The organism is Micromonospora sp. CNZ309 (genome assembly GCF_002846525.1).
Genome location: NZ_PJNG01000001.1, coordinates 4,203,948 through 4,260,542, shown reverse-complemented (window position 1 = coordinate 4,260,542; position 56,595 = coordinate 4,203,948). Strand labels below are relative to the sequence as shown.

General features: G+C 74.5%; 49 protein-coding genes and 3 pseudogenes (1 of these 52 cut by a window edge). 32 read left to right on the top strand and 20 right to left on the bottom strand.

Annotated features, from left to right (window positions below; all coding sequences use genetic code 11):
- Positions 1-494 carry the 5' end (the start) of an FAD-dependent oxidoreductase gene (locus tag CLT72_RS17650; protein WP_101412776.1) on the bottom strand. 946 nt of this gene lie to the left of the window's left edge, so 494 of the gene's 1,440 nt are visible here — the first part of the coding sequence; it begins with the start codon at positions 492-494; the stop codon falls past the left edge of the window.
- A 37-nt stretch (positions 495-531) separates the two neighbouring features.
- On the bottom strand, positions 532-2,655 hold the full coding sequence (locus tag CLT72_RS17645; RefSeq protein WP_101412775.1) for a molybdopterin oxidoreductase family protein: 2,124 nt from the start codon (positions 2,653-2,655) through the stop codon (positions 532-534).
- A 147-nt stretch (positions 2,656-2,802) separates the two neighbouring features.
- On the opposite strand from CLT72_RS17645, the gene CLT72_RS17640 reads away from it, so the two are divergent.
- The 7 genes from CLT72_RS17640 (at position 2,803) to glmM (ending at position 7,744) form a co-directional block, all read left to right on the top strand.
- A complete protein-coding gene (locus CLT72_RS17640; RefSeq protein ID WP_250101744.1) occupies positions 2,803-3,096 on the top strand; it encodes a hypothetical protein in 294 nt (97 codons plus the stop codon).
- A gap of 10 nt (positions 3,097-3,106) precedes the next feature.
- Positions 3,107-3,364: a DUF6364 family protein gene (locus CLT72_RS17635; protein ID WP_088998395.1), complete on the top strand. Its 258-nt coding sequence runs from the start codon at positions 3,107-3,109 to the stop codon at positions 3,362-3,364.
- A complete protein-coding gene (locus CLT72_RS17630; protein ID WP_088998396.1) occupies positions 3,354-3,647 on the top strand; it encodes a type II toxin-antitoxin system PemK/MazF family toxin in 294 nt (97 codons plus the stop codon). The genes CLT72_RS17635 and CLT72_RS17630 overlap by 11 nt, the downstream gene beginning before the upstream one ends.
- A 124-nt stretch (positions 3,648-3,771) precedes the next feature.
- Positions 3,772-5,157, top strand: a complete 1,386-nt coding sequence (locus CLT72_RS17625) for an MFS transporter (RefSeq protein WP_101412774.1) — start codon at positions 3,772-3,774, stop codon at positions 5,155-5,157.
- Positions 5,158-5,349: 192 nt separating this feature from the next.
- On the top strand, positions 5,350-5,793 hold the full coding sequence (rplM, locus tag CLT72_RS17620) for a 50S ribosomal protein L13 (protein WP_088998398.1): 444 nt from the start codon (positions 5,350-5,352) through the stop codon (positions 5,791-5,793).
- A gap of 20 nt (positions 5,794-5,813) precedes the next feature.
- A complete protein-coding gene (rpsI, locus tag CLT72_RS17615) occupies positions 5,814-6,278 on the top strand; it encodes a 30S ribosomal protein S9 (protein WP_088998399.1) in 465 nt (154 codons plus the stop codon).
- 110 nt (positions 6,279-6,388) lie between these two features.
- Positions 6,389-7,744: a phosphoglucosamine mutase gene (gene glmM, locus CLT72_RS17610; protein ID WP_101412773.1), complete on the top strand. Its 1,356-nt coding sequence runs from the start codon at positions 6,389-6,391 to the stop codon at positions 7,742-7,744.
- A 159-nt stretch (positions 7,745-7,903) separates the two neighbouring features.
- On the opposite strand, the gene CLT72_RS17605 is transcribed toward glmM, so the two are convergent.
- The gene (locus CLT72_RS17605) at positions 7,904-8,650 is read right to left on the bottom strand and encodes an ABC transporter ATP-binding protein (protein ID WP_101412772.1); all 747 of its coding nucleotides are present in this window, start codon (positions 8,648-8,650) and stop codon (positions 7,904-7,906) included.
- A 2-nt stretch (positions 8,651-8,652) separates the two neighbouring features.
- Positions 8,653-11,481, bottom strand: coding sequence for an FtsX-like permease family protein (locus tag CLT72_RS17600; protein ID WP_101412771.1), 2,829 nt, complete (start codon positions 11,479-11,481; stop codon positions 8,653-8,655).
- Positions 11,482-11,579: 98 nt separating this feature from the next.
- Between CLT72_RS17600 and CLT72_RS17595 the strand changes: the two genes are divergently transcribed.
- The gene (locus tag CLT72_RS17595; RefSeq protein ID WP_158242038.1) at positions 11,580-12,188 is read left to right on the top strand and encodes a PadR family transcriptional regulator; all 609 of its coding nucleotides are present in this window, start codon (positions 11,580-11,582) and stop codon (positions 12,186-12,188) included.
- A 51-nt stretch (positions 12,189-12,239) separates the two neighbouring features.
- Here CLT72_RS17595 and CLT72_RS17590 read toward each other — a convergent pair whose 3' ends face one another.
- Positions 12,240-13,430, bottom strand: a complete 1,191-nt coding sequence (locus tag CLT72_RS17590) for a pyridoxal phosphate-dependent aminotransferase (protein WP_101412769.1) — start codon at positions 13,428-13,430, stop codon at positions 12,240-12,242.
- 203 nt (positions 13,431-13,633) lie between these two features.
- Here CLT72_RS17590 and glmS point away from each other — a divergent pair, with 203 nt between their 5' ends.
- Complete coding sequence (glmS, locus tag CLT72_RS17585; RefSeq protein ID WP_088998405.1) at positions 13,634-15,547, top strand: glutamine--fructose-6-phosphate transaminase (isomerizing); 1,914 nt, start codon at positions 13,634-13,636, stop codon at positions 15,545-15,547.
- Between the two features lie 66 nt (positions 15,548-15,613).
- Here glmS and CLT72_RS17580 read toward each other — a convergent pair whose 3' ends face one another.
- Together CLT72_RS17580 and CLT72_RS17575 are read right to left on the bottom strand one after the other, a co-directional pair.
- Positions 15,614-17,497 (bottom strand): alpha/beta hydrolase family protein, encoded by a 1,884-nt coding sequence (locus tag CLT72_RS17580; RefSeq protein WP_486484272.1) that lies wholly within the window; start codon positions 17,495-17,497, stop codon positions 15,614-15,616.
- Entirely contained in the window at positions 17,494-17,790 is a 297-nt protein-coding gene (locus CLT72_RS17575; protein WP_101412768.1) for a type VII secretion target, read from the bottom strand. The genes CLT72_RS17580 and CLT72_RS17575 overlap by 4 nt, the downstream gene beginning before the upstream one ends.
- A gap of 175 nt (positions 17,791-17,965) precedes the next feature.
- On the opposite strand from CLT72_RS17575, the gene CLT72_RS17570 reads away from it, so the two are divergent.
- The 6 genes from CLT72_RS17570 to ung all read left to right on the top strand — a co-directional run bounded on the left by CLT72_RS17570 (position 17,966) and on the right by ung (position 23,443).
- The gene (locus CLT72_RS17570; RefSeq protein ID WP_101412767.1) at positions 17,966-18,334 is read left to right on the top strand and encodes a holo-ACP synthase; all 369 of its coding nucleotides are present in this window, start codon (positions 17,966-17,968) and stop codon (positions 18,332-18,334) included.
- A gap of 51 nt (positions 18,335-18,385) precedes the next feature.
- Positions 18,386-19,855, top strand: coding sequence for an NAD(P)H-hydrate dehydratase (locus CLT72_RS17565; RefSeq protein ID WP_101412766.1), 1,470 nt, complete (start codon positions 18,386-18,388; stop codon positions 19,853-19,855).
- A 140-nt stretch (positions 19,856-19,995) separates the two neighbouring features.
- Complete coding sequence (alr, locus tag CLT72_RS17560; RefSeq protein ID WP_101412765.1) at positions 19,996-21,114, top strand: alanine racemase; 1,119 nt, start codon at positions 19,996-19,998, stop codon at positions 21,112-21,114.
- A complete protein-coding gene (locus CLT72_RS17555; RefSeq protein ID WP_101412764.1) occupies positions 21,111-22,202 on the top strand; it encodes an alpha/beta fold hydrolase in 1,092 nt (363 codons plus the stop codon). The genes alr and CLT72_RS17555 overlap by 4 nt, the downstream gene beginning before the upstream one ends.
- Positions 22,199-22,681, top strand: coding sequence for a tRNA (adenosine(37)-N6)-threonylcarbamoyltransferase complex ATPase subunit type 1 TsaE (gene tsaE, locus CLT72_RS17550; protein ID WP_101412763.1), 483 nt, complete (start codon positions 22,199-22,201; stop codon positions 22,679-22,681). Before CLT72_RS17555 ends, tsaE begins: the two co-directional genes overlap by 4 nt.
- Positions 22,682-22,741: 60 nt before the next feature.
- Positions 22,742-23,443, top strand: a complete 702-nt coding sequence (ung, locus tag CLT72_RS17545) for a uracil-DNA glycosylase (protein WP_101412762.1) — start codon at positions 22,742-22,744, stop codon at positions 23,441-23,443.
- A 30-nt stretch (positions 23,444-23,473) separates the two neighbouring features.
- Here the strand turns inward: ung and CLT72_RS17540 are convergent, their stop codons facing one another.
- The gene (locus tag CLT72_RS17540) at positions 23,474-24,199 is read right to left on the bottom strand and encodes a helix-turn-helix domain-containing protein (protein WP_101412761.1); all 726 of its coding nucleotides are present in this window, start codon (positions 24,197-24,199) and stop codon (positions 23,474-23,476) included.
- A 390-nt stretch (positions 24,200-24,589) separates the two neighbouring features.
- Between CLT72_RS17540 and tsaB the strand changes: the two genes are divergently transcribed.
- The 6 genes from tsaB (at position 24,590) to CLT72_RS17510 (ending at position 30,640) form a co-directional block, all read left to right on the top strand.
- A complete protein-coding gene (tsaB, locus tag CLT72_RS17535; RefSeq protein WP_101412760.1) occupies positions 24,590-25,267 on the top strand; it encodes a tRNA (adenosine(37)-N6)-threonylcarbamoyltransferase complex dimerization subunit type 1 TsaB in 678 nt (225 codons plus the stop codon).
- Entirely contained in the window at positions 25,264-25,719 is a 456-nt protein-coding gene (rimI, locus tag CLT72_RS17530; protein ID WP_101412759.1) for a ribosomal protein S18-alanine N-acetyltransferase, read from the top strand. The genes tsaB and rimI overlap by 4 nt, the downstream gene beginning before the upstream one ends.
- Positions 25,716-26,762 (top strand): tRNA (adenosine(37)-N6)-threonylcarbamoyltransferase complex transferase subunit TsaD, encoded by a 1,047-nt coding sequence (gene tsaD, locus CLT72_RS17525; protein ID WP_101412758.1) that lies wholly within the window; start codon positions 25,716-25,718, stop codon positions 26,760-26,762. Before rimI ends, tsaD begins: the two co-directional genes overlap by 4 nt.
- Positions 26,763-26,779: 17 nt before the next feature.
- Positions 26,780-27,034 (top strand): hypothetical protein, encoded by a 255-nt coding sequence (locus CLT72_RS17520; protein ID WP_088998417.1) that lies wholly within the window; start codon positions 26,780-26,782, stop codon positions 27,032-27,034.
- A gap of 103 nt (positions 27,035-27,137) precedes the next feature.
- Positions 27,138-28,838 carry an ABC transporter ATP-binding protein gene (locus CLT72_RS17515; protein WP_101412757.1) on the top strand — a complete coding sequence of 567 codons (1,701 nt, stop codon included), beginning with the start codon at positions 27,138-27,140 and terminating at the stop codon, positions 28,836-28,838.
- On the top strand, positions 28,838-30,640 hold the full coding sequence (locus CLT72_RS17510; protein WP_101412756.1) for an ABC transporter ATP-binding protein: 1,803 nt from the start codon (positions 28,838-28,840) through the stop codon (positions 30,638-30,640). The genes CLT72_RS17515 and CLT72_RS17510 overlap by 1 nt, the downstream gene beginning before the upstream one ends.
- A 520-nt stretch (positions 30,641-31,160) precedes the next feature.
- On the opposite strand, the gene CLT72_RS17505 is transcribed toward CLT72_RS17510, so the two are convergent.
- From CLT72_RS17505 to CLT72_RS17475, 7 genes and pseudogenes are all read right to left on the bottom strand, one after another.
- A complete protein-coding gene (locus CLT72_RS17505; RefSeq protein WP_101412755.1) occupies positions 31,161-31,898 on the bottom strand; it encodes a DUF4142 domain-containing protein in 738 nt (245 codons plus the stop codon).
- Positions 31,899-32,094: 196 nt separating this feature from the next.
- Positions 32,095-33,276 carry an ROK family protein gene (locus CLT72_RS17500; protein WP_101412754.1) on the bottom strand — a complete coding sequence of 394 codons (1,182 nt, stop codon included), beginning with the start codon at positions 33,274-33,276 and terminating at the stop codon, positions 32,095-32,097.
- Between the two features lie 28 nt (positions 33,277-33,304).
- A complete protein-coding gene (locus CLT72_RS17495) occupies positions 33,305-34,561 on the bottom strand; it encodes an ABC transporter permease subunit (protein WP_101412753.1) in 1,257 nt (418 codons plus the stop codon).
- The gene (locus CLT72_RS17490; protein WP_101412752.1) at positions 34,558-35,382 is read right to left on the bottom strand and encodes an ATP-binding cassette domain-containing protein; all 825 of its coding nucleotides are present in this window, start codon (positions 35,380-35,382) and stop codon (positions 34,558-34,560) included. The genes CLT72_RS17495 and CLT72_RS17490 overlap by 4 nt, the downstream gene beginning before the upstream one ends.
- A 105-nt stretch (positions 35,383-35,487) precedes the next feature.
- A complete protein-coding gene (locus CLT72_RS17485) occupies positions 35,488-36,585 on the bottom strand; it encodes a sugar ABC transporter substrate-binding protein (protein WP_101412751.1) in 1,098 nt (365 codons plus the stop codon).
- Positions 36,586-36,779: 194 nt separating this feature from the next.
- Complete coding sequence (gene ybaK, locus CLT72_RS17480; protein WP_101412750.1) at positions 36,780-37,259, bottom strand: Cys-tRNA(Pro) deacylase; 480 nt, start codon at positions 37,257-37,259, stop codon at positions 36,780-36,782.
- Between the two features lie 92 nt (positions 37,260-37,351).
- Positions 37,352-38,593, bottom strand: a pseudogene (locus tag CLT72_RS17475) (THUMP-like domain-containing protein); the annotation flags it as partial.
- 248 nt (positions 38,594-38,841) lie between these two features.
- Between CLT72_RS17475 and groES the strand changes: the two are divergent.
- From groES to CLT72_RS32865, 4 genes and pseudogenes are all read left to right on the top strand, one after another.
- On the top strand, positions 38,842-39,156 hold the full coding sequence (gene groES / locus CLT72_RS17470; RefSeq protein WP_018222648.1) for a co-chaperone GroES: 315 nt from the start codon (positions 38,842-38,844) through the stop codon (positions 39,154-39,156).
- A 70-nt stretch (positions 39,157-39,226) separates the two neighbouring features.
- On the top strand, positions 39,227-40,873 hold the full coding sequence (groL, locus tag CLT72_RS17465) for a chaperonin GroEL (RefSeq protein ID WP_101412748.1): 1,647 nt from the start codon (positions 39,227-39,229) through the stop codon (positions 40,871-40,873).
- A gap of 112 nt (positions 40,874-40,985) precedes the next feature.
- A pseudogene (locus tag CLT72_RS32870) lies at positions 40,986-41,463 on the top strand (molybdopterin-binding oxidoreductase); the annotation flags it as partial.
- Between the two features lie 128 nt (positions 41,464-41,591).
- Positions 41,592-42,659, top strand: a pseudogene (locus CLT72_RS32865) (molybdopterin-dependent oxidoreductase); the annotation flags it as partial.
- 104 nt (positions 42,660-42,763) lie between these two features.
- Here the strand turns inward: CLT72_RS32865 and CLT72_RS17455 are convergent.
- Positions 42,764-43,147, bottom strand: coding sequence for a WhiB family transcriptional regulator (locus tag CLT72_RS17455; RefSeq protein ID WP_089003203.1), 384 nt, complete (start codon positions 43,145-43,147; stop codon positions 42,764-42,766).
- 253 nt (positions 43,148-43,400) lie between these two features.
- On the opposite strand from CLT72_RS17455, the gene CLT72_RS17450 reads away from it, so the two are divergent.
- Positions 43,401-44,225, top strand: coding sequence for a helix-turn-helix transcriptional regulator (locus CLT72_RS17450; protein WP_101412746.1), 825 nt, complete (start codon positions 43,401-43,403; stop codon positions 44,223-44,225).
- Positions 44,226-44,304: 79 nt separating this feature from the next.
- Here CLT72_RS17450 and CLT72_RS17445 read toward each other — a convergent pair whose 3' ends face one another.
- Positions 44,305-44,715 (bottom strand): DUF5319 domain-containing protein, encoded by a 411-nt coding sequence (locus CLT72_RS17445; protein WP_089003204.1) that lies wholly within the window; start codon positions 44,713-44,715, stop codon positions 44,305-44,307.
- A gap of 186 nt (positions 44,716-44,901) precedes the next feature.
- On the opposite strand from CLT72_RS17445, the gene guaB reads away from it, so the two are divergent.
- From guaB to CLT72_RS17425, 4 genes are all read left to right on the top strand, one after another.
- Positions 44,902-46,464, top strand: a complete 1,563-nt coding sequence (gene guaB, locus CLT72_RS17440) for an IMP dehydrogenase (RefSeq protein WP_101412745.1) — start codon at positions 44,902-44,904, stop codon at positions 46,462-46,464.
- Between the two features lie 32 nt (positions 46,465-46,496).
- The gene (locus tag CLT72_RS17435) at positions 46,497-47,615 is read left to right on the top strand and encodes a GuaB3 family IMP dehydrogenase-related protein (protein WP_088998431.1); all 1,119 of its coding nucleotides are present in this window, start codon (positions 46,497-46,499) and stop codon (positions 47,613-47,615) included.
- A gap of 49 nt (positions 47,616-47,664) precedes the next feature.
- Positions 47,665-49,077 (top strand): M1 family metallopeptidase, encoded by a 1,413-nt coding sequence (locus tag CLT72_RS17430; protein WP_101412744.1) that lies wholly within the window; start codon positions 47,665-47,667, stop codon positions 49,075-49,077.
- Between the two features lie 185 nt (positions 49,078-49,262).
- Entirely contained in the window at positions 49,263-50,726 is a 1,464-nt protein-coding gene (locus CLT72_RS17425) for a M1 family metallopeptidase (protein WP_101412743.1), read from the top strand.
- Between the two features lie 35 nt (positions 50,727-50,761).
- Here the strand turns inward: CLT72_RS17425 and CLT72_RS17420 are convergent, their stop codons facing one another.
- Complete coding sequence (locus CLT72_RS17420) at positions 50,762-51,886, bottom strand: LCP family glycopolymer transferase (RefSeq protein WP_101412742.1); 1,125 nt, start codon at positions 51,884-51,886, stop codon at positions 50,762-50,764.
- 135 nt (positions 51,887-52,021) lie between these two features.
- Between CLT72_RS17420 and CLT72_RS17415 the strand changes: the two genes are divergently transcribed.
- Positions 52,022-53,719 (top strand): GMC family oxidoreductase, encoded by a 1,698-nt coding sequence (locus tag CLT72_RS17415; RefSeq protein WP_101412741.1) that lies wholly within the window; start codon positions 52,022-52,024, stop codon positions 53,717-53,719.
- Positions 53,720-53,737: 18 nt separating this feature from the next.
- Here the strand turns inward: CLT72_RS17415 and CLT72_RS17410 are convergent, their stop codons facing one another.
- Both CLT72_RS17410 and CLT72_RS17405 read right to left on the bottom strand, forming a co-directional pair.
- Positions 53,738-54,850 (bottom strand): Brp/Blh family beta-carotene 15,15'-dioxygenase, encoded by a 1,113-nt coding sequence (locus CLT72_RS17410; protein WP_158242037.1) that lies wholly within the window; start codon positions 54,848-54,850, stop codon positions 53,738-53,740.
- On the bottom strand, positions 54,828-55,526 hold the full coding sequence (locus tag CLT72_RS17405) for a bacteriorhodopsin (RefSeq protein WP_101412739.1): 699 nt from the start codon (positions 55,524-55,526) through the stop codon (positions 54,828-54,830). Before CLT72_RS17405 ends, CLT72_RS17410 begins: the two co-directional genes overlap by 23 nt.
- A gap of 206 nt (positions 55,527-55,732) precedes the next feature.
- Here CLT72_RS17405 and CLT72_RS17400 point away from each other — a divergent pair, with 206 nt between their 5' ends.
- The gene (locus CLT72_RS17400; RefSeq protein ID WP_101412738.1) at positions 55,733-56,557 is read left to right on the top strand and encodes a bacteriorhodopsin; all 825 of its coding nucleotides are present in this window, start codon (positions 55,733-55,735) and stop codon (positions 56,555-56,557) included.
- Positions 56,558-56,595: the final 38 nt, after the last annotated feature.

Below are 56,595 nucleotides of genomic sequence, written 5' to 3'. Positions count from 1 at the left end.
GCGGCGAGCCCGCGGGCCGCCTCCAGCCCGAGCAGCCCGCCGCCGAGCACCAGGGCGCTGCGCGCGCCGTCGGCCACGGCGAGGATCCGCCGGCAGTCGTCGAGGGTGCGGAACGGCACCACCCGCTCCGGCAGCCCCGGCCCGGCCAGCCCCGGCAGCGGGGGCACGACGGCCCGGCTGCCGGTGGCGAGCACCAGATGGTCGTACGCGACGCGGTCGCCGTCGTCGGTGTGGACGGTCGCGGCGGCGCGGTCGACGGCGGTGACGGCCACCCCGCTGCGCAGGTCGACGCCCTGCCCGGCGGCCTCGGCCAGCTCCACGTCCGCCTCGCCGATCCGGCCCGCCAGCAGCGTGGAGAGCATGATCCGGTTGTACGCCCGGTGCGGCTCCGCGCCGAGCACGGTGACCTTGCGGTCCCCGCCCCGGGCGTGCAGCTCGCCGGCCAGCCGGGAGCCCGCCATTCCGTTGCCGACGATCACGATCCGCTCGGTCATGGCCGCGCTACCGGGCTCTGCGGGACGATCAGCTCGCTCATGGTGCGTCCACCCTTTCCAGCCGGACGGCGCAGATCTTGAACTCCGGCATCCCGGAGACCGGGTCGACGGCGTCGTTGGTGACCGAGTTGGCCCGCGCGGCGCCACCCCAGTGGAACGGCGCGAAGACGGTGTCCGGCCGGATGGCGGTGCTGAGCCGGGCCGGCGCGCGGAGTTCGCCCCGGCGGGAGACCACCCGTACCGGCTCGCCGTCGTCGATGCCGAGCCGTCCGGCCAGGTCGGGGTGCAGCTCGACGAAGGCGTCCGGGGCGGCCCGGCGCAGGGCGGCGACCCGGCGGGTCTGGGTGCCCGACTGGTACTGCGCGAGCACCCGGCCGGTGGTGAGGTGCAGCGGGTACTCGGCGCAGACCTCCTCGGCCGCCGGCCGGTGCTCGACGGCGTGGAAGCGGGCCCGCCCGTCCGGGGTGGCGAAGCGGTCGGCGAAGAGCCGGGGGGTGTCCGGGGCGTCCTCGGCCGGGCAGGGCCAGAAGACGCCGTCGTGCGCGTCGATCCGCTCCCAGCTCACCCCGGCGTAGTCGGCGGTCCCGCCCGCCGAGGCCCGCCGCAGCTCCGCAAACACGACCTGCGGGTCGCTGGCGTCCGCGCCGCCGGCACCACCCCGGAGGCGGGCGGTGAGGTCGGCGAGGATCTCCAGGTCCGTACGGACCCCCGGCGGCGGCGTACGCAGAGCGCGGCGGCGCAGCACCCGGCCCTCCAGGTTGGTCATCGTGCCGTCCTCCTCGGCCCACTGGGCGGTGGGCAGCACGACGTCGGCCAGCGCGGCCGTCTCGGAGAGCAGGAAGTCGGCGACCACGAGCAGGTCGAGGTCCCGTAGCCGGCCCTCGATCCGGGCCGCCCGGGGCGCGGAGACCACCGGATTCGAGCCGAAGACCAGCAGCGCCTTCGGCCCGGCGGGCGTGCCCAACGAGTCCAGCAGCTCGTACGCCGGCACGCCCGCCCCGGGCAGTTCCTCGGCCGGCACCCCCCAGACCCCGGCGACGTGTTCCCGGGCGGCCGGGTCGTCGATCCTCCGGTAGCCGGGGAGCTGGTCGGCCTTCTGCCCGTGCTCCCGGCCGCCCTGCCCGTTGCCCTGCCCGGTGAGGCAGCCGTAGCCGGAGCCGGGGCGTCCGGGCAGCCCGAGGGCGAGCGCCAGGTTGACGAAGCCGGTGACCGTGTCGACGCCCTTGGCGTGCTGCTCGGCGCCGCGCGCGGTCAGGATGATCACGCGTCCGGCGGTGCCGAGGGCCCGGGCGGTCGCCTCCAGGTCGGCCACCGGCACCCCGGAGAGCGCCTCGGCGCGGGCCGGCCACCAGCCGGCCACGCTCCGGCGGACCGACTCGAAGCCGGTGGTGCGGTCGGCCACGTACTCCCTGTCGATCCAGCCCTCGGTGAGCGCGATGTGCAGCAGCGCGTTCGCCACCGCCAGGTCGGTGCCCGGCAGGGGTTGCAGGTGCAGGTCGGCCAGCCGGGCGGTGGCGGTGACCCGGGGGTCGACCACGATCAGCCGGCCGCCGCGTTCGCGCTGCTCGGTGAGCCAGCGCACGAGCGGGGGCATGGTCTCCGCCGGGTTCGCGCCGACGAGCAGCAGCGTGTCGGCCCGGCCCAGGTCGGCCAGGGGGAACGGCAGGCCCCGGTCGATGCCGAAGGCGCGCATCCCGGCCGCTGCCGCCGAGGACATGCAGAACCGTCCGTTGTAGTCGATGTGCTTCGTGCGCAGCGCCACCCGGGCGAACCTGCCCAGCGCGTACGCCTTCTCGTTGGTGAGCCCGCCGCCGCCGAAGACGGCCACCGCGTCCCGGCCGTGTCCTTCCTGGACGGCGCGCAGGCCGGTGACGATCCGGTCGAGGGCGGCGGCCCAGCTCGCCGGGCGCAGGGCGCCGCTGACCGGGTCGCGCAGCAGCGGGGTGGTCAGCCGTTCGGGGTGGTCGAGCAGTTCGGCGGCGGTCCAGCCCTTCTGGCAGAGGCCGCCCCGGTTGGTGGGGAACTGCCGGGGGAGTACCGCCACCCGGCCGGTCTCCTCACGCAGCGTCATCCCGCACTGGAGGGCGCAGTACGGGCAGTGCGTCGCCACCTCCCGGGGCGTGCGCCCCGGTCCGGTCGCCGCGTGTGCACCGTCTGTCATGTCGGCAAAGCGTGCCGGGGGGCGATTTCCGGTCCGGGTCCCGTTTGTTTCGGTCCTGTCAAGAGCCGCTCACACCGCACGGGGGCGGCGGACCGGCTCGCGGGGGTCTACGATCTGGGAAAGCGGTCCTATATTTCGGGAGACGCGATGGACGTGGCCGAGGTCTTCGACGCGGTGGCCGGCAGCTACGACGAGGCCCGCCGGCGCCTGGTGCCCTGCTTCGACGCCTTCTACGGCACCGCCGTCGAGGTGGCCGCGCCGCCGCTGCGCGCTGCGCTCGCCGCGGGGCGTACCCCCGAGGTGCTGGACCTGGGCGCGGGCACCGGGCTGCTGTCGCTGCTGCTCGCCGCGGCGGTGCAAGCAGTGGCGGTTTGCCGTGTTCGGCGGCCGGCGCGAATAGCGGGGCGTGACGGGATGACTGTCGGTCATACCGCTGGGTAGTCTGCTCGGCATGACTGCCAAGGTGACCCTGTCGTTCTCGGACGAGACGATCGAGGAGGCCCGGCGGTTCGCGAAGCGCGAAGGGCTCTCCCTCTCGGCGTGGATGGACCAGGCGGCCCGCGAGAAGGCGCTGCGCGAGGTCTTCACCGCGCACGCCGCCGCCGTCGGCCGGGCCGGTCTCGACCTCGAAGCCGCCGCCCTCGCCGACGCCCGCGAGGTGGGCATGGTCGACGACGTGCTCTTCGGCGGGCGCCCGCGTGCTGCGTAGGGGCGAGGTCTGGCGCATCGACGGCGCCCGGGAACGGCTCGGGCTGGTGATCAGCTCCGACGTCTACAACTCCACCGACGTGCCGATCGTGATCGTGGCCGAGGTGGTCGAGGAGGCGCTGCTGCGCGACTCGCCCCTGGCGGTGCGGATGGGCGCGTACGTGGTGATGCCCGACCGGCTCTCCTCGCCGATGAAGAAGTGGTTCACGGAGTGCGTGGACGTCGCCGACACCGAGACCATGCTCCGGGTCGGTCGGGCGCTGCGCATCCTCCAGGAGCTCTGACATCTCACGGGCCGCATCCGCCCGCGGTGCGGTCTCCGTTTCCGGCCCGACCCGCGACGGGCACGGTCGGGTAACCCCCGGTTCCTAGCGTTCCTCCAGGTCACACCGACGAGGAGGAGTCGCCGTGAGCACACTGGCCCCCACCGCACCCCTGGCCGAGGCCGCCCCGCCGGCCGCCGGCCGCCGGCGCCGCATCGACGACTGGCGGCCCGAGGACCCGGACTTCTGGCGTACGACCGGGGCGCCGATCGCCCGCCGCAACCTCTGGGTCTCGATCTTCGCCGAGCACGTCGGCTTCTCCGTGTGGAGCCTCTGGTCCGTCACGGTGCTCTTCCTCGGCCCGGAGTACGGCATCGACCCGGCGGGCAAGTTCCTGCTCACCGCCGTGCCGGCCGCCCTCGGGGCGGCGCTGCGGCTGCCCTACACGCTGGCCGTGGCGCGCTTCGGCGGGCGGACCTGGACGATCGTCAGCGCACTGCTGCTGCTCGTCCCGGCCGTGCCGATGACGGTGCTGCTGGAGCCCGGTGTCTCCTACTCCACCCTGATGGTGCTGGCCTGCCTGACCGGCGTGGGCGGGGGCAACTTCGCCTCCTCGATGGCGAACATCAACCTCTTCTATCCGCAGCGGCTCAAGGGCCGGGCGCTCGGGCTCAACGCCGGCGGCGGCAACCTCGGCGTGCCGGCGGTGCAACTGGTCGGCCTGGCGGTGCTGGCGACGGCGGGCGCCGCGTACCCCCGCCTGGTGCCGGCGGTCTACCTGCCGCTGATCGTGCTGGCCGCGCTCGCCGCGGCGCGCTGGCTGGACGACGTCCCGGGGGCGCGCAACGAGCCCGGCGCGCTGCGCGAGGCCGCTTGCGATCCGCACACCTGGATCATGTCGCTGCTCTACGTCGGCACCTTCGGCTCGTTCATCGGCTTCGGCTTCGCCTTCGGCCAGGTGCTCCAGCTCCAGTTCGCCGAGCGCTTCCCGACCCCGGCCGACGCCGTCTGGCTGACCTTCCTCGGCCCGCTGATCGGCTCGCTGGTCCGGCCGGTCGGCGGGCACCTCGCCGACCGCCTCGGCGGGGCCCGGGTGACCTTCTGGAACTTCGTCGCGATGGCGGCCGGCGCCTCGCTGGTGCTGTACGCCGCCCGCGAGCGGTCGTTCGGGCTCTACCTGCTCGGCTTCCTGTCGCTCTTCGTCTTCTCCGGCATCGGCAACGGCTCGACGTACAAGATGATCCCGGCCATCTTCCGGGCCCGCGCGACGGCCGACGTGGCGGCCGGTCGGCGGGAGGCGGCCCCGGCGCAGCGCTGGGCCGTGCGGATGACCGGCTCGCTCATCGGTGTCGCCGGGGCGGTCGGGGCCTCCGGCGGGGTGCTGGTGAACGTCGCCTTCCGGCAGTCGTTCCTGACCCGGGGCAGCGCGGACGCGGCGTACGTCGCCTTCATCGCCGCGTACGCGGTCTGCCTCGCGGTGACGTGGCTGGTCTATCTGCGGCCGGGAGCCAGCCGGCCGGCCGGGGTGTGAGCCCCGCCGGGTATCCTCGGAGGGCCAGGCGGGGGCGGTACCCCGTTTTGACCTGCCGACGGGGCGGCGGGTATCGTTGCCTGCTGTTGTACGACATCCAGAGGCGTGCCGCCTGAGGTACGCTTGGTCGTTCGTGCGCGCCCGGTAACCTCGGCGCGCGACCCCAGACCGACGACGAGACAAGGTATACCTGTGCGTACGTACAGCCCGAAGCCGGGTGAGATCGAGCGTCAGTGGCACGTCATCGACGCCTCTGATGTCGTGCTGGGCCGCCTGGCCACCCACGCCGCCACGCTGCTGCGCGGCAAGCACAAGCCGACTTTCGCGCCGCACGTCGACACGGGCGACTTCGTCGTCATCGTGAACGCGGGCAAGGTCGCGCTGACCGGCAACAAGCGCCACACCAAGGTCGCCTACCGCCACTCCGGCTACCCGGGTGGTCTGAAGCAGGTCGGCTACGACGAGCTGCTGACCAAGCGTCCCGAGCGGGCCATCGAGCTGGCCGTCAAGGGCATGCTCCCGCACAACAAGCTCGGCCGTCAGCTCATCAAGAAGCTGAAGGTCTACGCCGGTGCCGAGCACCCGCACGGCGCGCAGCAGCCGGTGCCGTTCGAGATCAAGCAGATCGCGCAGTGAGCGCGGGCGAAGGAAACAGCATGACCGACATCACCGAGACCGAGGTCGCCCCCGAGGCCACCGAGGCGCCGGCGCCCGTCGCCCGCGCGCCGCGTGGTGACCGCCCGATCCAGACCGTGGGTCGTCGCAAGGAGGCCATCGTCCGGGTGCGCATCGTCCCCGGCAGCGGCAAGATCACCTGCAACGGCCGTGACCTCGAGGCCTACTTCCCGAGCAAGGTGCACCAGCAGCTCATCAAGGACCCGCTGGTCACCGCCGAGAAGCCGGAGGCGTTCGACGTCATCGCCAACCTGCGTGGCGGGGGCACCACCGGTCAGGCCGGCGCGCTGCGGCTCGCCATCGCCCGGGCCCTGATCGTCAACGAGCCGGACGACCGCCCGGCGCTGAAGAAGGCCGGCTTCCTCACCCGGGACGCCCGGGTCAAGGAAAGCAAGAAGTACGGCCTCAAGAAGGCCCGCAAGGCTCCCCAGTACTCGAAGCGCTGATCAACAGCTGCACGTTGTACTTCTGACGAACGGCCGGGTTCACCTCCCCTGGATGGGAGGTGGCCCGGCCGTTCGCCTTTCCTGGACCGTTTCATCGGAGGTTGGCGGGTATGGGCCGGTTGTTCGGCACGGACGGCGTACGCGGGCGGGCGAACGCGGATCTCACGCCTGAGTTGGCGCTGGCGGTGGCGGTCGCCGCCGCGCACACACTCGCCGAGTCGGACCGGAGCCATCCCCCGCTGGCCGTGGTCGGGCGCGACACCCGGGCCAGCGGCGAGATGCTGGAGGCCGCCGTGGTCGCCGGCCTCACCAGCGCCGGCGCCAACGTGGTCCGCGTGGGCGTGCTGCCCACCCCGGCCGTGGCGTTCCTCACCGCCGAGGCCAAGGCCGACCTGGGCGTGATGCTCTCCGCCTCGCACAACCCGATGCCCGACAACGGGATCAAGCTCTTCGCCGCCGGCGGGCACAAGCTGCCGGACGAGATCGAGATGCGGATCGAGGCGGCCGTCGAGGCGAACGCCACCACCGCCTGGAAGCGGCCGATCGGCGCCGGCGTCGGGCGGGTGCACGACCTGCTCGACGGCGCCGACCACTACGTGCAGCACCTGATCGGCACGGTGCCGCACCGCCTCGACGGGATCAAGGTCGTGGTCGACTGCGCCAACGGCGCGGCGGCCGAGGTGGCGCCGGTGGCGTACCGGGAGGCCGGTGCCGAGGTCGTCGCCATCCACGCCGAGCCGGACGGGCTCAACATCAACGACGAGTGCGGCTCCAACCACATCGAGGCCCTGCGGGCCGCCGTGGTCGAGCACGGCGCGCACCTGGGCATCGCCCACGACGGCGACGCCGACCGGTGCGTCGCGGTGACCGCCGACGGGGACGAGGTCGACGGCGACCAGGTGATGGCGATCCTCGCGCTCGCCATGCGGGAGGCCGGCACGCTCACCGACGACACCCTCGTCGCCACCGTGATGAGCAACCTCGGCCTGCGGCTGGCCATGTCCGCGCAGGGCATCCGGCTCCTCGAGACCAAGGTCGGCGACCGGTACGTGCTGGAGGAGCTGCGCGCGTCCGGCCTGGCGCTGGGCGGCGAGCAGAGCGGGCACATCGTCATGCCGGCGTACGCCACCACCGGCGACGGCGTGCTGACCGGGCTGCACCTGATGTCCCGGCTCGCCGCCACGGGCAGGTCCCTCGCGGAGCTGGCCGCCGTGGTCACCAAGCTGCCGCAGGTGCTGATCAACGTGCCGGTCGGCGACCGTACGGTCGGCGCCGCCGCGCCCGCCGTCCGGGCCGAGGTCGAGCGGGCCGAGGCGGAGCTGGGGGAGACCGGGCGGGTGCTGCTGCGTCCCTCCGGCACCGAGCCGCTGGTCCGGGTCATGGTCGAGGCGGCCACCGAGCGCGCCGCCCGCGAGACGGCCGAGCGCATCGCCGAGCAGGTCCGCACCGCCAGCCCGACCGCCTGACTTCTCCCGGCTGCCCGGGTCCGCCGCCGGCGGACCCGGGCAGCCGCATTTCCGGGTCGCTTCGACGGCCGGTGCCGCGCCCAGCCACCCGCGCAGCCGTCGCGGCGTCGGCACCGGCGTCGGCACCGACGACGGCGCCGACGGCGCCCGGAAGCGGTTCTACAGGCGCAGGCCGGCGGCGCGCCGGAAGGTGGCCGCCGGGTCCTCGCCGTGGGTGAGGTCCACGTCCTCCACGACCCGCCCGTCGCCGAGGCGGACGAGCCGGTCGCACCGGGCGGCCACCGCCCGCTCGTGCGTGGCGAGCAGGATCGTCATGCCGTGCCGGTCGCGCAGATCCAGCAGCAGGTCGAGGATCTGCCCGCCGGTGGCCGAGTCGAGGTTGCCGGTCGGCTCGTCGGCGAGCAGCAGCCCTGGGGAGCCCATCAGCGCCCGGGCGATCGCGACCCGCTGCTGCTGACCGCCGGAGAGCTGAGCCGGCAGGGCCCGCTCGCGCCCGGCCAGGCCCACCGCGTCGAGCAGCTCCCGGGCCCGGGCGGCGTGGTCGGACCGCCCGCGCCGGGGCAGCACCGGCGCGGTCACGTTGTCCAGCACGGTGAGCGCGGGCAGCAGGTGGTAGCGCTGGAAGACGAAGCCGACCCGCTGCCGGTACCGCGTGAGGGCGGCGCGGCCGAGCGCGGTGATCTCCCGCTCGTCCACGGTGATCGTGCCGGCGTCCACCTGCTCGATCGCGCCGATCATGTGCAGCAGCGTCGACTTGCCGGAGCCGCTGGGCCCGGTAAGCGCCACCACCGTCCCCGCCGGGATCTCCAGGGACACGTCGTCGACCGCCGTCACCCGCTGCGGGCCGGCCCCGAAGCGCCGGACCAGCCCGGCGACCCGGACCGTGCTGCCCGTCGTCCTCTCCATCGTCACTCCTCCGCGAGCAGTCGGGCGGTCGGCAGCCGGCGCAGCAGCGCGGCCGGGACCAGGGCGGCCACCGAGGTGACCAGGACACCGGCCACCGCCACCAGCGCGGCGACCGTGACCAGGGTGCCGGGCAGGGCGCCGACCAGCCAGGCCGTCCCGGCCAACCCGAGGCCGGCGCCGGTGACCGCGCCGAGCACTCCGAGGGCCAGGCCCTCGTAGCCGATCAGCCGGCCCAGCGCGGCGTCGCTCCAGCCGATCGCGCGCAGGGTCGCCAGCTCGGCGGCCCGGTCCCGGATGTTGAGGTAGAGCACGTCGGCGACCGCGGCGGCACCGAGCAGCACCGTCGCCACGGCGGCCATGGTGTCCGCGCCCCGCACGCTCAGCGACACCGTGTCGCCGAGCAGACTGCCGACGATGGCGCCGCGGAACGCGTACCCGGCGGCGGCGACCAGGGTCAGCGCGGCCACCCCGATGGCCAGCGCGCCGGCCCCGAGCAGGGTGCGGCCGGGCGTGCGGGCCAGGTTGGCCAGGGCCAGGCCGGCCAGGGTGCGCGGCCGGCGTACCCAACGGACCGTCGCCACCGCCGGGCGCAGCGCGGCGGCCGGGTGGGCACGCGTGGCCCGCAGGGCCGGCGCCAGGCCCGCCACCAGCGCCAGCAGCAGCGCCACCGGTACGGCCAGCAGCGCCCGCCGCCACCCCACGTCGATGTCGAGCGCGACCCCGAGCGGGACCGCCAGCGCCAGCGCGAGCAGCCCGGCGGCCAGCCCGAGGGCGGCCACCTCGCCGAGGATCAGCGCGCCGATCCGCCGGGCCGGCCAGCCCAGGCAGGCGAGCACGGCGAGTTCGGAGCGTCGGTCGCGGACGGCGGCGGCGACCGCGTTGCCGAGGAAGAGCGCGCAGACCACCAGCACCAGTACGAAGAGCGCGACGCTCTTGCGGTCCACCGCCTTCGTGATCACCGAGGCAACCCCGAGCGCCGACCAGCTCTCGGTCAACCGCAGGGCGGGGCGGCCGAACGACCCGGCGGGCAGCTCCACGGCCTGCGGGGCCGGGGAGGAACCGAGCGTGATGTCGACGTCGAGCCCGGTGATCTGGGCGATCCGCTCGGCGACCAGCCGGACCCGCTCGGCGGAACGTTCGCTGTAGCCGCCGACGTCGGCGACCCGGACCCGGATCGCGCTGATCGGGGCGCTGAGCTGCGGGCTGCCGCCGCCGGCCAGCAGCTTCGGCACGCTGGCCAGGCTGGTCAGCAGCAGCGGCGGGGCGGAGAGGTGGCCGGCCGGGTTGCCACCCGGCTCCAGCGGACGGCCGCCCAGGGCGTCGCGGCTGCGGGCGTCCGCGCCCTGCGCCGACGGCGGCTCGTACGTCTCCAGCGGCACCCGCCCGAGGTCACTGAAGCCGGTCAGCTTCGCCGGGTCGAAGACCCCCACGGCCCGCCAGCCCCGGTACGGGTTGCCCGACCTGTCGGTCTTCAGCGGGACCTTGCGCAGCGACCGCGCCCCCGTGTCCCCGGCCAGCCAGGGACGCGGGTAGGGGTTGAACGTGGCCTGGTCGCCGTAGACCGTTGGATCGGCCGCGGGGAGCGCGTCGACCCGCAGCGTGCCGTCGGGCAGCCGGTCGTAGCGGGTCGGCCCGGCCTGCACCATCGTCTGGAGCTGGCCGAAGCAGCAGCCGTCCGAGGAGAGACCCGTGGCGAGCCGGGTACGCCAGCCGGTGGCGACGTCCTGGCGGGCGTCGCCGGCGGGAAGCGCGGGACCACGCCCCAGGACCCGTTCCAGCTCGGCGAGTCCGACCCCGGCCGGGCGGGCCGCGGGCAGCCGGGTGAAGCTGGCGTGCAGTTCCTCGTCGACGAAGGGGCTGCTGGTCGCGAGCACCGGCACGGTGTGGACCTCCCCCGAGCCGGCCCGCCTGACGCTCACCGTGTCGTCCGGGTTCAGCGCCCGGCCGTCGACCACCGCGCCGCCGAGACCCACGAGGCGGTCCTCGGCGGCCGGCTCCACGGCGGCGAGCAGGAGCGGCACCGTCAGGTGGACCGCGATCCGCAGCCGGTCCGAGGTGGACGAGGAGCGCGTCCCCCCGTCGGCGAGGACGCCCGCGCCGGCCTCGAACCGGCCGTCGGGGAGCAGCCGCGCGGCCACCAGCGACCACTCCTCCCGCTCGGAGTACGCGCCCGGGCTGCCCAGGGCGAACCGGGGGTCGCAGACGGCCCGGGTGTGGCCGTCGGGCAGCACCTCGCGGGGCGCGGGCCCGCACGCGCCGGCCCACGGATAGGTGCGCCCGTCGGTGTAGGGGGTGGCGTCGCTGGACTGGGCGACGTCGGTGCGGGGGTAGATCAACGGGTGGGTGGTGACGTACACGAAGCGGGGCCGGCCCGGCGCGCCGGAGAGGCCGCGCTCGGCGACGAACCGGGGGTCGACGCGGATGACCTGCCGGTCGAGCGAGCGGTCGACGGCGTCGGTCAGGTCCAGCGGGGTCGGCACCGGGGCGGTGGAGTATCCGAGCATCGCGATGGGGGCGGCGACGTCCACCCCGGCGACCGCCTTCACCTGCTCGTACTGCGCCGTGGTGATGCCGCCGAAGAGGCCGGAGAGGTAGTTGGGCTGGACGAGCCGGCGTTCGGCCTCCAGCGGGGTGCGGGTGCCCTTCGGACGGACCAGGATGTCGTAGGCGGCCTCGGTGTTGCGTTCGACGGTGCCGGTGACGTCGAGGCGGGAGGCGGTGGTGGCGCCGGTCAGCACGACGAAACCGGTGGTCGCCACCAGTACGCCGAGCAGCAGCGCCACCGACCGTCCCGCACGGCCGCGAAGCTGCCTCCAGATGATGTTGAGCATGTCGCGCCTCCCCGTGTGCTGAGCACACTGTGCGCGATACATTGTGACAATGCAAGACCCGGCGGGCGGCCAGCCTCGGGTCGGATCGGAGTTTGACGGTGGCGATACAGCACGCGGTCCTGGCCCTGCTCGCCGGCGGCCCCAGCTACGGCTACGAGCTGAAGGGCGCCTTCGAGGAGGCGGTCGGCCCGCAGTGGGGGCCGCTCAACATCGGCCACCTCTACCAGATCCTCGACCGGCTCTCCCGCGACGGTCTGGTGGTGGCCGAGCGGCATCCCCAGCCGGTCAAACCCGACCGGGTGGTCTACGAGATCACCCCGGAGGGCCGGGCCGAGCTGGCGCGATGGCTCGGCGAGCCCAGCCCGCGCAGCGGCGGGTTCCGGGACGACTTCTTCCTCAAGGTGACCGCCGCGGCCCGCTCCGGCGAGCCGACCACCGTGCGGACGGTGCTCGGCAACCAGCGCGGTCACCTGATGCGGGAGCTGCGCAACCTCGACGGGCTGCGCCGCGCGGCCGACGATCCGGTGGTCGGCCTGCTGCTCTCGGCGGCGGCCCGGCACGTCGAGGCCGACCTGGCCTTCGTCGACGACGCCGAGGCGGTGCTGCTCGCGGACGGCGCAGCGGCGCTCGCCCGGCTCCGGGCGACGCCCCGCTCCGAGGACGCGCCGTCGCAGCGCCGGGACGGCCCGACCCGGGCGGCCGGCTGACGGGGCAGGCGTACGCGGCGGTCAGCCGGCTGACGGTCAGGCGTACGCGGGTCAGGCGGTCGCCAGGCGACGCAGTCGGTCGACCGCCTCGGCCAGCACCTCGGGGCGCTTGCAGAAGGCGAAGCGGACGAGGTGCCGGCCCGCCTCCGCGTCGTCGTAGAAGACCTGCGTCGGCACGGCGACCACGCCGCAGCGCTCGGGCAGCGACCGGCAGAACTCCACCCCGTCCCGGCTGCCGAGCCCGCTGACGTCGGCGGTGACGAAGTAGGTGCCCTCCGGCGCGAGCACCTCGAAGCCGGCGTCGGTCAGCCCGCCGACGAGCTGGTCGCGGCGGGCCCGCATGCCGTCGCGGAAGTCGCTGAAGTAGTCGTCCGGCAGGGCGAGGGCCACCGCGACCGCCGGCTGGAGCGGCGCGGCGTTGACGAAGGTGAGGAACTGCTTCACCCGCAGCACCGCCGACACCAGGGCCGCCGGCCCGCTCGCCCAGCCGACCTTCCAGCCGGTGCAGAAGAACGTCTTGCCGGCCGACGAGATGCGCAGGGTGCGCTCGCGCATCCCGGGCAGCGTGGCCAGCGGCACGTGCGGGGTGGCCGCGTCGGTGAAGACCAGGTGCTCGTAGACCTCGTCGGTCACCGCGTACGCGTCGTGCTCCCGGCACAGCTCGGCGATCAGCGCCAGCTCGTCGGGGGTGAACACCTTGCCGGTCGGGTTGTGCGGCGAGTTCAGCAGCACGAGCCGGGTACGCGGGCCGAACGCGGCGCGCAGGGCGGCCGGGTCGAAGGCGTACCGGCCGTCGGCGGCGGGACGCAGCGTGACCGGGCGCCGGACCGCTCCGGCAAGGGCGATGGAGGCGGCGTACGAGTCGTAGTAGGGCTCGAAGCAGACCACCTCGTCGCCCGGCTCGCAGAGCCCGAGGATGGCGGCGGCGATCGCCTCGGTGGCGCCCGCGGTCACCACGATCTCGCCGTCCGGGTCGTACTCCAGCCCCCAGAACCGGCGCTGGTGCGCCGCCACCGCCGCGCGCAACGCCGGGATGCCGGGGCCCGGCGGGTACTGGTTCTGCCCGGTGCGCAGCGCCTGCGCGGCGGCGGCGAGCATCTCCGGCGGCCCGTCGGTGTCGGGGAAGCCCTGCCCGAGGTTGACGGCGCCGGTGCGGACGGCGAGGGCGGACATCTCGGCGAAGATGGTCGTCCCGAACGGACGCATCCGGGCCACCAGCGGATCCACGTCGGCGGTCGTCACGCCCGTCAGCCTACGGACTCCCGGCGCGGCTTCAACCCCCCGCTGGGGCCGCCGCCACGCCCGGAAGCGGCTCCGGCGCCCCCGCCTGCCGGCGGCAGTATGTCACCGAGCGTGTCGATTCCCCTCCGATCGCTCAAGTTGGCTGATCGTTTGGCCGGCTTTCGCGCACGCGCGATGAGTGGAACTAGGTTAGGCTGCGGGTCATGTGTGGAATCGTTGGTTACGCCGGCGCGCGCCCGGCGCTCGGCATCGTGCTCGACGGACTGCGGCGGCTGGAATACCGCGGCTACGACTCGGCCGGCGTCGCCATCGTCTGCGACGGCGCGCTGCTGACCGAGAAGAAGGCCGGCAAGCTGGCCAACCTGGAGAAGGTGCTCTCCGAGCGGGCCGCCGAGGATCCCACGTCCTGCGCGGCCAGCCCGATCGGCATCGGGGACGGCACCACCGGCATCGGGCACACCCGCTGGGCCACCCACGGCGGCCCGACCGACCGCAACGCCCACCCGCACCTGGCCCCCGACGGCCGCGTCGCCGTGATCCACAACGGCATCATCGAGAACTTCGCGAAGCTGCGCGCCGAGCTGGAGGCCGACGGCGTCCAGTTCACCAGCGACACCGACACCGAGTGCGCGGCGCACCTGCTCTCCGCCGCGCTCGCCGACCTGCGCGCCGCCGGCCACCCCGACGGGCCGCAGCTGCTCGCCGCCGGCATGCGGGTGGTCTGCCAGCGACTGGAGGGCGCGTTCACGCTGCTCGCCGTCGACGCCGCGGTGCCGGGCGCGGTGGTCGGCGCCCGCCGCAACTCCCCGCTCGTCGTCGGGCGCGGCGACGGGGAGAACTACCTGGCCAGCGACGTGGCCGCGTTCATCGAGCACACGCGGGAGGCGGTGGAGCTCGGCCAGGACCAGATCGTCCTCATCACCGGCGACACCATCGAGATCACCGACTTCGCCGGCCAGCCCGCCAGCGGCAAGGACTTCCACATCGACTGGGACTCCTCCGCCGCCGAGAAGGGCGGCTACGACTGGTTCATGCTCAAGGAGATCGAGGAGCAGCCGCAGGCCATCGCCGACACGCTGCTCGGCCGGCTCACCGACTCCGGCGAGATCATGCTCGACGAGGTCCGCCTCAGCGACCAGGACCTGCGCGACGTCGACAAGATCTTCATCGTCGCCTGCGGCACCGCGTACCACTCCGGCCTGGTCGCCAAGTACGCCATCGAGCACTGGACCCGGATCCCGTGCGAGGTGGAGCTGGCCAGCGAGTTCCGCTACCGCGACCCGGTCCTCGACCGGTCCACGCTGATCGTGGTGATCTCGCAGTCCGGCGAGACGATGGACACCCTGATGGCGCTGCGGCACGCCAAGGAGCAGAAGGCCCGCGTCCTGGCCATCTGCAACACCAACGGCTCCACCATCCCCCGCGAGTCCGACGCGGTCCTCTACACCCACGGCGGGCCGGAGATCGCCGTCGCCTCCACCAAGGCGTTCCTCACCCAGCTCGTCGCCTGCTACCTGATCGGCCTGCACCTGGCGCAGGTGCGCGGCATCAAGTTCGCCGACGAGGTGGCCGCCGTGGTCGCCCAGCTCCAGGAGATGCCGGGCAAGCTGCGCGAGCTGCTGGAGCGCATCGAGCCCGTCCGCGAGCTGGCCCGCGACCTGAAGGCCGAGCCGACCGTGCTCTTCATCGGCCGGCACGTCGGCTACCCGGTGGCCTTGGAGGGCGCGCTCAAGCTCAAGGAGCTGGCGTACATGCACGCCGAGGGTTTCGCCGCCGGCGAGCTGAAGCACGGCCCGATCGCGCTGATCGACAAGGGCACCCCGGTGATCTGCATCGTGCCGTCCCCGGTCGGCCGGGGCATGCTGCACGACAAGGTGGTCTCCAACATCCAGGAGGTACGCGCGCGCGGCGCCCGGACCATCGTGATCGCGGAGGAGGGCGACGAGGCGGTCGTCCGCTACGCCGACCACCTGATCTACGTGCCGCGTACGCCGACGCTGCTCGCGCCGCTGGTCACGACCGTGCCGTTGCAGGTCATGGCGGCCGAGATCGCCGCCGCCCGGGGGCACGACGTGGACCAGCCCCGCAACCTGGCCAAGTCGGTGACGGTCGAGTAGCCCGCACCGCCGCGCCGCGGGCCCCCGTCCACCCGCCGGTGGGCGGGGGCCCGCCGCGTGCGCGGGTCACCGGCCGAGCACCACCCGGGCCATCCCGTCGAGGGCCGGGTTGCCGGCTTCCCAGTAGCCGGTGTGCCCGTGCCGGCCGCTGGGGAACGTACGCCCGCCGAAGCCCGGGTGGGACGGATCCTGCCCGAACCACAGCTCCCGCTCCGGCGCGCCGAGCAGTGCCCCGATCGCCGGGCCGACCGGCGACGCGCCCAGCAGGGCCCGGCGGGCCAACTCGTCCGGGGACCGGGCCCACCGGATCACGTCGTCCGGCGCGGTGCTCGCCCAGACCTGCCCGGACGGCAGGCCCAGCTCGCCCGCGTGCGCGACGCCCACCCCGGGCGAGCCGACGAAGACCAGCGCGTCGGCGGCCAGCCCATGGTCGCGGGCGGCCGTGCCGACCACCAGCGAGCCGTAGCTGTGCCCGAGCACGGTCTGCCGGGCCGGTGGGTCGTCGTGGGTCGCCCGCAGCCCCTCCTGGAAGCGGTGCAGCGCCGGGCCGGCGTCCCGGGCCTGGCCCGGCCACGCCGCCTCGTGCAGGAAGTCGGGCGCGTCGTAGTCCAGCCAGAGCACGGCGGCGGCCTCCTGCCCGGAGTCGAGCGCGCCGCAGCGGGACAGCACCCGGGCCGCCCGACCCAGCTCGCCGGGCACGTCGTGCAGGCCGGAGGTCATCCCCGGCACGTAGGTCAGCACCCGGGCCGACCGGTCCGGGTTGCCCAGTGCCACCACCGCCCGCCCCTCACCGGCCGTGCCCAGCCCCAGCAGGTAGGCCCGGGGCTGCTCGTCGCCGGCCAGGCGGGCGGCCAGCGCGTCCAGCCCCGCCAGGGACTTCCCGACACGCGCCAGCCCGGCCAGCTCGACCGGCCCGCGCGGCACCCGCTCCAGCAGCCGTCGCCGCGCGGCCAGCAACTCCTCCCGGCGCGCCCCGAGGAGCAACCGGTTGGCCTGGTCCCGGGCGGCCACCGGCAGCCCGTCGAGGCGGCCGACCAGCCCCGGCTCGTACGCGACCAGCCACCGGCGCTGCGCCGGGGTGAGCCCCGCCCACCACGCCCGAACCGTGGCCGGGTCGGCGCCGGGTGCCGGGCGACCGGGCGGCGGCGCGTCGGCCCATGCCACGCGGGCGCCGTCGGCCAGCGCGTCCAGCCGGGCCGCGGCCTCCCGGTCGGCCGTACCGGCCAGTTCCAGCGCCGCCCGGATCGCCGCCCCCGCCCCGGCCGGGTCCGTCCCGGATCCGCCCCCTCCGCCCGAGCCGGACCCACCGGATACGCCTGCGCCAGTTCCGCCCGCGCCGGACCCGCCCGTGCCGGTTCCGGGGGCGTTCGCGCCGGCTGCGCCCGGGTCGGCCCGGCCCGTTCCGGGACGGGCGGTCGCCGGGGCGCGGGCGGGGCCGGCGGTGACCCGGCCCTGGCGGTCCACCAGCAGCCCGGCCGCCTCGGCGTGGGCCACGGCGGCGGCGAGCCGGGCCTTGGCGACGCCCAGCCGGGCGGCGAACTCCGCCAGCACCTGGTCGGCCTCGATCAGGGCGGGGCGGACGGCCGTCAGCTCACCGCGCAGCGCCGCGAGCCGGGCGTCGGCGGCGTCGGCCGCCCCACCCGACCAGCCGCCCCGCAGCACCGCCGCGCCGGCGGCCAGCTCGCCGGCCCGGTGGGCCGCCGGCTCGGTCAGCCCCCGCCAGGCGGCCCCGGCGGCCCGCCACGCGTCGGGATCGGCCGCCCACAGTTGCCGGTAGGAAACGTCCGCCGCCCGGTGGCCGACGTCCGCCGCCCGGTCGGCGGGGTGCGCCGGACGCGTCGGGGGTGCCGGGGGCGTCGGAGGGTCCGGGCGCGCCGGATGCCCGGCCCGGGCCACGGGAGCCGACGTCAGGGCCGCCGGACCCGGTGCCGGGGGTGCCGGGGCGGTCACCGGGACAGCGCGGTGAGCCGGCCGGCCGCCCGGTCGTCCACCGTCTCGTACGCCTCGGCGGCCGTCCGGACCGCCCCGGCCGTGCCGGCGACCCGGGCGGCGAGCCCACAGAACCAGGCGTGCACGGCCGACTCCAGCCCGCCCAGCGCCGGACCGGCCGACCACTGCGGGGCCGGCACCATCAGCCCGGACGCCCCGGCCAGCCCGTGCCCCAGCCGGTACGCGTCGTCGTCGAGCCCGTGCGCGGCCCGGCGCAGCACGTCGGGTCGTACGGTCAACGGCTCCTCGGTCATCCTCGGCCCCCCGCCTCGCGGAAACATCGACGGCTGCGACGCTAGGCGCCGTCCACACCCCGGCGCGTGCCCTGTGGACGGCGGCCCCGGCGGCCCACGGCCGGTCGTCCACAGGCGTTGCCGCACGCGCAACCGGCGGCTAATGTGCGTCCGCCCGCGCCGGTAGGGTGAGCGGGTGATCGTCGCTGTCGGCATCGACGTCGTCCTCGTCGAGCGGTTCGCCAAGGCACTGGCACGCACACCGCTGCTCGCCGACCGGCTCTTCACGGAGGCCGAGCGCCGCACGCGCTCGGGCAACCCGCGCTCGCCCGAGTCCCTGGCGGCCCGCTTCGCCGCCAAGGAGGCGGTCGCCAAGGCGCTCGGCGCACCGGCCGGCCTGAGCTGGCACGACTGCGAGATCGTGCCGGACCCGGACGGCCGGCCCTGGCTGACGGTCTCCGGCACGGTGGCGGCGGCGGCCACCGAACGCGGGGTCAACCGCTGGCATGTCTCGTTGTCGCACGACGGCGGGATCGCCTCGGCGATGGTGGTCGCGGAACGGTGATCGGGGCGGGCCGGTTCGCGGCACGCCGGTAGTCGGACGGGACGGGGTGGCATGAGACAGGTGTGGCGGGTCGCGGACGTACGCGCGGCGGAGGCTGGCCTGATGGCCACGCTCCCCGCCGGGACGCTGATGAAGCGGGCGGCCGCCGGGCTGGCCCGCCGCTGCGCCCTGCTGCTCGCCGAGCGGGGCGGCGTCTACGCCGCGCGGGTGCTGCTGCTGGTCGGCTCCGGCGACAACGGCGGCGACGCGCTCTACGCCGGCGCGCACCTGGCCCGGCGGGGCGCGGCCGTGTCGGCGCTGCTGCTGACCCCCGGCCGGGCGCACGCGGAGGGGCTGGCCGCGCTGCGGGCCGCGGGCGGGCGGGTCGTCGACCGGCCGCCGGGGACCGTCGACCTGGTGCTGGACGGCATCGTCGGCATCGGCGGGCGCGGCGGGCTGCGCGACACCGCCGACCAGCTCGCCGCCAGCCTCGTACGGCACTGCGGCCGCGACGGCGCCCCCGCCGCGGTCGTCGCCGTGGACGTGCCCAGCGGGGTGGCGGTCGACACCGGCCACGTGCCGCTGACCGCCTCCGGCCGCCCCAGCGCCGTACGGGCCGACGTGACGGTGACGTTCGGCGGGCTGAAGCCCGCGCTGGTGGTGGGCCCGGCCGCCGCACTCGCCGGCGAGGTGGAGCTGGTCGACATCGGGCTGGAGCCGTGGCTGCGGGGCAGCCCGGCGCTGGGCGTGACCGAGTGGTCGGACGTCGCCGACTGGTGGCCCCGGCTCGGCCCGGCCTCCGAGAAGTACACCCGGGGCGTGGTGGGCGTCGCGACCGGTTCGGCGACCTACCCCGGCGCGGCCGTGCTCTCGGTCGCGGGCGCACTGGCCGGCCCGACGGGTCTGGTCCGCTACGCCGGCTCGGCACGGGCCGACGTGCTGCGCCGGCACCCGTCGGTGATCGCGACCGGTCGGGTCGCCGACGCCGGACGGGTACAGGCGTGGGTCTGCGGCTCCGGCCTGGGCACCGGCGAGGAGGCGGCCGGGGAGCTGCGGGCGGTGCTCGCCGCCCCGGTGCCGGTGGTGCTCGACGCCGACGCGCTGACCCTGCTGGTCGACGGCTCGCTCGCCGACCGGTTGCGCAGGCGGGATGCCCCGATCGTGGTCACGCCGCACGACCGGGAGTTCACCCGGCTCTGCGGGGAGGAACCGGGCGCCGACCGGGTGGGCGCGACGTTGCGGCTGGCCGCCTGGATGAACGCGGTGGTGCTGCTCAAGGGCGACCGCACGGTGATCGGCACGCCGGACGGCCGGGCGTACGTCAACCCGACCGGCACCCCCGCGCTGGCCACCGGGGGCACGGGCGACGTGCTGGCCGGGCTGCTCGGCGCGCTGCTCGCGGCCGGGCTGCCCCCGGAGCGGGCGGCGGCCGCCGCCGCGTACCTGCACGGGCTGGCCGGACGGGAGGCGGCCCGGGGCGGTCCGGTGACGGCGCCCGACGTGGCCGACGCCCTGCGTCCGGTCCTCGCCCGCCTGGGCTGATCCGGCTGCACCCTCCGCGTCGGCGGCGCCGCGTTCCCGTACCGGGGACCGCGGCACCCGCTGCGACCGGCTACGACCGGCGTGCGACCGGCTGCGCCGGCCTCGGTCGGGGGGATCGGCGCGGAAAGTAGGCTGGGGGCATGTGGCAGGCCGAGGTGCGCGTTGACCTGGACGCGATCCGCGAGAACGTGAGCCGGCTGAGGTCCGGCACGGGCGCCGAGCTGATGGCGGTGGTGAAGGGCGACGGCTACGGCCACGGCATGGTCCCGGCCGCCCGTGCCGCCCTCGACGGCGGGGCCGACTGGCTGGGCGTCTGCACGCTGGACGAGGCCCTCACGCTGCGCCGGGCCGGGATCGACGTACCGGTGCTGGCCTGGCTCCTCGCGCCGGGGCTGCCGCTGCACGAGGGCGTCGCCGCCGGGGTCGACCTCGGCGTCGCCAGCCTGCCCCAGCTCGCCGAGATGGTCGAGGCGGGCCGCGCCGCCGGCCGGCCGGCCCGGCTGCACCTCAAGATCGACACCGGGTTGGCCCGGGGCGGCGCGACCGTCGCCGACTGGCCGGCCCTGCTCGACGCCGCCGCCAAGGCGCAGGCCGACGGCCTGGTCGAGGTGCTCGGGGTGTGGAGCCACTTCGTGTACGCGGACTCGCCCGGCCACCCGACCATCGACCGTCAGATCGCCGTCTTCCACGAGGGGATCGGCATGGCCGAGCAGGCCGGCCTGCGGCCGCGCTACCGGCACCTGGCCAACTCGGCGGCCACCCTGACCCGGCCCGACACCCACTTCGACCTGGTCCGGCCCGGGCTGGCCGTCTACGGCCTCTCGCCGGTGGCCGGCGAGCGCTACGGGCTGCGCCCGGCGATGACCGCCCGGGCCCGGGTGATGCTGACCAAGCGCGTCCCCGCCGGTTCCGGTGTCTCGTACGGGCACACCTACACCACCGAGCGGGAGGCGAACCTCGCGGTGGTGCCGCTCGGCTACGCCGACGGGGTGCCCCGGCACGCCTCGAACAGCGGCCCGGTGCAGCTCGGCGGCAAGCGCCGGACGATCTCGGGCCGGGTCTGCATGGACCAGTTCGTGCTCGACTGCGGCGACGACCCGGTGGCCGCCGGCGACGTCGTCACCCTCTTCGGCGACGGCGCCGACGGCGGGCCCACCGCCGACGACTGGGCCGAGGCGGTCGGCACGATCAACTACGAGATCGTCACCCGGTTCGGCGGCACCCGCGTGTCCCGCGTCTACGACGGCGAGCGCCCGTGACGTCCCGATCCCGCATCCCACTGCCGCGTACCGGGCACGCCAGGGCGGCCGTCGGCGCCCTGGCCGCCGTCGGGGTCGCCGCCGCCGGGCTCGCGGCCGGCGTCGCCACCGAACGGGCCCTGGTCCGCAAGCTCAAGGCCGACCCCGCCGACCCGTACGCGGGCGAGGTCTTCGGCGACCAGCGGCACGACGAGTCCTTCCGGCTGGAGATGCCCGACGGCACCGACATCCACGTCGAGGTGGTGGAGCCGACCCGGCCCGTGCCCGGCAACCCGACCGTGGTGCTGGTGCACGGCTTCTGCCTCGACATGGGCACCTTCCACTTCCAGCGCAAGCTGCTCGCCGAGCGGGGCGAGCACCGGATCGTCGCGTACGACCAGCCCGGGCACGGCCGGTCCGGGCGGCTGGAGACCGGCGAGTACGACCTCACCGCGCTCGGCCGGACGCTGCGCGAGGTGATCGACCGGACAGCCCCGGAGGGTCCGCTGGTGCTGGTCGGCCACTCGATGGGCGGGATGACCATCATGGCGTTCGCCGAGCTGTTTCCGGAGCTGTTCGGCGACCGGGTCGTGGGCACCGTACTGATGGCCACCTCGGGCGGCCTGCTCGCCGAGACCAAGCTGGTGGCGCCCGCCCTGCTCGGCCGGGTCGGCGCGCCGGTGCTGCACATGGTCGGCAACGTCACCCGCTACGGCGGCCCCGTGATCGACCGGGCGCGCCGCTCCACCACCAACGTGGCCTGGCTGCTCACCCGCAAGTACGGCTTCGGCACCCGCCACCCCAGCGCGGCCCTGGTGTCGTACGTCGAGACGATGAACTCCCGCACGTCCGCCGACACGGTCACGCGCTACCTGCGGACGCTGGCCACGCACTCCCGGTTCCCGGCGCTCGCCGCGTTGGCGGACACCCCCGTGCTGGTGGTCGTCGGCGACAAGGACATGATCACCCCCGTGACGCACTCCGAGGAGATCGTCCGGCGGCTGCCGCACGCCGAGTTCGTCAAGATCTCCGACAGCGGGCACGTGGTGATGCTGGAGCACGCCGACGAGGTCAACGCGGCGCTGGTCCGGTTTCTGGAGGCGCTGTGAGCCACGTCGTGAAGCTGCCGACGGTCGAGGACACCCACGAGTTCGGGCGGCGGCTGGCCGGGCTGCTGCGCGCCGGCGACCTGCTGCTGCTGACCGGACCGCTCGGCGCCGGCAAGACCGCGCTGACCCGGGGCGTCGGGGCCGGGCTCGGCGTGCTCGGGGACGTCACCTCGCCCACCTTCGTGATCGCCCGGGTGCACCGGCCCGACCCGGCCCGGGGCGGCACGGTGGCGCTGGTGCACGCCGACGCGTACCGGCTGGGGGACGCCGCCGACCCGCGCGCCGAGATCGACGACCTCGACCTGGACGCCTCGGTGGACGAGTCGGTGACCGTGGTGGAGTGGGGCGAGGGCCTGGTCGAGCAGCTCGTCGACGCCCACCTGCGGGTACGCGTCGACCGGCGCGACGACGACACCCGGGTGGTCGAGCTGGAGCCGGTCGGCGGCGACTGGGCACAGCGCCTGACCGCCCTCGGGTGAGCGCTGTCGTACCGGCTGCCTAGAGTGCGCGGGACGGACCCGACAGGCGAAAGGTTGCCGATGCCCGACGACGCCCCCACCCTGGACCTGCTGGCGCTGCTGCCGGAGGACTGGCGTGCCGTGCTCACCCCGCACCTCGATCCGGCGCGCACCGCCGCCCTGGCCGAGTTCGTCGCGGGGGAGTACGCGACCCGCACCGTCTTCCCGCCGGTCGAGGACCTCTTCTCGGCCTACCGGCTGTGCGCGCCGGCCGACTGCCGGGTGCTGATCCTCGGGCAGGATCCCTACCACAAGGCGGGGCAGGCACACGGGCTCAGCTTCAGCGTGCGCGAGGGCGTGAGCGTGCCGCCCTCGCTGCGCAACGTCTTCAAGGAGCTGGGCGAGGACCTCGGCGTGCCGAAGCCGCGCGGCGGCAACCTCAGCGGCTGGGCGGCGCAGGGCGTCCTGCTGCTCAACGCGGTCCTCACCGTCCGCGAGGCGACGCCCGGCTCGCACGCCAACCGGGGCTGGGAGGAGTTCACCGACGCCACCATCCGGGCGCTCGACGCGATGGAGTCCCGGGTGGTCTTCCTGCTCTGGGGCGGCTACGCGCGCAAGAAGGCTGCCCTGGTCACCAACCCGCAGCACGTGGTGCTGGAGGCCGGGCACCCCAGCCCGATGAACCCGCGCGGCTTCCTCGGCAGCCGCCCGTTCAGCGCCGCCAACAAGGCGCTCGCCGACGCCGGCCTGCCCACGGTCGACTGGGAACGCTCAGCCGGCTGACGACGGGCCGGCACCCGGTCGGCTCCCGCCTCACGTCGGCGGGTGCTGACCGCTCGGCGGGTGCTCACCGCCGCCGCTGCGGTAGCGGCGCAGCAGCTCGGCGGCGCCCGGATCGGCCAACTCCAGCTCGACGAGCGGTACCACCGGGTAGCCGCGTCCGCCGTGGTGTACCTCGACGGCCTCCGGTAGCTCGTCGCACATGGTTGCCCGGAGCTCGCCGTACCGGGTCTGCCACCGGTGCTCGCCGGGCTCCTCGGGTTCGAGCCGCAGCCCGCCGAACTCGCCCCAGCGCTCGTTCCACCGCTGCCCGTATGCCGCGTCCAACCAGGCGGTGAACCGGGCCGAGTCACGCCAGCGGACCGCGATCTCCAGGGCGTCGACCGGTAGGGGCGCGCCCTGGAGCAGCGCGGCCGTGCCGCCCGTGAGCACGTACGGCAGGTCGCCGAGTCTGTCCAGGAACCGGTCCAGCCCGAGGGCGTCGACCCGGTCGGCGAGCGGCCGGGCGGCCAGCTCGGCGATCCGGGCGTCCAGATGCGCGTCGAGCGGTTCCACCGCGACGGTCAGCTGGACGTCCATCGCCGCGAGCAGCCGCTCCAGCACCGGCACGCTCGGCGCGCGGTCGCCGCGTTCGATGCGCGCGACCGAGGCCTGACTGACGCCTGCCAGCTCGGCCAGTTGTCGTTGGCTGAGCTTGCTCAACTCGCGCTGACGCCGGACGGCGCGGCCGAAGAGGGAGACGAGGCGGCTGGTCGACATCCCGACATGATGAACCATTGCCCCGTGCGGGCGATACCTCTCAGGCATATTTATGACAAGCAGGTATCACGGTCGTTGGGATGTGGCGGCGGGCAGGTCCACCTCGTGGTCGAGCTGGACGACGCCGATCGTCGGCGAGGAGTTCCCTCGGAGATGACCGCCGGTGGAGCCCTCCGCGCGAGCCTGAGCCGCACGAGCCTGAGCCGCACGACCGGGATCTCTACCCGCAGGCCCGACCCGGCCGCCGGCGCATCCCGGCGTCGGCAAACCCGAGCGCCGCATGGCCGGACGCGGGACGTCGGAGCGCCGGCTGGTGCGAGTGCCGGCACACCCGGGGATGGGGAAGGGCGTCACCGGGGGTGACGAAGGGGGCGGCTAGGCTGGCTCACCGTGCTGGTACTGGTGGTGGACAGCTCGACGCCCGCGGTGACCGCGGCGTTGGTGGAGGTCGCGGCGGACGGCGTGACGCCCCGCGCGTACCGCTGCACGGTCGACGCCCGCGCCCACGGCGAACTGCTCGCGCCGCAGGTCGACGCTGTGCTCGCCGAGGCCGGTGCCCGTCCCGCCGACCTGGGCGCGATCGTCGCCGGGCTCGGCCCCGGCCCGTACACCGGGCTGCGGGTGGGGCTGGTCACCGCCGCCACCATCGGCCAGGTGCTGGGCGTCCCGACGTACGGCGTCTGCTCGCTGGACGCCATCGGCCACCCGGCGGCCGCCGGCGAGCCGGTGCTGGCGGCGAGCGACGCGCGCCGCCGGGAGATCTACTGGGCGGTGTACGACGGCGCGGGCCAGCGGATCGTCGGGCCGGAGGTCTCCGTGCCGGCGGTCGCCGCCGAACGCGCCCGAGGGCTGGCCGTCACGGCTGCGGTCGGTGACGGCGCGCACCGGTACGCGGACGCGCTCGACCTGCCCGTACGGGACGAGCCCCGCTACCCGGACGCGGCCGTGCTGGCGGCTTTGGCCGGCGAGCGCATCCGGGCCGGCGCCCCCTCGGAGGCGCTCACCCCGCTCTACCTGCGCCGCCCGGACGCCGTGGCGGCGACCGCCCGAAAGCCGGTCCTGCCATGACGGTTCGCTTGGAGCGGTTCCGGTGGTGGCACGTCGACGAGGTGCTGCCGATCGAGGCGGACCTGTTCGGTGCCGAGCAGTGGTCGGCGGCGATGTTCTGGAACGAGCTGGCCAACGGCCACTTCTACCTGGTCGCCACCGACGACGGCGAGGTGCTCGGCTACGCCGGCCTCGCCGTGGCACCACCCGACGAGGCGTGGGTGCAGAACGTCGCGGTGCGCCGGGACGCCCAGCGGCGCGGCATCGGGCGGCTCCTGCTGGAGGCGCTGCTCGCCGAGGCCGCCCGGCTCGGCGCCCGCAGCACGCTGCTGGAGGTCGCGGCGGACAACGCCCCCGCCCAGAAGCTCTACGCGACGTACGGCTTCGAGCCGATCGGCGTGCGGCGCGGCTACTACCAACCGAGCAACACCGACGCGCTGGTCATGCAGCGCAGCGCAGGATGTGGGCGATGACTGACGAACCCCTGATCCTCGGCATCGAGACCTCCTGCGACGAGACCGGGGTCGGCATCGTACGCGGGCACACCCTGCTGGCCGACGCGCTCGCCTCCAGCGTCGAACAGCACGCCCGCTTCGGCGGTGTGGTGCCCGAGGTGGCCAGCCGGGCCCACCTGGAGGCCATCGTGCCGACCATGCAGCGGGCGTTGACGGAAGCGGGGGTGACCCTCGCCGACATCGACGCGATCGCGGTCACCTCGGGGCCGGGGCTGGCCGGCGCGCTGCTCGTCGGGGTGGCCGCCGCGAAGGGCTACGCCATCGCCGCCGAGAAGCCGGTCTACGGCGTCAACCACCTGGCCGCGCACGTCGCCGTGGACACCCTGGAACACGGCCCGCTGCCCGAGCCGGCGATCGCCCTGCTGGTCTCCGGCGGGCACTCCTCCCTGCTGCTCGTCGACGACCTGGCCCGGGGCGTCACCCCGCTCGGCGCCACCATCGACGACGCGGCCGGCGAGGCGTTCGACAAGGTGGCCCGGCTGCTCGGGCTGCCGTTCCCCGGCGGCCCGTACATCGACCGGGAGGCCCGGGCCGGCGACCCGGCCGCCATCGGGTTCCCGCGTGGCCTGACGGCCGCCAAGGACCTCGCCGCCCACCGCTACGACTTCTCCTTCTCGGGGCTGAAGACGGCGGTGGCCCGGTGGGTCGAGGCGCGGCAGCGGGCCGGCGAACCGGTGCCGGTCGCCGACGTCGCCGCGTCCTTCCAGGAGGCGGTGTGCGACGTGCTGGTACGCAAGGCGCTGGACGCCTGCCGGGCCAACGGCGTCGAGACGCTGGTGATCGGCGGGGGCGTGGCGGCCAACTCCCGGCTGCGGGCTATGGCCGAGCACCGCGCCGCCGCACACGGCATCCGCGTCCGGGTGCCCCGCCCCGGGCTCTGCACCGACAACGGCGCGATGGTCGCCGCCCTCGGCTCGCACCTGGTCTCCGCCGGTGTCGCGCCGAGCCGGCTGGACCTGCCCGCTGACTCCGCCATGCCGCTGACCACGGTCAGCGTGTGAACCCGAGGACGGCTGACGTGATCGTGCGGATGTGGGAGGCGCGGGCGGAGCCGTACGGCGTGACGGACCTGATCACCTGGGTCTGCGACACCGCGCTGCCGGAGTTCGAGCACGACCCGATGCACCTGTCCAGCGAGGTGTTCTCCTCCACCGACCACCGGGTGGTGGTCATCTCCAAGTGGCGCAGCAACCCTCGCCCGCTGCCGGCGCCGCCCGCGATGCTGCTCGCCCGCCCGCCGCACTCGTGGGACTTCACCCAGGTCGACCGCTGAGGCGGGGCCGGCCGGGCGACGGCGGAAGTTGCGTGAGCCACGGCACGCCGAGGCGGTAAATGGTTGGCGGCGTGACCGGCCCGCCACCTAGCGTCGGTGGGCCATGCGCTTCACACCGGCCGGGGACCCCGGCGTACCCGACATCCGCTCGGCGACCCGCTACCTCGTGTGGCTCGCCGGGCGGCACAAGGCGCTGCTCACCGTCGGCATCCTGCTGGGCGTCGTGTGGATGGTCGCCCAGGCGCTGGTGCCGGCGGCCGTCGGCCGGGCCGTCGACGGGCTCACCCGCCGCGACGAGGACGCCCTGCTCACCTGGGGACTGGTGCTGTTCGGGCTGGGCGTGCTCCAGGCGGTCGCGGGGATCCTGCGGCACCGCTGCGCGGTGCACAACTTCCTCGCCGGCGCGTACGGGACGGTGCAGTTGACCGTTGGCGCGGCGAACCGGCTCGGTGCCGCGCTGCCCCGCCGCGTCTCCGCCGGCGAGGTGGTGAGCATCGGTACGGCCGACATCAGCCAGATCGGTTCGGCCATCGACATCACCGCCCGGGGCGCCGGCGCGGTCGTGGCGATCGTGACCGTCGGGGTGATCCTGCTCGGCGCCTCCGTGCCGCTCGGGCTGGTCGTGGTGCTGGGCGTACCGCTGCTGATGGCGGTCGTCGGGCTGCTCATCCGGCCGCTGCACCGGCAGCAGCAGGCGTACCGGGACTCGGAGGGGGCGCTGACCGCGCGGGCCGGCGACATCGTCTCCGGGCTGCGGGTGCTGCGCGGCGTCGGCGGCGAACCGGTGCTCTCCCACCACTACCGGGCGCGCTCGCAGGCGCTGCGCGCCGACGGGCTGCGGGTGGCCCGCATCGAGTCGCTGCTGGAGGCGGCCCAGGTGCTGCTCCCGGGGGCGTTCCTGGTGCTGGTCACCTGGCTCGGCGCCCGGTTCGCGCTGCGTGGCGAGATCAGCGCCGGCGAACTCGTGGCGTTCTACGGCTACACCGCGTTCCTGGTCAGCCCGCTGCGGCAGCTCACCGAGGCGGTGGACAAGCTGACCCGCGGGCACGTCGCCGCCCGGCGGGTGGTGCGGCTGCTGCGGCTCACCCCGGAACTGCTCGACCCGGCGCGCCCGGCCGCCCTGCCGGACGGCCCCGGCGAGTTGGTCGACGTGGCCTCCGGCGTGACGGTACGGCCGGGCCAGCTCACCGCGCTCGCGGCCACCGCGCCCGAGGACGCGGTGGCGATCGTGGACCGCCTCGGCCGGTACGTCGACTCGGACGCGACGCTGCACGGCGTACCGCTGCGGGAGGTGGCGCTGCCGACGGTGCGCGAGCGGATCCTGGTGGCCGACAACGACGCGCACCTGTTCACCGGCCCGCTGCGCGCGGAGCTGGACCCGCACGACCGGGCCGACGACGCGACGATCGCGGCGGCGCTGGCGGCGGCGAGCGCGACCGACATCGTCGAGGCCCTGCCGGCGGGGCTGGACAGCCCGGTCGCCGAGCGCGGCCGGGAGTTCTCCGGCGGCCAGCAGCAGCGGCTGCGGCTGGCCCGGGCCCTGGTCGCCGACCCGGAGACCCTGCTGCTGGTGGAGCCGACGAGCGCCGTGGACGCGCACACCGAGGCCCGCATCGCCGACCGGCTCGGCGCCGCCCGGGCGGGCCGGACCACCCTGGTCTGCACCACCAGCCCGCTCGTGCTGCACCGCGCCGACCATGTGATCTTCGTGGAGGACGGCAAGGTGGTGGCCGAGGGGGCGCACACCGCACTGCTCGACGGCGAGCCGCGCTACCGGGCGACGGTCAGCCGGGGGGAGGACTGATGGCCACCGCACTGCCCGTCGCCGACGGGCGCCAGGTGCGCCGCTACGCCCGCACGCTGGCCCGCCGGCACCCAAGGGCGCTCGGGGTCGCGCTGGGCCTGCACGCGCTGGCCGCCGCGGCCGGGCTCGTCGCGCCGTGGCTGCTCGGCGACCTGGTCGAGGGGATCTCGCGCGGCACGTCCGGCGTAACCGTCGACCGCATCGCCCTGCTGATCGCCGGGTTCGTGCTGGTGCAGTCGGTGCTGGTCCGCTTCGCCCACCTGGCGTCGGCTCGCCTCGGCGAGCGGGTGCTGGCCGAGCTGCGCGAGGAGTTCGTCGACCGGATCCTGGCGTTGCCGCTGGCCACCGTCGAGCGGGCCGGCACTGGCGACCTGCTCACCCGGACGTCCCGGGACGTCTCCGCGCTGTCGCGGACGGTCCGGTTCGCCGTACCGGAGACGCTGATCGCGGTCGTCACCGGCTGCTTCATCGTCGGCGCGCTGCTCCTGGTCGACCCGCTCTTCGCGCTGCCGTGCCTGCTCGCGGTGCCGCTGCTGTGGGCCGGCACCCGCTGGTACCTGCGCCGCGCCCCTGCCGGCTACCTGCGGGAGAACGCCGCCTACTCCGACATCACCGACGGCATCAGCGAGACCGTCGAGGGTTCGCGGACCACGGAGGCGTTGCGGCAGCAGGCGCGCCGCCGGGCCCGCACCGACGCCGACATCCGCCGGTCGTACGCGGCCGAGCGCTACACCCTGCGGCTGCGCACGGTGTTCTTCCCGGTCGCCGAGATCGGCTACGTGCTGCCGGTGGTGGCGACGCTGCTCATCGGCGGCTGGTTCTACCTGAAGGGCTGGGTGAGCCTCGGCGAGGTCACCGCCGCCACCCTCTACGTGCAGCAGCTGATCGACCCGGTCGACCGGCTGCTCTCCTGGCTGGACGAGTTGCAGGTCGGCGGAGCCTCGATGGCCCGGCTGCTCGGGGTGGCCGCCGCCGACGCGCCGCCCGGCGCACCGGCCCCGCCCGTCGGCGCGACGGTCCCGCCCGGCGTGGGTTCCCCAGGCCCGGCCGATCCCGCGCCACCGGGGGACCGGCGGCTCGCCGCCCGGGACGTCCGGTACGCGTACCGGGAGGGCCGGGACGTGCTGCACGGGGTGACCCTGGTGCCGGAACCGGGGGAGAAGCTGGCCATGGTGGGTCCGTCGGGCGCCGGCAAGTCCACGCTCGGTCGGCTGCTCGCCGGGGTGCACGCGCCCCGCACCGGCTCGGTCACGGTGGCCGGTCGACGCCTCGACGAGCTGCCCCTGGCCGAGCTGCGTACGCACGTCGCCCTGGTCACCCAGGAACACCACGTCTTCATCGGTACGCTGCGCGAGAACGTGGCGATGGTGCGACCGGGGGCCGACGAGTCGGCGGTCCGGTCGGCGCTGGCCGCCGTCGACGCGCTCGACTGGGCCGACGGGCTGCCGGACGGGCTGGACACGCTGGTCGGCGCCGGCGGGCACCCGCTGTCGCCCGCGCAGGCGCAGCAGCTGGCGCTGGCCCGGCTGGTGCTGGCCGACCCGCACACCCTGGTGCTCGACGAGGCCACCTCGTTGATCGATCCCCGCGCGGCCCGGCACCTGGAACGGTCCCTCGCGGCCGTCCTCGCGGGCCGTACGGTCGTGGCCATCGCGCACCGCCTCTTCTCGGCGCACGACGCGGACCGGGTGGCGGTGGTGGAGGACGGGCGGATCGCCGAGATCGGCTCGCACGACGAGCTGGTCGCGGCCGACGGCTCCTACGCGGCCCTCTGGCGCTCCTGGCACGGCACCGCCTCCTGACGCGCCGCGCCCTGTTCGAGGGCGGGCGGTACAGCGTGGCGCCCCCGGTCCTGCTCATCACGATGGGCGCGCCGTCGCCGAGCGGGGACGCGCGAAGTGCTTGGCGGGTGCACCCGTGCCGGGACCCGCGCTGATTCCCGAGCAGGACTGCCACGACTACCGAAAGTGACGAAGCCGAGGAGAGGCATCGCCCTCACACAGGGTAGTCACTTTTTGTCGGCCTCAAGGACACGACAGGCAACGCTCTCGACGTGGTCCCCGCTGACCAGCAGTTTCTTCTCAGCGCTGTCGAGCAGGCTGACACCCCTCACGCTCCCTTTGCTCTGCAGCCACCGACGCACCAGCCACCGCGCGTAGTCGGTGCGTGGATGGCTGCAGAGCAAAGGGGGCGAGGAGGGTGGTCGGTGGCGACGCCGACACGCCCGGGACGACTACTCACGGTCACGCCGGTGGTCGTCGTCTCGTCGGCGACGCGCGCGGTCGTCGGCCCGCCACACGACGGGCGGCGGCCGGGCGGCGGTCAGGTGCGGCGCAGGATGCGGTACGTGGCGACGCCGCCCGTGCCGAGGGCGGCGAGGAAGACCAGCCAGACCACCGTGCTGCTGACCCCGATCGGCGGGCCGGAGTTGGCGGAGGCGGCGGCGAGCAGGCCGTCTTCGCCGGGGGCGGGCAGGGCGGCCGGCGGCAGTTCCGGCCAGCGCACCAGTCCGGTGCTCTCCAGCATCTGCATGTGGTGCAGGACGAAGCGGTTGGCGTCGTCGGCGAGCTGGCGGATCACCGGGTCGCGGGTGCTGGCGCGGACCGCTCCGATGACGGGGAAGATCTTGCCATGGGCGACCCGGAGCCGGGTGACGAAAAGCTGGTCGAAGCGGGCGCCGGAGGCGTTCTGCATCTCCGTCAGCCAGCCCTTCTGCTCGGCGGTCGGGTCGCTCGGGATGCTCGCCCCGAGCTTGTTGGCCGCCTCGACCGTCAGCCGGTCCAGTTCCTCGTGCTCGGTGGCGATGCCGGCGCCGATCTCGCGTACCTTCGGGCTCTGCCCCTTCTCGGCGGCCATCTGCCCGGCCGGCATCTCCCAGAGCCCCGCCAGGCGCACCCCGTTGAGCAGGGCGGCGTCGGCCGCGTTGAGCTGCTGACCGCCCGGCGTGGCGACGGCCACGCCGGGTAGCGGGCCGAGCCCGGCGGCGACGGCGACGAGCAGCACCGCCAGGCGGAGACTCCGGTGTCCGCGCGGGCGACGGGCGGATCTGAGCGGTGCCATGTCCGTGGTGCCTCCTCGGTCCGGTCCGAAACGGGTCCGGGCCGGGCGACGCTGCGCCCTCGCCCGTCCGCGCACTGGTACGGACGGGCCGACCGATCGGTTCACCGGACCGGCCCCGCCGCGCTTCCGGGCCGAGGGCGGAACGGCACCCAGGGCCGAGGGCGGAACGGCACCGCCGGGCCGGGGGCGGGACCGGTCAGCCGGCGTCGAGGGGGTCGGCGAGCAGGCGTTCGAAGGCCAGCTCGGCGGCGCCGATCAGGGCCGCGTCGTCGCCGAGTTTCGGAGTACGCAGTCGGACGTGCTCCAGGCAGGCGGGCAGGGCGACCGAGTTGAGCCGGCTGCGCACCTGGGCCGCCGACGCGAGGTAGAGGTCCCGCATGCCGCCGCCGAAGATGACCATCTCCGGGTTGAAGATGTTCACCAGGTTGGCCACCCCGAAGCCGAGCCAGTCGCCGGCCTGGCGTACCGCCGTCTGTGCCCGCAGGTCGCCCCGGTCGGCGGCGTCGAAGACGGCCAGCAGCGCGTCGCGGCCCCGCGCGTCGGAGCGGCCGGCCGCCCGCAGCAGCGCGTACTCCCCGATCTCGGTCTCCCAGCAACCCCGGGAGCCGCACTCGCAGGGCGTGCCGTCCCGGACGACCACCATGTGGCCGACCTCGCCGCCGTAGCCGCCGTGCCCGGTCAGCCGGCGCCCGCCGGCGATGATGCCGGCGCCGACGCCCACGTCCCCGTACAGGTAGATGACGTTGTCGCAGCCGGCGGCCGCGCCCCGGGCGTGCTCGGCGAAGGCCGCCACGTCGGCCACGTTGCCCACGGTTACGGTCACGTCGCAGCCCAGCTCGGCGCCGAGCGCGGCGCCGATCGGCTCGTCCACCCATCCGGTGGTCGGGCCCAGCCGGACCAGCCCGTCGTCGCGCCGGACCATGCCGCAGACGGCGACGCCCGCGCCGACGCAGACGGCGTCCGCCGGCGCGCTCTGCTGCATCTCCTTGACCGCCCCGGCCAGCAGCGGGGCGGCCTCCGCGGCGGTCAGACCGCGGGGGCGGTCAAGCTCCCGGCGGTCGAGCACCGCGCCGCCCAGACCGATCCGCGCGGCCCGCAGCCGGTCCACCTCGATGCTGTACGCGTACGCGTGCACCCGGTCCGACTCGGGCCGGACGACCAGCGACGGTCGTCCGGCCCGGCCGGTCTCCTTCGGCGTCCCCTCGCTGACCAGCCCGGCGCCGGCAAGGTCGGCGGTCAGCGCGCCGATGGTGCTGCGGTTGAGCCCCAGCGCGGTGGTCAGCTCGGCGCGGGTGGTGGCCCCGTGCACGTGCACGTAGCGCAGCAACGCGCCCAGGTTCTGCCGACGGATCTCGTCCTGGCTCGGTCCTGCGCGCATCGCCGTCGTCACTCCCGGTGCCGCGGGGTCAACGGTTGCCGGTGGAGGTGGACCGCCGGCGGGAGAACGCGTCCACGCTCGCGGCGAGCAGCAGCACCACGCCGGTGACCACGTACTTCACCCCCGAGCTGTATCCCATCAGGCCCATCCCGTTGTCGATGACCGCGACGACCGCGCCCCCCAGGACGGCGTCGAGCACCCGGCCCTTGCCGCCGAAGAGGCTGGTGCCGCCGATGACCGCCGCGCCGACCGCGTAGAGCAGTACGTTACTGCCACCCGTGTTGGGGTCCACCGAGTTGGCCCGGCTCGCGGCGACGATGCCGCCGACGGCCGCCATCGAGGAGCAGATCACGAAGACCGAGATGCGGATGCGGTCCACGTTGATGCCGGCCCGGCGCGCCGCCTCCTTGTTGCCGCCCACCGCGTAGACGTGCCGGCCGTAGCTGGTGCGCTGGAGCACGAAGGTCCAGACGACCAGCAGCACCGCGATGATCGGCACCACGATCGGCACGCCCTTGAGCGAGCTGATCACGACGTTGCGGCTGCGCTCCAGGTTGAGGATGAACACGGCGACGCCGAGGATGAGCGCCAGCCCGCCGATGCGGGCGAGGACCACCGCGACCGGGTCGGTCACCAGGCCCCGGGCGGCCCGCGTACGGTGCCGGACCAGCTGCACGGCCGCGTAGCCGACGACCGCCACGGCGGCCAGCAGCCAGCCCAGGACGGGCGGGAGGTTGCGGTTGGCGATGGCCACCAGCACCTCGTCGCGGACGGCGATGTTGGTGCCCTCCTCCATCAGCATCAGCACGATGCCCTGGAAGGCGAGGAACCCGGCGAGGGTCACCACGAAGGACGGGATGCCGATCTTCGCGACGAGGAAGCCGAGGGTGGTGCCGATCGCCACGCCGGTGACGATCGCGGCGAGCACGGCCACGTACCACGGGTAGCCGAGCACGGTGACCACGTTGGCGAGGATGGCGGCGCAGACCCCGCTGGCGAAGCCGGCGGAGAGGTCGATCTCGCCGAGCAGCAGGACGAAGACCAGCCCCATGGCGATCAGCGTGACGGCGGCGCCCTGGGTGAACAGGTTGGCGAAGTTGCCGGCGGTGAGGAACGACGGCCGCATGATCGAGAAGACCGTGCAGAGCACGACCAGGCCGAGTACGGCGGGCAGCGCCCCGATGTCGCCGCCACGGACCCGGCCGACGTAGTTGCGGACGTGGCTGGCGAGGGTGGCCGGCGGTGTGACGGCCGCCGGGCCGTCCTTGTGCACGACGGTGGTCATCGGACGCCTCCTGAGTTGCTGCCGGTCGGCCCCGCGCCGTGCCCGTTGCCGCCGTTGGTCGGCTCGGCGGCGAGCCCGAGCCCGCCGGAGCGACCGGCGGTGATCAGCTCGACCACCTGCGAGTGGGTGATGTCGGTGGTCTTCACCTGGGCGACCATCTGGCCGAGGTAGAGCGCGGCGATCCGGTCGGAGACGGCGAAGACGTCGTTCATGTTGTGCGAGATGAGCACCACGGCCAGGCCGTTGTCGGCGAGGCGGCGGACCAGTTCCAGCACCTGTGCGGTCTGCGCGACGCCGAGCGCGGCGGTGGGCTCGTCGAGGATGACGAGCCGGCTGTTCCAGAGCACGGCCTTGGCGATCGCCACGGTCTGCCGCTGGCCGCCGGAGAGGCTGGAGACGTGCTGCCGCAGCGACTTGACGGTCCGTACGCTCAGCCCGGCGAGGGTGTCGGCGGCCATCTGTTCCATGGTCGGCTCGTCGAGCACGATGCCGCTGCGCTTCTCCCGGCCGAGGAACATGTTCTGCACGATGTCGAGGTTGTCGCAGAGCGCGAGGTCCTGGTAGACGACCTCGATGCCGAGCGCCGCGGCGTCGCGGGGGCTGTTGATGGTCACCGGCCGGCCGTCGAAGCGGAACTCGCCGGCGTCGCTGGGGTGGATGCCGCTGATGCACTTGACGAGGGTCGACTTGCCGGCGCCGTTGTCGCCGACCAGCGCGGTCACCTCGCCCGGGTGGGCGGTGAAGGCGACGTCGCGCAGGACCTGGACGGGACCGAAGCTCTTGTCGATCCCGCGTAGTTCCAGCAGGGGGGTTGCGGACACGGGGGCTCCTTCAGGGGGAGGGAAGGTCTCGGATCCCGTCCGGCGCGAACCGCCGCCCGGCACAGGGTCCGTGCCGGGCGGCGTGCGCGTGGAATCGGGTACGGGTCAGCTGATGCCGGCGTCGGCGCAGAGCTTGGCGTACGCCCCGGCGCAGACCTCGTCCTTGGTGACGAAGCCGTCGGCGATGACGTCCTTGACGTTCTCCTTGAAGATCAGCTTCGGGGTCAGCAGCACCGCCGGGACGTCCCGGCCGCCCTCCGGGTCCTTGACCGTCTGGCTGGTCTCCTTCTTCTCACCCTTGGCCACCGCGATGGCCAGGTCCGAGGCGGCCTTCGCCTCGTCCCGGATCGCCTTGTAGACGGTCATGCACTGGTCGCCGGCGAGGATGTTCTGCAGGCCCTGCGGGGTGGCGTCCTGGCCGGTCACCGGGACCTTGCCGTTGAGCTTGTTCTTCTTCAGCACCGAGATGGCCGCGTTGCCGAGGCCGTCGTTGGCGGCGAGCACACCGTCGATCTTGCCGCGCTGCTGGGTGAGCATCTGCTCGAAGATCGTGGCCGCCTGGGCGTTGTCCCACTCCGGCACGTTCTGGTCCGGGCCCTTGGTGTACTCCTTCGAGTCGAACTTCGGCTTGAGCACCGAGTCGTACCCGTTCTTGAACAGCGTGGCGTTGTTGTCGGTCGGGGAGCCGTTCAGGTAGGCCACGACCGGGTTCTTGGCACCCTTGTCGGTCAGGCACTTGCTCAGGCCCTCGCCCTGGAGCTTGCCGACGGCCTCGTTGTCGAAGCTGACGTAGTAGGTGGCCGAGCCGCCCAGCGTCAGCCGGTCGTAGTCGATGGTCGCCACGCCCTGGGACTTCGCCTTGTCCAGGACGGCCTTGCCGGTGCCGGAGTCCAGGTTGACGATCATCAGGGCGGTGACGCCGTTGGTGATCATCTGGTCGGCGATGGTCTGGAAGGCGCTCTTGTCGCCCTGGGCGTTCTGGATGTCGTACTCGACGCCGGCGGCCTCGAACGCCTCCGTCAGGAACTTGCGGTCGGCGCCCTCCCAGCGGGCGGAGGACTTGCTGTCCGGAAGGATCACGCCGATCTTCGGCTTCTTCTCGGAGGAGCCGCCGGCGTCGGAGCCGGAGTCGTCGCCGCAGGCGGCCATGCTGCCGGTGGCCAGCAGGCCCACGGCGGCGAAGGTGAGGAAGCCCTTGCGCATCTGCAGGGTCCTTTCGGGGGTGGGGGATGATGTTGTTTTGTTGTGTCCGGCAACGTATTCCGCGTCACGCCGTGGGCACAAGACCACCGAGGTCGCGAGTTTGTTGTCGGCAGTAACAATTCAGCAACGTCCCTGACACCTGGCCGACGTGCACCGGGGGAGCGCTTTCCCGCCGCGCGCCGGAGCGGCGCAGCTCAGTGGGCGGCCAGCGGGGCCGTGGCCGCCCCGGTGAGCGCCACCAGATCCTGCGGGGCGAGCTGGAGCTGGAGCCCGCGCCGGCCCGCCGAGACGTAGACGGTGGGATGGTCGAGCGCCGACGAGTCGAGCACGGTGGGCAGCCGCCGCCGCTGCCCGAGCGGGCTGATCCCGCCGCGTACGTAGCCGGTGGCCCGTTCGGCCACCGCCCGGTCGGCCATGGTGGCCCGCTTGCCACCGACGGCCGCGGCGAGCGCCTTGAGGTCCAGCTCGCCCGTGACCGGCACGACCGCCACCGTCAGCGCGCCGTCGACCTCGGCGACCAGCGACTTGAACACCCGCTCCGGCGGCACCCCCAGCGCCGCCGCGACCAGCGCGCCGTAGTGGGGCGCGTCCGGCGAGACGTCGTACGGATGGGTGCTGTGCGGCACCTTCCGCTTCGTCAGCAGCGCGGTCGCCGGAGTGCCCTGTCCCGCCATGACGGTCAAGCTAACCCGCTGTCGCCCGACCCGCGACCCGAAACGGCCGGGCGGTCGACACCCGCGCCGGCCCCGGTCGCGCGCTACCCGGCCGGGCGGCAGACGAGCACGGTCGGCGCCCCGGCGACCCGGGTCAGCACCAGGCTGGCCGGCTCGTCCCCGGCCAGCCGCAGGTCCCGCCGGAGCTTCTCCGGCTCCAGCGCCGACCCGCGCTTGAGGATCTCCACCCGCCCGACCCGACGCTCCCGCAGCAGCGACCGCAGCCGCTTGAGCGAGAACGGCAGCACGTCGGTGACCTCCAGGCAGCGGGCGAACGGCGTCGGCGTCGGGGCGTCCGTGTAGAGGTAGGCGATGCTCGGGTCGGCCAGCGTCGCGCCCAGGACGTCCGCCAGCTCCGCGACCAGGTGCGCGCGGACGACCGCCGGGTCCGGGTCGTACAGGAAGCGGCGCGGCGGGCCGACGGCGGCCTCGGCGGCGCCGGAGCCGGTCAGCTGGTGGCAGCCGCCGGGGTCGGTCGGTCGACCGGAGGCCTCCGCCGCCGCGCCGGGGGTGCCGGCCGGAAGCCCTGCCCTGCCGCGCAACACGGTGGCGCAGCGGGGAACCCGCGCCAACTCGCCGCACCACAGGGCCGCCTCGACCAGGTCGCCGTCGACGCTCACCCACTCGGCCTCCGCGCCCGCCGGGACGAGCGCGTGGTCGATGCCGGGGGCCACCTTCACGACCGTGTGCGGCACCCGCTCGGCCAGCCCGACCACGAAGTCCCAGGGCGGGGAGTAGGCGTTGGGGTCGAAGATCCGCCGTCCGGTGCCCGCCCTGCGCCGCGCCGGGTCGCAGAACACCCCGTCGACCCGGCCGACGTCGAACGCGGTGGCGTCGCCGCACTCCACGGTGAACAGTTCGGCCAGCCCGGCCGCCTCGGCGTTCGCGGCGGCCATCGCGGCGGTCACCGGGTCGGCCTCCACGCCGTACACCCGGATGCCGGCGCGGGCGGCGGCGAGCGCGTCCGCGCCGAGGCCGCAGCCGAGGTCGGCGAGGGTGCGCACCCCGGCGGCCCGCAGCCGCTCGGCCCGCCGTGCCGCGACGACGCCCCGGGTGGCCTGCTCCAGCCCGGGCCGGGTGAGGAACATGCGCGCCGCGGCCGGCCCGAACTTGCCGACCGCCCGGCGGCGCAGTTCGGCCTGGGTGAGGGCGGCCGACGCCAGGTTGGCCGGCAGCCCCGTCGAGCGGAGCGCGGCCGCCGCGGTCAGCGGGTCGCCGCCGGCCACCCGCGCGGCGGCGTCGAGCGCGGCCGACCCCTCGGGCGTACGCAGGGCGGCGAGCTGGTCGAGATCCACCCGGTCATTGTGGTCGTCGGACCCGACGCGCCGGGCGGCGGGTTGGCACTCTCCTTGACGGAGTGCCAGCCGAGGAATAGCCTGCGATTAGCACTCTCACCCCGAGGGTGCCAGCTTCCGGGCCTCGTGCCTGGGCGCTGAACGCCAGGCGGACCGGCACCCGCGACGACGGCCCCGCCCGGTGGCATGTGGCAGATTGACGCTGGCCGGCTTGCCGGTCGGTAACGAAACCAGTACCCCAGGAGGGTATGCCCGTGACTACCGCGACCAAGGTTGCGATCAAGCCGCTCGAGGACCGGATCGTGGTCCAGGCGAACGAGGCTGAGACCACCACGGCGTCGGGCATCGTGATCCCCGACACCGCCAAGGAGAAGCCGCAGGAGGGCACCGTCCTCGCTGTCGGCCCGGGCCGGATCGACGACAAGGGCAACCGCGTGCCGATCGACGTCAAGGTCGGCGACACCGTCCTTTACTCGAAGTACGGCGGCACCGAGGTCAAGTACGCCGGCGAGGAGTACCTGGTGCTCTCCGCCCGCGACGTCCTCGCGGTCATCGAGAAGTAAGCAACCGATCAGTGTCGTCGCCCCGGTCCGGCTCGCCGGGCCGGGGCGACGTCGCTTCGAAGGGACATTCATGGCGAAGATCCTGAGCTTCTCGGACGACGCCCGGCACCTGCTCGAGCACGGTGTCAACGCCCTCGCTGACGCGGTCAAGGTCACCCTCGGCCCGCGCGGGCGCAACGTCGTCCTGGACAAGAAGTTCGGTGTGCCCACGATCACCAACGACGGCGTGACCATCGCCAAGGAGATCGAGCTCACCAACCCCTACGAGAACCTCGGTGCGCAGCTGGTCAAGGAGGTGGCGACCAAGACCAACGACGTCGCCGGCGACGGGACCACCACCGCCACCGTGCTGGCCCAGGCGATGGTCCGCGAGGGCCTGCGCAACGTCACGGCCGGCGCCAACCCGGCCGGCCTCAAGCGGGGCATCGACGCGGCGGCCGCCAAGGTCTCCGAGGCGCTGCTCGGCCGCGCGGTCGACGTCGCCGACAAGAAGTCGATCGCGCACGTCGCGACGATCTCCGCGCAGGACGCCACGATCGGCGAGCTGATCGCCGAGGCGATGGAGAAGGTCGGCCGCGACGGCGTCATCACCGTCGAGGAGGGCTCCGCCCTGCACACCGAACTGGACGTGACCGAGGGTCTCCAGTTCGACAAGGGCTTCATCTCGCCGAACTTCGTCACCGACATGGAGTCGCAGGAGTCGGTCCTGGAGGACCCGTACATCCTGATCACGACCCAGAAGATCTCGGCGATCGAGGAGCTGCTGCCGCTGCTGGAGAAGGTCCTCCAGAACAGCAAGCCGCTGCTGATCATCGCCGAGGACGTCGACGGCCAGGCGCTGTCGACGCTGGTGGTCAACTCGATCCGCAAGACCCTCAAGGTCTGCGCGGTCAAGGCCCCCGGCTTCGGTGACCGGCGCAAGGCGATGCTCCAGGACATGGCGATCCTCACCGGCGCCGAGCTGGTCGCGCCCGAGCTGGGCTACAAGCTCGACCAGGTGGGCCTGGAGGTGCTCGGCACCGCCCGGCGCGTCGTGGTCGACAAGGAGAACACCACGGTCGTCGACGGTGGCGGCAAGTCCAGCGAGGTCGCCGACCGGGTCGCGCAGATCCGCAAGGAGATCGAGGCCTCGGACTCCGACTGGGACCGCGAGAAGCTCGCCGAGCGGCTGGCCAAGCTCTCCGGCGGCATCGCGGTCATCAAGGTCGGCGCCGCGACCGAGGTCGAGATGAAGGAGCGCAAGCACCGCATCGAGGACGCGATCGCCGCCACCAAGGCCGCGGTCGAGGAGGGCACCGTCCCGGGCGGCGGCGCCGCACTGGTGCAGATCCTGCCGGCGCTAGACGACGACCTCGGCTTCACCGGCGACGAGAAGGTCGGCGTCTCGATCGTGCGCAAGGCGCTTGTCGAGCCGCTGCGCTGGATCGCCCAGAACGCCGGCCACGACGGCTACGTCGTCGTGAACAAGGTCGCCGGCAAGGAGTGGGGCCACGGCCTCGACGCCGCCACCGGCGAGTACGTCGACCTGGCGAAGGCCGGCATCCTCGACCCGGTGAAGGTGACCCGCAACGCGGTCACCAACGCCGCGTCGATCGCCGGCCTGCTGCTCACCACGGAGAGCCTCGTGGTGGAGAAGCCGGAGAAGGCCGAGCCGGCCGCCGCCGGTGGGCACGGCCACAGCCACGGTCACGGCCACCAGCACGGCCCGGGCTTCTGACCCTCGCCGTACGCCTCGTCGGGGCGCACCGTCCGCGTGACGGTGCGCCCCGACGCCCTTGCGGGCGCCGGCGCGACTACCGGCCGGCCGGTGCATCGGAAACACTGGCCCGATGAGCAGCACGACGCGCGGCTACGCCGCCCTGGCCGGGGTCACCGCCGCCGCGGTGGCGATCGGCTGCGCCGAACTGGTGGCGGTGCTGACCGGCCCCCGTTCGGCGCCACTGGTCGCCGTCGGGGGGCTCGTGGTCGACACGGTGCCCGAGCCGCTCAAGCAGCTCGGCATCGCCCTCTTCGGCACGTACGACAAGATCGCCCTGCTGGTCGGGACGGGCCTGCTGCTCGCCGCCTCCGCCGCGCTGCTCGGCGTGCTGTCCCGGCGCCGGCTGGCGATCGGCCTCGCCGGCATCGCCGCCTTCGCGGCCCTCGGTGTGGCCGCCGCCGTGACCCGGGCGGGCGCCGGGCCCGCCGACGCGCTGCCCTCGCTGCTCGGCGCGGGGCTCGGCGCGGCGGTGCTCTGGGCCTTCGTCGCCGGCCCGCTCGAACTCGACCCGTGGCCCTGGTCCCCGCCGACGCCGCCGGCCGCCGAGGACCCGCCGCCGTCCACCGCCTCGTCCACGAGCCCGGCCACCTCGGCCGCGCCGCCCACGAGCCCGTCCGTCGGGGCACCGCCGCCGACCGCCGCCGGGGCGCCCCCGCCGCCGTCGGAGCCCGGCGACCCGGCGTCGCGGCGGCGGTTCCTGACCGGGGCCGGGGTGCTGGTCGGCGCGGCCGGGGTGGCCGGGCTGGGCGGTCGCTGGCTCGCCGGCCGGCGGGGCGTGTCGGCGGCCCGGGAGGCCGTCGTGCTGCCCGCCCCGGTGGTACCCGCCCCGGCGGTGCCGGCGGGGGCGGACCTGTCGCTGACCCAGCTCGCGCCCTACGTCACGCCGAACCTCGGCTTCTACCGGATCGACACCGCGCTGGTGGTGCCGCAGGTGGACCCGCAGACGTGGCGGCTGCGCATCCACGGCCGGGTACGCAACGAGATCGAGCTGAGCTTCGCCGACCTGCTCGCCCGCCCGATGGTCGAGCGGTACGTCACCCTCGCCTGCGTCTCCAACGAGGTGGGTGGGGACCTCGTGGGCAACGCGCGCTGGCTGGGCGTGCCGATCCGGGAACTGCTCGACGAGGCGGAGCCGCAGGAGGGCGCCGACCAGGTCGTCGGCCGCTCGGTGGACGGCTGGACCTGCGGCACGCCGACCGCCGTGCTCCGGGACGGGCGCGACGCGCTGCTGGCGGTGGGGATGAACGGCGAGCCACTGCCGGTGGAGCACGGCTTCCCGGCGCGGATGGTGGTGCCCGGCCTGTACGGGTACGTGTCGGCCTGCAAGTGGATCACCGAGCTGGAGCTGACCAGCTTCGCGGATTTCGACGCGTACTGGGTGCCGCGCGGCTGGTCGGCGCAGGGACCCGTGAAGACCCAGTCGCGCATCGACACGCCCCGCCCGCGCAACCGGCTCACCGCCGGTGCCGTCACCGTGGCCGGGGTGGCCTGGGCGCAGCACCGCGGCATCAGCCGCGTCGAGGTACGCGTCGACGACGGGCCGTGGCGCGAGGCGGAGCTGGCGCCCGTGGTCTCCGTGGACACCTGGGTCCAGTGGTCGTGGCGGTGGGACGCCACGCCGGGGGAGCACACCCTCACCGTCCGGGCGGCCGACGTCACCGGCGAGACGCAGACCGGGCGGCGGCAGGCGGTCGCCCCGGACGGCGCCACCGGCTGGCACACCGTCACCGTCACGGTGCGCTGAGCGCCCGGAGGCCTGACGGGGCGGTGCCGGCCCGGCCGGGAACGCCGCGACGCCGCGCCCCGGGTAGGGACGCGGCGTCGGTGTGGTCTTCGCAGGCTGGCGGCTCAGGCGATCTTGCGCTGGGCGGGGACGGTCGACCGGTGCGGCTGGCCCAGTCGGGCCTCCAGCCGGGCCACGTCCACCCTGCTCTGCCGGCGGTCGGCCAGGTCCTCCCAGCCGACGGCGAGCAGACGCAGCCGCTCCGACTCGCTGAACCCGCCCCACACGCCGTACGGCTCGCGGACGGCGAGGGCGTGGGCGGCGCACTCGGCCCGTACGGGGCAGGCGCGGCAGACGGCCTTGGCACCGGACTCCCGGCGCAGGCGGGACGAACCGCGCTCGCCGTCCGGGTGGAAGAACTGCGCGCTGTCCCGGCCCCGGCAGGCACCGAGCCGCTGCCAGTCCCAGAGGTCGACGATGGGTCCGGGCAGTCTGCGTACGTTCGACATCAGCACCCCTCCTCCCGCGCGGCACCGCGCAGATCCTGGTGAATCGGCGTCCGGGCGACGGTCCGCGCAGGCGCGCCGTTTCCGGCCTGGAGCCTGGAGTACCCGGGCGGTCGCCGGCTCACACACCTGTGATCGAAAACTTCCGGCAACTGGTGGCATATGCCCCACTTGTCGGAAAAGTTCGGAGGATTGCCGGAACCCCCTCGCGACCCGACCCGGTCATGGTCTGCTCTTGGGCGGAGAGGAGACCACTGTGCGTACGGTTCTCGTGTGCGTTCGGACACCGCTCGCGGCGCAACATCTCGCGTCCGCGGCGGCACGGCTCGGTTTGTCCGCCGTGGTGCGGACGGCCGTCTCCGATCCCGAGGTGATGTTGCGGCTGGCCGAGCGCCCGGCCGACGTGGTGCTCGCGGACACCGCCCTCACCCGCCCGGACAGCGCGGGCTTCGTCCGGCGGGTGCTCGCCCGCGCGCCGCAGGCCTCCGTGCTGCTGCTCGGCACGGAGGAGTCCGAGGCGGCCGCGGCCACGATCAGCGCGGGCGCCCGGGGCCTGATCCAGGGCGTCGACCACGACCTGACCAGCGCGGTCGCCAAGGCCCTGCTGCTGCTCTCCGCACCCGGACGGTCGGCCCGGCGCGCGGTAACCGACCCGGCCCGGGACACCGCCGCGGTCGGCGGTCCCACCCGGGCCGCGACGGCCAAGCGCCCGCCGGCCGAGCCCGGCCCCACCTGGTCGGCGACGTCCCCCGACGGCTCCGGCGGCGCGCCGACCGTGGTGCCGGCGCAGCGCGGCGACGACCCCGCCGAGGCCGCCGACGAGCCGGCCGAGGCCGCGCCCACGGGACGGCGGGGCGGGCCCGGTCAGCGCGGCGGCCGGTCCCAGGTCGGGCTGACCGAACGCGAGCTCCAGGTGCTGCTGGGCATGGCGGAGGGCAAGAGCAACGCCGAGATCGGCCGCGAGTTGTTCGTCTCGGAGGACACCGTGAAGACCCACGCCCGCCGGCTGTTCCGCAAGCTCGGCGCCCGCGACCGCGCGCACGCCGTGGCGGCCGGCTTCCGCGCCGGCCTGGTGGCCTGAGCCGTACGGCCCGCCGGAAGGCCCGGCGCGCGGAGAGCCGGGGGCGGGCTGAACCCACCCGATGCGGCCCCGGCCCGCCTCAGCGTTCGGCGTCGGGCTCCTCGTCGGTGCCCTCGGTCAGCGTGTCGTGCACCCCGTCGGCGTAGCCGCGCGCGTAGTCCCAGGTGACGTAGTGGTCCGGGTCGGGGTCGTAGGCCGGCTCGTGCACCCGGGGGCGCCCCGAGCTGAGCAGGTGGCGCAGGTTGCCCCGCAGCAGGTCCCAGTCGAAGTAGTGCGGCTCCCGGCAGTCCTCGCACTCGATGACCAGCCCGCGCACCCCGATCGGCGCCAACAGCGCCTGGTAGATCTCCAGGTCGGCGAGATCCTCCAGCACGTCCTGTCGCTCGACGTCGGTCAGCGGGTCGAGTGGGGCGTCGTCGCCCGGATCGTGCAGGCCGGCTGCCGGATCGGCCGGGTCGCCGTTGAAGGGGTCGATGGGCTCGTCGTGCACCCCCTCACCGTAGACCCAACGCCGGGGCCGCGTCCGCCCCCGGCTACCGGTGACCTGGGCCGCCACCGGCCGGGGACGGCCCGGGCCGGTGGGTACGATGGGACGACGCGCCCGTCACCCGGCGTGTGCCGGTGCCCGCCCGCGCCACCTCGCTGAAGCCCGTCCGAGCAGCTCAGGGGAGCAATCGTGGAATTTTCGCCCAGCACCGATCTTCCGGCCGGCGCCGACAGCGGCGAGCTGGGCGGCCACCTGCCGGAGCTGCCCGCCGGCTCCGCCCGGGTGGTCCCGCTCGGGTTGACCTTCGACGACGTGCTGCTCCAGCCGGGCGAGTCGGACGTGGTGCCCAGCCGGGTCAACACCGTGACGAAGCTGACCCGCAACATCGACCTGTCGATCCCGCTGCTCTCCAGCGCCATGGACACGGTGACCGAGGCCCGGATGGCGATCGCCATGGCCCGCCAGGGCGGCATCGGCGTACTGCACCGCAACCTCTCCCTGGAGGACCAGGCGCTCCAGGTCGACCTGGTGAAGCGCTCCGAGTCCGGCATGATCACCAACCCGGTGACCGCCAGCCCCGACGACACGCTGCGCGACGTCGACTCCCTCTGCGGGCGCTACCGCATCTCCGGCGTGCCCGTCGTGGACGGCGAGGGTCAGCTGGTCGGCATCGTCACCAACCGCGACATGCGGTTCGTCTCCGACCCGGCCACCCCGGTCCACCAGATCATGACCCGCACCCCGCTGGTCACCGCCCCGGTCGGGGTGAGCAAGGACGACGCCCTCGACCTGCTGCGCCGCCACAAGGTCGAGAAGCTGCCGATCGTCGACGACTCGGGCCGGCTGCGCGGGCTGATCACGGTCAAGGACTTCACCAAGAGCGAGCAGTACCCGAACGCCACCAAGGACGACGCCGGCCGGCTGCGGGTCGCCGCCGCCGTGGGCGTGGGCGACGACGCGTACAAGCGGGCCCGGGCGCTGGTCGACGCGGGCGTCGACGTGCTGATCGTGGACACCGCCCACGGCCACCAGCGGGCCGTGCTGGACATGGTCCGTCAGCTCAAGAAGGACGTGACGATCGACATCGTCGGCGGCAACGTCGCCACCTACGCCGGCGCGAAGGCGCTGGTCGAGGCGGGCGCCGACGGCGTGAAGGTCGGCGTCGGCCCGGGCGCGATCTGCACCACGCGCATCGTCGCCGGCGTGGGCGTACCGCAGATCACCGCGATCATGGAGGCCGCGCGGGCCGCACGGCCGGCCGGCGTCCCGGTGATCGGCGACGGCGGCATTCAATACTCGGGCGACATCGCCAAGGCGCTCGTCGCGGGCGCCGACACGGTGATGCTCGGCAGCCTGCTGGCCGGCTGCGAGGAGAGCCCCGGCGAGCTGATCTTCATCAACGGCAAGCAGTACAAGGCCTACCGGGGCATGGGCTCGCTCGGCGCGATGCAGTCCCGGGGCCAGGGCAAGTCCTACTCGAAGGACCGCTACTTCCAGCAGGACGTGCTGGCGGAGGACAAGCTGGTCCCCGAGGGCGTGGAGGGCCAGGTGCCCTACCGGGGCCCGCTGTCCGCGGTCGCCCACCAGCTCACCGGCGGGCTGCGCGCGGCGATGGGCTACGTCGGCGCGGAGAGCATTCCCGAGCTGCACCGCCGCGGTCAGCTCATCCGGATCACGGCGGCCGGGCTCAAGGAGAGCCACCCGCACGACATCCAGATGACGGTCGAGGCGCCCAACTACCACTCCCGCTGACCATCCCCCCCCTGCGACAACTGGAGTCCCCCATGCGTGACGTGGTCGAGATCGGGCTGGGCAAGACCGCGCAGCGCGGCTACCACCTGGACGACATCGCCATCGTGCCGAGCCGCCGGACCCGGGACGTCGACGACGTCTCCACCGCCTGGCAGCTCGACGCGTACCAGTTCGGCATCCCCTGCGTCGGGCACCCCTCGGACGCGACGATGAGCCCGGCCTCCGCCGTCCGGCTCGGCCAGCTGGGCGGTCTCGGCGTGCTCAACGTCGAGGGCCTGTGGACCCGCTACGAGAACCCGACCAAGGTCCTGGAGGAGCTGTCCGGGCTCGACGAGGACGCCCGCACCACCAAGCGGCTCCAGGAGGTGTACGCGGAGCCGATCCGCCCCGACCTGATCGCCGAGCGGGTGCGCGAGCTGCGCGCCGGCGGCGGCACGGTGGCGGTGCGGGTCTCCCCGCAGCACACCCTGGCGCTGGCCCCGGTGATCCTCGACGCCGGCGTGGACATCCTGGTCATCCAGGGCACCATCGTCTCCGCCGAGCACGTCTCGACCACCGACGAGCCGCTCAACCTCAAGGAGTTCATCGCCGACCTGGACCTCCCGGTCGTCGTGGGCGGCTGCACCGACTACAAGACCGCGCTGCACCTGATGCGTACGGGCGCGGCCGGCGTGATCGTCGGCATCGGCGGCGACGAGTGGTCCACCACCGAGTCGGTGCTGGGCATCCGGGTGCCGATGGCGACCGCCATCGCCGACGCGGCGGCCGCCCGCCGGGACTACCTCGACGAGACCGGTGGCCGGTACGTGCACCTGATCGCCGACGGCGACATCCAGACCTCGGGCGACATCGCCAAGGCCCTCGGCTGCGGCGCCGACGCGGTGATGCTCGGCGAGCCGCTGTCGCTCTGCGCCGAGGCGCCGGCCGGCGGCGCCTGGTGGCACTCCGCCGCCAGCCACCCGTCGCTGCCCCGGGGGGCGTTCGAGACCGCCGGCGATCCGCTCGGCTCGATGGAGCAGCTGCTCTTCGGCCCGGCCGACGAGCCGGACGGCCAGCTCAACCTCTTCGGCGGCCTGCGCCGCGCGATGGCCAAGTGCGGCTACCGCGACCTCAAGGAGTTCCAGAAGGTCGGCCTGGTCCTCGACCGCTGACCTGCGCAAGCAGCACCACCCGCACCGGCCGCGCCGATAGGCTCGGCCGGTGCGTCGCACCCGCCGTCGGATCCGTCCCGCGCTCGCCGTCGCCGTCGTCGCGGCGCTGGTGTTCGCGGCCTGCACCGACGGCGGCGACGGGCGGGGCGACTTCCGGCCGGGAGCGGCCGACCTCGCCGACCCGTACGTGCCGGGGGCCGGCAACGGCGGCTACGACGTCGCGGGCTACCGCCTCGCCGTGCGCTACGACCCGGCGACCGACCGGCTCTCCGGGCGGGCCACGCTCACGGCCACCGCGACCGCGGCGCTGTCCCGGTTCAACCTGGATCTCGCCGGGCTGGACGTGTCGAGGGTGGCCGTCGACGGCCGGCCGGCCGGGTCCGCCCGCGACGGCGACGAGCTGGTGGTCACCCCGCGCGGCGGGCTCTCCCGGGACGCCCGGTTCACCGTCGAGGTGGACTACTCCGGCGTGCCGGCGGCGAAGACCGACGGGCAGCTCGGCAGCGGCGGCTTCCTGCACACCGCCGACGGCGCGATCGCGCTCGGCCAGCCCTGGTCGGCGGCCACCTGGTTCCCGGTCAACGACCACCCGTCCGACAAGGCCACGTACGACATCGAGGTGACCGTCCCGGAGGGGCTGGCCGCGCTGAGCAACGGGGTGCCGGGGGAGAGGACGAGCGCCGACGGCTGGACGACCTGGCGCTGGGCCGAGCGGGCGCCGATGGCCAGCTACCTGACGACCCTGGTGATCGGCGACTACCGGGTGCGCAGCGGCACGCACGCCGGCAGGCCGATGGTCACGGCGGTGCCGGCGAGCCTGCCGGCGACCGGGCCGGAGGCCGCCTCGCTGGCCCGCACCGGCGAGATCGCCGACTTCCTGGCCACCCGGTTCGGGCCGTACCCGTTCGACTCCTACGGCGGCGTCGTGGTCACCGACCCCCGGATCGGCTACGCGCTGGAGACCCAGTCGCGGCCGGTCTACGGGCCGGGCTTCTTCCGCAGCGGGCGGCCCAACCTGGGCGTCGTCGCGCACGAGCTGGCCCACCAGTGGTTCGGCAACAGCGTGGCGCTGAGCCGGTGGAGCGACATCTGGCTCAACGAGGGCTTCGCCAGCTACGCGGAGTGGCTGTGGGAGGAGCACGACGGCGGTCGCACCGCGCAGCGCACCTTCGAGCTGGAGTACGCCGCCACCGACTGGTCCCGCCCGTCCGTCGACCCGGGACGGTCCCGGTTGTTCGGGGCGGCCGTGTACAAGCGCGGCGCGCTGGCCGTGCACGCGCTGCGCCGTATGGTCGGCGACGACACGTTCTTCCGCATCCTGCGGACCTGGACCACCGAGCGACGCGACGGCAACGCCACCACCGACGACCTGGTCGCGCTGGCCGAGCGGGTCGCCGGGAGGCCCCTGCGCCCGGTCTTCGACGCCTGGCTCGTCGGCGGCACCGCCCCCGCGCTGCCCTGAGCCGGGCGGGCAGGGTCCGGGCCTCCGGCGACGCTCGGTAGGCTGCCGCCGGACCCCGGCGCCGCACCGCCCGGTTCGCGCCGGCCGCCTCCGCGCCGCCGGCCCGGGCGGGCGGCACCCGCCGGGCGCGGGTCCGCTAGGGCGTGGCCGGTGGGGCAGCCGGCGGCGCAGGGAGGGGCGAGGCGATGACGCTGTCGCGGCGGACGCTGTGTGCGGGCACCGGCCTGCTGCTGGCCGGGACGCTCGGGCTGACCGCGTGCGGGTCGGCCGGCGAGCCGACGCCGGCACCGACCCCGGCCGCCGCCTCGCCCGGCGCGTCGCGCCAGTTCAGCCCAGGGGCGGCCGGCGCGGGCGACGAGTACTTCCCGACCTACGGCAACGGCGGCTACGACGTCAGCCGCTACACCGTCAAGGTGCGCTACGACCCGGCGGAGGACCGCCTGAGCGGAACCACCACCGTGCAGGCGGCGGCGACCAGCGACCTGTCCGCGTTCAACCTGGACCTGGCCGGGCTGACCGTGCGGTCCGTGACGGTGGACGGGACCCCGGCGAAGCACGGCCGCAAGGGCGACGAGCTGGTCGTCACGCCGGCCCGCGGCCTGATCGCCGGCAACGGCTTCGTCGCCGAGATCGTGTACGAGGGCGAGCCGGAGCCGCTGCGCAACGAGGCCCTCGGCGTCGGTGGCTTCCTGCACACCGAGGACGGGGCCATCGCCCTCGGGCAGCCCGAGTCGGCGAGCACCTGGTTCCCGGTCAACGACCACCCCTCGGACAAGGCCACGTACGACTTCGAGATCACCGTGCCGGAGGGGTTGACGGCGGTCAGCAACGGCGTGCCGGCGGGGAAGAGCACGACCGGCGGCTGGACCACCTGGAAGTGGGCCGAGCGCAGCCCGATGGCGAGCTACCTGAGCACCGTGGTCATCGGCAGGTTCCGGATCACCGAGGGTGAGCACAAGGGACGGCCGGTGTTCCACGCGGTCACCACGGACCTGCCGAAGGGCGCGGCGGACCGGTCGATCGCCGGCACGGTCGAGGTGGCCGACTACCTGGAGAGCGTGTTCGGGCCGTACCCGGTCGGAGCGTACGGCGGCGTGGTGGTCGCCGACGACCGGATCCGGTACGCGCTGGAGACGCAGAGCCGCCCGGTCTACGGCGCGAGCTTCTTCTCCCAGGGCGAGAACACGGGCGTGGTGGCCCACGAGCTGGCGCACCAGTGGTTCGGCAACAGCGTGTCGCTGGCGAAGTGGCAGGACATCTGGCTCAACGAGGGCCTGGCCACGTACGCGGAGTGGCTGTGGGCCGAGCACGACGGCGGGCGTACCGCCCAGCAGGCGTTCGACGCCCGCTACGCCGGCTCGTCCGGCCAGGTGTGGCGTACGCCGCCGGGCGAGCCGGGGGCGGAGAACCTGTTCAGCGAGTCGGTCTACCAGCGCGGTGGCATGACGGTGCACGCCCTGCGGGTGGCCGTCGGCGACAAGGCGTTCTTCGAGATCCTGAAGACCTGGGCGGCGCAGAAGCGCGACGCGAACGCGACCACGGCCGAGTTCGTCGCGCTGGCCGAGCGGGTCTCGGGTGAGCAGCTCGACGACCTCTTCGGGGCGTGGCTGTACGGCACCCAGCGCCCCGAGCGCCCCGAGCGCCGGTGACGGTGCCGGCCCGCCCCGAGCGCCGGTGAAGGCGGTCAGCGCGTGATGCGCAGCTTCGGGTTGGCGGCCAGGTAGGCGTCCGCCCGGCCGGCGCGCAGCTCGGTGAGGAACTTCCGCCCCGTCGACGTGAGTTCCTCGCCCCGGTAGGCGCTGCCCCGGCCCACGCCCGCGCCGGGCAGGTCGACCAGCACGAACCTCTCCGGTGTGAGCCCGCCGAGGGCGTACGCCACGTCGACGACGCGCGGCCCGCCCGCGTAGACCAGGGTGTCACCGAGCGCGTCGACCACCTGCTGGACGCGTTCCGGCTGCCGGGCCAGGTTCTCGTCGAGGATCTTCGTGGCCATCGCCTTGATCAGTTGCTGCTGGTGGCGCTGCCGGGCGTAGCCGCCGCCGGTGACGTAGCGCTGCCGCGCGTAGTCCAGCGCCTGCCAGCCGGTGAGGTGCCGCTCGCCCTTCTCGTACACCATCTGCGGACCGACGTAGCCGCCGCCGCCCGGCGCGGGCTCCCGGTGCCGGCCGTCGGGGCGCCGGTGCAGCGAGACCACCCGCTGGTCGATGTAGAGGTCCACCCCGCCGAGGCTGTCCACGAGCCGGTCGAAGCCGTTGAAGGTGAGCACCGCGCCGGCGTCGAAGCGCAGCCCGGTGTAGCCGCTGACCGTGCTGCGCAGCAGCTCGTACCCCTGGGTGGTGCTCGGCTGCTTGGGCTTGCCGGGCACCCGGCTGCCGTAGCTCATCGCGTGGGTGAGCTTGGTCTTCCCGCCGCGGTAGCCGGCCTTCGGGAAGGCCGGGATGTCGACCAGCAGGTCGCGGGGGAGGGAGAAGAGGTACGCGCGGTCGAGACCCTTCGGCACGTGCAGCACCAGTACGGCGTCGCCGTGCGGCTCCCAGCCCGGCACGCTGACCCGGGTGTCCACCCCGACGAGCAGGAGGTTGAGCGGGCCGGTGATGCCGGCGCCCGGCGGCACGGTCGGGCTCGGGCTCGGCGTGGGGCTCGCCTGCGGTGTCCCGGTGGCACCCGTCGGCCCGGCGCCGCGCTGCGGTCCGTCGTCGCGGACGAGCCGGGTCACCACCAGCGTGCCCACGGCCACCAGGACCACGGCCGCGAGGACGGCCAGCCCCAGCATCCAGCGCGGGCGTGGTGCCCCTGTCCGCTCCGTCATGCGACACCCCCGTGTTGACAACGTCCGGACGGGGGCACCGAGTTGCGGGCGGGCGCCTCCGGATCGCGGACCGCGTGCATGATCCCGCGAAAACGGGCGCTGGCGCGATGGCTACCGAGCGGTAATGATGCGGTCATGCGGTACGACGTGCTCGTCATCGGGTCCGGCTTCGGCGGCAGCGTCACCGCGCTGCGGCTGGCGGAGAAGGGCTACTCCGTCGGGGTGCTGGAGGCCGGCCGGCGCTTCGCCGACGACGAGTTCCCGCAGACCTCCTGGCGGCTGCGGCGGTTCCTGTGGGCGCCGCGCCTCGGCTGCTTTGGCCTCCAGCGGCTCACCCTGCTGCGCCCGGCCGACCGGAAGGCCGGCGGTGGCGTGCTGGTGCTCTCCGGCGCCGGGGTCGGCGGCGGCTCGCTGGTCTACGCCAACACGCTCTACGAGCCGCTGGACGCCTTCTACGACGACCCGCATTGGCGGGACGTCACCGACTGGCGCGACGAGCTTGCCCGCCACTACGACCAGGCGAAGCGGATGCTCGGCGCCACCACGTACCCGCTGGTCACCCGCGCGGACCGGGCGATGCGGGCGGTGGCCGACCGGATGGGGGTGGGGCACACCTACCACGCCACCCCGGTCGGCGTGTTCATCGGCAGTCCCGGCCGGCGGGCCGCCGACCCGTACTTCGGCGGCGCGGGGCCGGAGCGCACCGGCTGCACGCACTGCGGGGGGTGCATGACCGGCTGCCGGCAGGGCGCGAAGAACACGCTGGTCAAGAACTACCTGTGGCTGGCCGAGCGGCTGGGCGCGCGGGTGCACCCGCTGACCACGGTCACCGCCGTGCGCCCGGTCGACGGCGGCGGGTACGCGGTGCACACCGTGCGCACCGGGGCGTGGCTGCGTACGCGGCGGCAGGTGATCCACGCCGACCAGGTCGTCTTCGCCGCCGGCGCGCTGGGCACCCAGCGCCTGCTGCACTCGATGCGGGCGGAGGGTGCGCTGCCCGCGCTCTCACCCCGCCTCGGCGAGCTGACCCGGACCAACTCCGAGGCGATCCTGGGCGCCTCGGTGCCCCGCCGCCGGGCCCGCGAGCAGGGGCTGGACTTCACCGAGGGGGTGGCGATCACCAGCTCGTTCCACCCCGACCCGCAGACCCACATCGAGCCGGTCCGCTACGGGCGGGGCTCCAACGCGATGGGGCTGCTCCAGTCGCTGCTGGTCGACGGCGGGCCGCACCGGGTACGCCGCTGGCTGGGGACCCTGCTACGTCAGCCCGGCACGGCGGCCCGGCTGGCCTCGGTACGCGGCTGGTCGGAGCGTACGGTGATCGCCCTGGTCATGCAGTCGGCGGACAACTCGCTGACCACCCGGCTGCGACGGGGTCTGCTCGGCCGGCGCCTGGTTTCCGGGCCGGGGCACGGCGCGCCCAACCCGACCTGGATCCCGGCCGGCAACGAGGCGGCGCGCCTGCTGGCCGAGGAGATCGGCGGTACGCCCGGCGGCGCGCTGACCGAGCCGTTCGACATCCCGCTGACCGCGCACCTTCTGGGCGGGGCGGTGATCGGCGCCACCCCGGCCGACGGCGTCGTCGACCCGTGGCACCGGGTGTTCGGCCACCCGGGGCTGCACGTGGTCGACGGGGCGGCGGTGTCGGCGAACCTCGGGGTGAACCCGTCGCTGACCATCACCGCCCAGGCGGAGCGGGCGATGTCGTTCTGGCCCAACAAGGGCGAGCCGGACCCGCGACCGCCCGTGGGCTCGCCGTACCGTCGCCTGCCCCCGGTGCCGCCGCGCCACCCCGCCGTCCCCCCGGACGCCCCGGGCGCCCTGCGGACGTGACCAGAGCCCGACGCCCGGTCAACTGCGGCGCCGGATGCCCCGGCGGGGGAGCAGCCCGCCACCCGCCCGGCTCGGGGGCCCGGATCCGCGTCGGTCCGTCCAGGCGACCAGCGCCGCGTGCGGGAGGGTCAGCGCGGCCAGCACGGCGAACGTCGCGGGCAGCGGGTCCGCCCGGTGGCCGGGCCAGGTGACCAGGGCGATCAGCGCGACGACGGCGAGCACCGTGGGAGTCGCGGCCTGTCGGGCGAAGCGACGCAGCGGCGGTCCGACCCGTCCGGTCGCCAGGTCGGCCGTGTTGCGCGGGTCGTGCCGCAGCAACCGGGCGACGTGGCGGAGGGAGTGCCAGAGCGCGAAGTACGCACCGATGGCCAGGGCCGGCGGCACGGTGCCGAACAGTGCGACGAGGAGGACGGGTTCGACCGCGTCGCGGGTGCGTCCGGCGCGCAGGTCCCGGCTCACGGTGAGCACGACCGCGCACAGCACGGTGGCCAACGCCAGTGCCCGCACCTCGACGGCGATCAGGCCCGGGACCCGAGGGGAGACGGCGGCCAGCACCGGGTCGACCTGGTCCCGCCAGAGCGCCAACGGAACGACCACCGGCGGTCCGCCGTAGGCGAGCGTGGCGGCCACCGCCACGCGGACGGGCCGCCGGTCCCGCTCGGCGTGGAACGCGACGTCGGCGCTGCCGAAGTGGACGACGGACACCACGAGGAACCCGACCAGCGCCAGGTCCGGCGCGGCCCGGAAGGCCACCAGCCCGGCGCCGGCCACGGCGGTGTAGACCACCAGCAGCGCCACGCGCGCCGGCAGCGGCCGGGCGCGCGCCGACAGCCAGGCGGGCACGAGATGGTCGACCGCGCCGTGCGGGAGCCCGAGGAGCAGCGCCGCGATCAGGAAGGCCGGCGAGCCGGCGAGCCCGGCGGCGCCGATCAGCGGCGCCAGCGCCAGCAGCCCGCCGAGCGCGAGCTGCGAGGCGGTCCCGGCACCTCGCAGCAGCAGGTCCGGCTGCTGCGCCGGCGCCCCGGTTCCGTACGCCGTCGACGGTCGGCGCCGGGGACGGGCCCGGTCCTGGGCCACCGGCACCGGAGGGGCGACGCCCCTGGCCGGCTCAGGCGACGGTGAGGTGACCACGGTCGGACAGGGTGCGTAGCCGGCTGAGATCGACGATGCTCCAGCCCACCTTCGACAGGATGGACAGCCCGACGAAGAGCATGCTCGTGGTGGTGGAACCGAGCAGACCGACCCCGGACGGGCCGAGGAGCCAGAACAGCGGGTAACCGGCCCAGAGCACGCTGAGCAGAAGGGCGGCCTCCGTGTAGACGGCCGCGATCCGTTCCGGCTGGCGGTGGGCGTGGGCGCGCAGCGGTCCCCAGACCAGGGCGTAGACCGCGAGCAGGGCCAGCATCCCGATCGCGTACAGGCCGTAGCGGGTTGCGGCGTTCGCGGTGAGATCGGCTGCCAGGCCGCTGAGGATCACCACCACGTTCGCCCCGACGAGGGCGGTCATCAACCGCCAACGGCGTCCGGGCAGGGCGTGCGTCCCGGTCAGCATCAGGGCCACCAGCAGCAGCGGGGCGGTGACCACCCAGTCGACGTAGCGCGCCCAGTAGACCGTGTGGCCGGCCACCTCCGCCCGCCCGCCGCCGAGGGCCATGACGAGATACCAGAAGCCGGACCAGAGCGGGATCGCGATCGCCACCCGGTACTCGCTGCGCGGGACTCCCCGCGGGTCCGCGCGCCACCGGCGGAACAGCAGGACCCCGCCCGCCATGGCGGCCACGTACGTCCACAGCCACCACTCGGTCATGTCCGCTCCTCGGCCGGTTCTGGGGGCCCGCGCCCTCCGGGCCGCTTGTGGCGGCCCGGAGGTGAGCGGGGCGCCGCTGCCGGCACGCCGGTGGAGATCTCGTTCGGGAGTCCGGTGCCGGCTGGCACAGATAACCTATACGCGTCGAAAGCCCATTAAGTGGCAATAGCGGGGGTTCGTGCCGCGCAGAAAGCCGTGAGGTCGCCGTGAACATCGAGAACCTGTTCGGTTACAACGTGATCCAGTACACGCTGGTGTCCCACGTGCTCACCCTGGGCTTCGCGGTGATGGCCGCCGGGCTGGTCTACTTCCTCGCGACCCGCGGCTCTGCCGCACCCCGTTACCAGCTCGCCTCGGTGCTCTCCGCCGTGGTGATGGTGTCGGCCTTCTTCGAGCTGTGGGTGCTCTCGGAACGCTGGCGCCAGGCGTTCACCTGGAACGGGACGGCCTACGTCCAGTCGGACGTGCTCTTCTCCAACGGCTACCGGTACATGAACTGGTCCATCGACGTCCCCGTCCTGCTGATCCAGTTGCTCATCGTGCTGGGGATCACCGGTCGGGCGTTCCACCTCAACTGGGCGATGTTCGTGGTCGGCGGCCTCGGGATGATCTACACCGGCTACGCCGGGCAGTTCTACGAGGTGGACCGCTCAGCCCCGTACTGGATCTGGGGCCTGGTCAGCACGGCGTTCTTCCTGCTCCTGCTCGTCCTGGTCGCCCGGGTCATCTTCGGCAGCCTGGCCCGGCTGCCGGAGTCCGCCCGGGGTCTCGCGCGCGCCGTCTGGTGGCTGGTGCTCGTCTCCTGGCTGCTCTACCCGGGTGCCTACCTGATGCCGGCGATGTGGGACTCCGCCGACGGGGTGGTGGCGAGGCAGATCACCTACACCGTGGCCGACATCACCTCCAAGGTGATCTACGGCGTGTTGCTCAGCGTCATCGCGCGCAAGGTCAGCGCCGCCGAGGGGTACGCCCCGGCGGTCGAGGACGACGTCGCCCGCCCACGCGGGGGGATCACCGCGGCGGCGCGGTGACGGACCGGCGGGGGTGGCGTGGGTGCCGTCGGTAGGAT

Bases quoted from the DNA above. Each gene is read 5' to 3' on its own strand.
- CLT72_RS17405 (WP_101412739.1), bottom strand. From the start codon at position 55,526: ATGACCGAGTGGTGGCTGTGGACGTACGTGGCCGCCATGGCGGGCGGG.
- CLT72_RS17635 (WP_088998395.1), top strand. From the start codon at position 3,107: ATGACTGCCAAGGTGACCCTGTCGTTCTCGGACGAGACGATCGAGGAG.
- rpsI (WP_088998399.1), top strand. From the start codon at position 5,814: ATGACCGACATCACCGAGACCGAGGTCGCCCCCGAGGCCACCGAGGCG.
- glmM (WP_101412773.1), top strand. From the start codon at position 6,389: ATGGGCCGGTTGTTCGGCACGGACGGCGTACGCGGGCGGGCGAACGCG.
- CLT72_RS17515 (WP_101412757.1), top strand. From the start codon at position 27,138: ATGCGCTTCACACCGGCCGGGGACCCCGGCGTACCCGACATCCGCTCG.
- glmS (WP_088998405.1), top strand. From the start codon at position 13,634: ATGTGTGGAATCGTTGGTTACGCCGGCGCGCGCCCGGCGCTCGGCATC.
- CLT72_RS17415 (WP_101412741.1), top strand. From the start codon at position 52,022: ATGCGGTACGACGTGCTCGTCATCGGGTCCGGCTTCGGCGGCAGCGTC.
- CLT72_RS17455 (WP_089003203.1), bottom strand. From the start codon at position 43,147: ATGTCGAACGTACGCAGACTGCCCGGACCCATCGTCGACCTCTGGGAC.
- tsaD (WP_101412758.1), top strand. From the start codon at position 25,716: ATGACTGACGAACCCCTGATCCTCGGCATCGAGACCTCCTGCGACGAG.
- ung (WP_101412762.1), top strand. From the start codon at position 22,742: ATGCCCGACGACGCCCCCACCCTGGACCTGCTGGCGCTGCTGCCGGAG.
- groES (WP_018222648.1), top strand. From the start codon at position 38,842: ATGCCCGTGACTACCGCGACCAAGGTTGCGATCAAGCCGCTCGAGGAC.
- CLT72_RS17485 (WP_101412751.1), bottom strand. From the start codon at position 36,585: ATGCGCAAGGGCTTCCTCACCTTCGCCGCCGTGGGCCTGCTGGCCACC.
- CLT72_RS17505 (WP_101412755.1), bottom strand. From the start codon at position 31,898: ATGGCACCGCTCAGATCCGCCCGTCGCCCGCGCGGACACCGGAGTCTC.
- CLT72_RS17645 (WP_101412775.1), bottom strand. From the start codon at position 2,655: ATGACAGACGGTGCACACGCGGCGACCGGACCGGGGCGCACGCCCCGG.
- CLT72_RS17425 (WP_101412743.1), top strand. From the start codon at position 49,263: ATGACGCTGTCGCGGCGGACGCTGTGTGCGGGCACCGGCCTGCTGCTG.
- CLT72_RS17640 (WP_250101744.1), top strand. From the start codon at position 2,803: ATGGACGTGGCCGAGGTCTTCGACGCGGTGGCCGGCAGCTACGACGAG.
- CLT72_RS17435 (WP_088998431.1), top strand. From the start codon at position 46,497: ATGCGTGACGTGGTCGAGATCGGGCTGGGCAAGACCGCGCAGCGCGGC.
- CLT72_RS17420 (WP_101412742.1), bottom strand. From the start codon at position 51,886: ATGACGGAGCGGACAGGGGCACCACGCCCGCGCTGGATGCTGGGGCTG.
- CLT72_RS17540 (WP_101412761.1), bottom strand. From the start codon at position 24,199: ATGTCGACCAGCCGCCTCGTCTCCCTCTTCGGCCGCGCCGTCCGGCGT.
- groL (WP_101412748.1), top strand. From the start codon at position 39,227: ATGGCGAAGATCCTGAGCTTCTCGGACGACGCCCGGCACCTGCTCGAG.
- CLT72_RS17605 (WP_101412772.1), bottom strand. From the start codon at position 8,650: ATGGAGAGGACGACGGGCAGCACGGTCCGGGTCGCCGGGCTGGTCCGG.
- CLT72_RS17600 (WP_101412771.1), bottom strand. From the start codon at position 11,481: ATGCTCAACATCATCTGGAGGCAGCTTCGCGGCCGTGCGGGACGGTCG.
- CLT72_RS17575 (WP_101412768.1), bottom strand. From the start codon at position 17,790: ATGACCGAGGAGCCGTTGACCGTACGACCCGACGTGCTGCGCCGGGCC.
- ybaK (WP_101412750.1), bottom strand. From the start codon at position 37,259: ATGGCGGGACAGGGCACTCCGGCGACCGCGCTGCTGACGAAGCGGAAG.
- rimI (WP_101412759.1), top strand. From the start codon at position 25,264: ATGACGGTTCGCTTGGAGCGGTTCCGGTGGTGGCACGTCGACGAGGTG.
- CLT72_RS17500 (WP_101412754.1), bottom strand. From the start codon at position 33,276: ATGCGCGCAGGACCGAGCCAGGACGAGATCCGTCGGCAGAACCTGGGC.
- alr (WP_101412765.1), top strand. From the start codon at position 19,996: ATGTGGCAGGCCGAGGTGCGCGTTGACCTGGACGCGATCCGCGAGAAC.
- CLT72_RS17510 (WP_101412756.1), top strand. From the start codon at position 28,838: ATGGCCACCGCACTGCCCGTCGCCGACGGGCGCCAGGTGCGCCGCTAC.
- CLT72_RS17495 (WP_101412753.1), bottom strand. From the start codon at position 34,561: ATGACCACCGTCGTGCACAAGGACGGCCCGGCGGCCGTCACACCGCCG.
- CLT72_RS17565 (WP_101412766.1), top strand. From the start codon at position 18,386: ATGAGACAGGTGTGGCGGGTCGCGGACGTACGCGCGGCGGAGGCTGGC.